The 50968-nt window shown below is 43.0% G+C and carries 36 protein-coding genes, 1 tRNA gene and 1 pseudogene; 26 read left to right on the top strand and 12 right to left on the bottom strand.

Translation table 11 applies throughout. The features are described from left to right. Nucleotides 1-143: 143 nt before the first annotated feature. Entirely contained in the window at nt 144-434 is a 291-nt protein-coding gene (locus IM507_RS07180; protein WP_061433104.1) for a DUF2288 domain-containing protein, read from the bottom strand. A gap of 883 nt (nt 435-1317) precedes the next feature. On the opposite strand from IM507_RS07180, the gene IM507_RS07175 reads away from it, so the two are divergent. The 8 genes from IM507_RS07175 (at nt 1318) to IM507_RS07140 (ending at nt 15932) form a co-directional block, all read left to right on the top strand. Then, nucleotides 1318-9063 carry a type I polyketide synthase gene (locus IM507_RS07175; RefSeq protein ID WP_123231175.1) on the top strand — a complete coding sequence of 2582 codons (7746 nt, stop codon included), beginning with the start codon at nt 1318-1320 and terminating at the stop codon, nt 9061-9063. A gap of 12 nt (nt 9064-9075) precedes the next feature. After that, nucleotides 9076-10395 carry an aminotransferase class I/II-fold pyridoxal phosphate-dependent enzyme gene (locus tag IM507_RS07170; protein WP_123231174.1) on the top strand — a complete coding sequence of 440 codons (1320 nt, stop codon included), beginning with the start codon at nt 9076-9078 and terminating at the stop codon, nt 10393-10395. 216 nt (nt 10396-10611) lie between these two features. After that, nucleotides 10612-11490: a class I SAM-dependent methyltransferase gene (locus tag IM507_RS07165; RefSeq protein ID WP_123231173.1), complete on the top strand. Its 879-nt coding sequence runs from the start codon at nt 10612-10614 to the stop codon at nt 11488-11490. 241 nt (nt 11491-11731) lie between these two features. Continuing rightward, nucleotides 11732-13039 carry an ABC exporter membrane fusion protein gene (locus IM507_RS07160; protein ID WP_069473820.1) on the top strand — a complete coding sequence of 436 codons (1308 nt, stop codon included), beginning with the start codon at nt 11732-11734 and terminating at the stop codon, nt 13037-13039. Nucleotides 13040-13061: 22 nt separating this feature from the next. Beyond that, complete coding sequence (devC, locus tag IM507_RS07155; RefSeq protein WP_069473819.1) at nt 13062-14225, top strand: ABC transporter permease DevC; 1164 nt, start codon at nt 13062-13064, stop codon at nt 14223-14225. A gap of 20 nt (nt 14226-14245) precedes the next feature. Then, nucleotides 14246-14953, top strand: coding sequence for a DevA family ABC transporter ATP-binding protein (locus tag IM507_RS07150; RefSeq protein WP_016517166.1), 708 nt, complete (start codon nt 14246-14248; stop codon nt 14951-14953). A 61-nt stretch (nt 14954-15014) separates the two neighbouring features. Continuing rightward, nucleotides 15015-15106, top strand: a tRNA-Ser gene (locus tag IM507_RS07145). Nucleotides 15107-15125: 19 nt separating this feature from the next. Continuing rightward, nucleotides 15126-15932, top strand: a complete 807-nt coding sequence (locus IM507_RS07140; RefSeq protein ID WP_287636828.1) for a radical SAM protein — start codon at nt 15126-15128, stop codon at nt 15930-15932. On the opposite strand, the gene mrdA is transcribed toward IM507_RS07140, so the two are convergent. Both mrdA and IM507_RS07130 read right to left on the bottom strand, forming a co-directional pair. Continuing rightward, the gene (gene mrdA / locus IM507_RS07135) at nt 15929-17803 is read right to left on the bottom strand and encodes a penicillin-binding protein 2 (RefSeq protein WP_287636827.1); all 1875 of its coding nucleotides are present in this window, start codon (nt 17801-17803) and stop codon (nt 15929-15931) included. The two genes, IM507_RS07140 and mrdA, sit on opposite strands and share 4 nt — an antisense overlap. Before the next feature lie 599 nt (nt 17804-18402). Then, nucleotides 18403-19512 carry an S-(hydroxymethyl)glutathione dehydrogenase/class III alcohol dehydrogenase gene (locus tag IM507_RS07130; RefSeq protein WP_104398183.1) on the bottom strand — a complete coding sequence of 370 codons (1110 nt, stop codon included), beginning with the start codon at nt 19510-19512 and terminating at the stop codon, nt 18403-18405. Between the two features lie 83 nt (nt 19513-19595). On the opposite strand from IM507_RS07130, the gene IM507_RS07125 reads away from it, so the two are divergent. Further along, nucleotides 19596-23117, top strand: a complete 3522-nt coding sequence (locus IM507_RS07125) for a tetratricopeptide repeat protein (protein WP_287636826.1) — start codon at nt 19596-19598, stop codon at nt 23115-23117. Between the two features lie 268 nt (nt 23118-23385). On the opposite strand, the gene IM507_RS07120 is transcribed toward IM507_RS07125, so the two are convergent. Both IM507_RS07120 and IM507_RS07115 read right to left on the bottom strand, forming a co-directional pair. Beyond that, entirely contained in the window at nt 23386-23736 is a 351-nt protein-coding gene (locus IM507_RS07120) for a hypothetical protein (protein WP_004268952.1), read from the bottom strand. Further along, nucleotides 23737-24045, bottom strand: coding sequence for a hypothetical protein (locus IM507_RS07115; protein ID WP_353847149.1), 309 nt, complete (start codon nt 24043-24045; stop codon nt 23737-23739). A 320-nt stretch (nt 24046-24365) separates the two neighbouring features. Between IM507_RS07115 and IM507_RS07110 the strand changes: the two genes are divergently transcribed. From IM507_RS07110 to IM507_RS07070, 9 genes and pseudogenes are all read left to right on the top strand, one after another. Then, entirely contained in the window at nt 24366-24716 is a 351-nt protein-coding gene (locus tag IM507_RS07110) for a DUF433 domain-containing protein (protein WP_002749951.1), read from the top strand. After that, nucleotides 24694-25056 (top strand): annotated as a pseudogene (locus tag IM507_RS23470) (DUF5615 family PIN-like protein). The gene IM507_RS07110 and the pseudogene IM507_RS23470 overlap by 23 nt, the downstream one beginning before the upstream one ends. 10 nt (nt 25057-25066) lie before the next feature. Beyond that, complete coding sequence (locus IM507_RS07100; protein WP_002749948.1) at nt 25067-25564, top strand: DUF29 domain-containing protein; 498 nt, start codon at nt 25067-25069, stop codon at nt 25562-25564. Nucleotides 25565-25990: 426 nt separating this feature from the next. After that, nucleotides 25991-26623 carry a type I restriction endonuclease gene (locus tag IM507_RS07095; RefSeq protein WP_287636823.1) on the top strand — a complete coding sequence of 211 codons (633 nt, stop codon included), beginning with the start codon at nt 25991-25993 and terminating at the stop codon, nt 26621-26623. A 219-nt stretch (nt 26624-26842) separates the two neighbouring features. Beyond that, entirely contained in the window at nt 26843-28021 is a 1179-nt protein-coding gene (locus tag IM507_RS07090; protein WP_287636822.1) for a SpoIID/LytB domain-containing protein, read from the top strand. 138 nt (nt 28022-28159) lie between these two features. After that, a complete protein-coding gene (metH, locus tag IM507_RS07085; protein ID WP_287636821.1) occupies nt 28160-31723 on the top strand; it encodes a methionine synthase in 3564 nt (1187 codons plus the stop codon). Nucleotides 31724-31957: 234 nt separating this feature from the next. After that, nucleotides 31958-32560 (top strand): J domain-containing protein, encoded by a 603-nt coding sequence (locus tag IM507_RS23465; RefSeq protein ID WP_069473808.1) that lies wholly within the window; start codon nt 31958-31960, stop codon nt 32558-32560. Between the two features lie 2 nt (nt 32561-32562). Continuing rightward, the gene (locus IM507_RS07075) at nt 32563-33564 is read left to right on the top strand and encodes a hypothetical protein (protein WP_046663498.1); all 1002 of its coding nucleotides are present in this window, start codon (nt 32563-32565) and stop codon (nt 33562-33564) included. Between the two features lie 232 nt (nt 33565-33796). Continuing rightward, nucleotides 33797-34855, top strand: a complete 1059-nt coding sequence (locus tag IM507_RS07070) for a D-alanine--D-alanine ligase family protein (RefSeq protein ID WP_123231164.1) — start codon at nt 33797-33799, stop codon at nt 34853-34855. 57 nt (nt 34856-34912) lie between these two features. Here IM507_RS07070 and IM507_RS07065 read toward each other — a convergent pair whose 3' ends face one another. From IM507_RS07065 to IM507_RS07045, 5 genes are all read right to left on the bottom strand, one after another. Then, nucleotides 34913-35656 carry a Uma2 family endonuclease gene (locus tag IM507_RS07065; protein WP_287636820.1) on the bottom strand — a complete coding sequence of 248 codons (744 nt, stop codon included), beginning with the start codon at nt 35654-35656 and terminating at the stop codon, nt 34913-34915. 66 nt (nt 35657-35722) lie between these two features. Further along, nucleotides 35723-37399: a bifunctional 3,4-dihydroxy-2-butanone-4-phosphate synthase/GTP cyclohydrolase II gene (gene ribBA, locus IM507_RS07060; RefSeq protein ID WP_287636818.1), complete on the bottom strand. Its 1677-nt coding sequence runs from the start codon at nt 37397-37399 to the stop codon at nt 35723-35725. A 137-nt stretch (nt 37400-37536) separates the two neighbouring features. Next, complete coding sequence (locus tag IM507_RS07055) at nt 37537-38415, bottom strand: phycobilisome linker polypeptide (protein WP_002736362.1); 879 nt, start codon at nt 38413-38415, stop codon at nt 37537-37539. Nucleotides 38416-38591: 176 nt separating this feature from the next. Continuing rightward, complete coding sequence (cpcA, locus tag IM507_RS07050; protein WP_002736555.1) at nt 38592-39080, bottom strand: phycocyanin subunit alpha; 489 nt, start codon at nt 39078-39080, stop codon at nt 38592-38594. A 66-nt stretch (nt 39081-39146) separates the two neighbouring features. Next, complete coding sequence (locus IM507_RS07045) at nt 39147-39665, bottom strand: phycocyanin subunit beta (RefSeq protein WP_002735500.1); 519 nt, start codon at nt 39663-39665, stop codon at nt 39147-39149. A 294-nt stretch (nt 39666-39959) separates the two neighbouring features. Here IM507_RS07045 and IM507_RS07040 point away from each other — a divergent pair, with 294 nt between their 5' ends. From IM507_RS07040 to IM507_RS07005, 8 genes are all read left to right on the top strand, one after another. Further along, a complete protein-coding gene (locus IM507_RS07040; RefSeq protein WP_133158939.1) occupies nt 39960-40151 on the top strand; it encodes a hypothetical protein in 192 nt (63 codons plus the stop codon). A 147-nt stretch (nt 40152-40298) separates the two neighbouring features. Continuing rightward, nucleotides 40299-41522 carry a M20 family metallopeptidase gene (locus IM507_RS07035; protein WP_069473806.1) on the top strand — a complete coding sequence of 408 codons (1224 nt, stop codon included), beginning with the start codon at nt 40299-40301 and terminating at the stop codon, nt 41520-41522. A gap of 79 nt (nt 41523-41601) precedes the next feature. Continuing rightward, nucleotides 41602-42489 carry an acetylglutamate kinase gene (gene argB, locus IM507_RS07030; RefSeq protein ID WP_287636815.1) on the top strand — a complete coding sequence of 296 codons (888 nt, stop codon included), beginning with the start codon at nt 41602-41604 and terminating at the stop codon, nt 42487-42489. A gap of 168 nt (nt 42490-42657) precedes the next feature. Then, on the top strand, nt 42658-42879 hold the full coding sequence (locus IM507_RS07025) for a DUF4327 family protein (protein WP_002749922.1): 222 nt from the start codon (nt 42658-42660) through the stop codon (nt 42877-42879). A 43-nt stretch (nt 42880-42922) separates the two neighbouring features. Continuing rightward, a complete protein-coding gene (locus tag IM507_RS07020) occupies nt 42923-44143 on the top strand; it encodes an efflux RND transporter periplasmic adaptor subunit (protein WP_287636813.1) in 1221 nt (406 codons plus the stop codon). A gap of 403 nt (nt 44144-44546) precedes the next feature. Next, nucleotides 44547-46088 (top strand): DNA methyltransferase, encoded by a 1542-nt coding sequence (locus tag IM507_RS07015; protein WP_287636812.1) that lies wholly within the window; start codon nt 44547-44549, stop codon nt 46086-46088. A gap of 257 nt (nt 46089-46345) precedes the next feature. Next, nucleotides 46346-46561, top strand: a complete 216-nt coding sequence (locus IM507_RS07010) for a hypothetical protein (RefSeq protein WP_002736470.1) — start codon at nt 46346-46348, stop codon at nt 46559-46561. Further along, entirely contained in the window at nt 46558-46977 is a 420-nt protein-coding gene (locus IM507_RS07005) for a type II toxin-antitoxin system VapC family toxin (protein ID WP_069473801.1), read from the top strand. The genes IM507_RS07010 and IM507_RS07005 overlap by 4 nt, the downstream gene beginning before the upstream one ends. A gap of 41 nt (nt 46978-47018) precedes the next feature. Here the strand turns inward: IM507_RS07005 and IM507_RS07000 are convergent, their stop codons facing one another. After that, nucleotides 47019-47792 carry a hypothetical protein gene (locus IM507_RS07000; protein ID WP_256093994.1) on the bottom strand — a complete coding sequence of 258 codons (774 nt, stop codon included), beginning with the start codon at nt 47790-47792 and terminating at the stop codon, nt 47019-47021. Between the two features lie 134 nt (nt 47793-47926). Further along, on the bottom strand, nt 47927-50389 hold the full coding sequence (locus tag IM507_RS06995) for a CPBP family glutamic-type intramembrane protease (RefSeq protein ID WP_287636811.1): 2463 nt from the start codon (nt 50387-50389) through the stop codon (nt 47927-47929). Between the last annotated feature and the right edge of the window lie 579 nt (nt 50390-50968).

Raw genomic sequence — 50968 nt, 5'->3', positions numbered from 1 at the left:
CACTCCGATTCCATCCCGAACTCGGTTGTGAAACTTCACCGTGGCCAAGATACTTGTCGGGTTGCCGACCGGGACAATAGCTCGATGCCAGGATTATTCTTTCCTACCCCTCAATCCCACAAGATTGGGGGGTTTGGTTTTATCTAAGCTATGCTCTGAATTAACACAAAAGGTTGCACGATTAGTGTATTAAAAAGGTTATCGGGATGGGAATTCCAATCACTTAACTGCTCTTGTGTCGGTTTTTCTAGTAGTTTTTCCCCGATCCAATTCTGCACTTGAGCAACCTGATCACTGGCGATCGCTTCTGCCACTTCGATTAAATTGAGGGAATCCGAAACCACGATCAGCGCATCCCTTTGAGCATGGGGGATCAAGTCACTCCACTCCACTTCGGCTAATTCCTCTAATAACTGCTCGTGAATATTACCCATACTGTCAATCCTTGCGAAAAAGCTCGCTCAATAACGAATTAGCTCCTCTTTCTAGCATACAGGCAAAGGGACAGCCGATTTCCATCTATAGTAATTAGGGTTGGCTGAATAAATCTAAAAACCTTGTTGGGTAAGACTTTTAGACTTTTTGTCAATCAAAAAGTACTGGACTGGGAGTGATCAGGGGGAAAATTCAGGTACTTTTTCCCTGAAAATTAGGTAGTTGACCACCTGAAAATCGGTAAAACCCTACACCCCACACCCTGCCCCCAAGAAAAACTTTTTGCCGCAAACCCTAATTATCACTGTTTACTGATCACTGAAAAAGCTGACGGCTGACGGCTCAGATGTGTAATTAATTGTGCTTAGAACCTTATGACCGAAGCGATTCGCGCCCCTGGGAAAGAAAGGCAGTGCTTCTCCTTCTCTGCTGTCCCAAGAGAGTCCTTCCACAGAGTCAATGCCACTGGCGGCTTGACACCTCTCCTGAACGGTTACAAAATTACTACTGGACTTGACAATTAAATAATTAAATTTTGTTTAACTGAGTATTTTTACTTAGGGTAAGCCGCTAAGATAAAAATAGGAGCGGTAAAAATAAAAAACAGTAAGCAGTCTTTATTGAGTTTAGGTAAAGTGAACCCAGAGGAGGGATAGGGTAATCGCATAAAAAGACCTCTTGACAGATACAGCTTGGCCTCAACCATTGACCATGCAAACGTTTCAGACTTTTGCTTTGTAACGAAACAGTCATAAACCTGACGTAAGCAATACTAAAGCAAATATTCGGTCAAAACCCAAAACCCTGTATCAGCAAAACTTTTTGCCATTCTCAATTGTCAGGTTATGTTGAAGTGCGTGCGATTGCCCTGTAATTAGTTTTATGTTAAAAGAACTTCAGAAATCAGTTGTAGAGGAAAAAATGCTTTGTTTATCTGTAGAATCAAAATCTAAAGGCGAAATTTTTCAGGACATTTCTACTTTTGTAGATATCTTGAACCATAGAGCATTGCAGCAAGCCGAGCAAACAGCTTATATCTTTTTGGCTAATGGAGAAACAGAAACCGCCAGACTGACTTATCAGCAATTAGAGCAAAAAGCAAAAGCTTTGGCGGCTCAACTTCAGTTACAAATGTCTCCGGGAGAAAGAGCTTTATTGCTCTATCCATCGGAGGAAGAATTTATCATTGCTTTCTTTGCCTGTTTATACGCGGGTGTTATTGCCGTTCCCGTTTATCCTCCCCGACGTAATCAAAAGCTCTCTCGACTACAAGCAATAACTAAAGATGCCCAAGCCAAACTGGCCTTAACTACTACATCCTTATTAAATACTATTGAGGAAAAATTTTCGAGTGACCCTGAGTTAATAACAGTACCCTGCCTAGCTACTAATAACATCCCGGATAAGCAAGCAGAAAACTGGCAAAAACCGAATCTTTCTTTAGAGGACATAGCTTTCCTACAATATACTTCTGGTTCCACAGGTATGCCTAAGGGAGTTATGGTTAGTCATAAAAATTTACTTTATAATGAAAAACTGATTGCTTCTGCCTTTGGACATACAAGCGAAACTATTGGTGTAGGATGGTTGCCACTATTCCATGATATGGGACTAATTGGTAACGTATTACAACCAGTGTACGTCGGATTTCCTTGTGTGATTATGCCCCCAGAAGCATTTATCCAAAAACCGCTCCGATGGTTACAGGCTATTTCTCGCTACAACGCTACCAGTAGTGGCGGTCCTAATTTTGCTTACGAATTATGTGCTGATAAAATTAAACCTCAAGAGCGAGAAAATCTGGATTTAAGTTGTTGGGATGTGGCTTTTACTGGGGCCGAACCTGTTCGAGCAGCTACCTTAGAAAAATTTGCTAATACTTTCGCTGATTATGGTTTTAAGAGAGAGGCATTTTATCCTTGTTATGGGATGGCTGAAACTACTCTATTTGTATCGGGGGGAATTAAAAGCCAATCTCCTGTGATTGAAGCAGTTGATAAATTAGCTCTTTTAGAAAATAGTGCCGTTACTATTAACTCTCAACACCCGAATGCTCAATTATTAGTTGGTTGTGGTCACGCTTGGTTATCAGAAAAAATTGTAATTGTAAATCCTGAATCTTTAACTGAATGTCGAGATGGGGAAATAGGGGAAATTTGGGTATCTAGTGACAGTGTAGCTCAGGGTTATTGGAATCGACCCGAACAGACAGCAGAAACTTTCAAAGCTTATTTAGCTGATACCCAGGTTGGGCCATTTCTGCGGACAGGAGATTTAGGATTTTTACTGGCTGGTGAGTTATTTATCACAGGAAGAATCAAGGATTTAATTATTGTTCAAGGACGTAATCATTATCCTCAAGATATTGAATCCACCGTCGAAAAAAGTCACCCAGGATTGCGGCAAGGGTGTGGAGCAGTATTTTCAGTGGAAATTGCTGGTCAAGAAAGGCTAGTAGTTGTTCAAGAAGTCGAACGAAGCTATCTGCGTAAATTAGACTCACCAGCGGTAATTGAGCAAATTATTCGCTCTGTTGCCGAAGAACATCAACTAGATGTTTATGCCGTGGCACTGCTGAAAACAGCAAGTATTCCCAAGACATCTAGTGGCAAGATTCAACGTCAAGCTTGCCGAGCTAGTTTTCTAGCAGGAACTCTTAATGTGATTGGCGATTGGAGTAAGAATCCTGAACATAAGAATGGATTTAAGCAGCTTAAATCAGATATTAACTCTCTGCTAAAACAAGTCAAAAGTTATCAGGTTGTTGAAGAATTCTCTGAGGTCAGTCAGAATCAAATTGTGTCCGATACTCAAGAAGCAATTGAAGAGTGGCTAATTAAAAAAGTTGCAGAGATCTTGCAAATAGCACCAGAAAAAATAGATATTCAACAAGACTTAGCAAGTTATGGACTGAGTTCTTTAGCGGCAGTAAGTCTTTCGGGAGAGCTTGAGCAATGGCTGGGGAAAAGTGTATCTCCTATGCTGGTTTATGAATATCCTAGCATTCATGCGGTTGCTCACTATTTAGCCCTAAATGGATTAAGTTCTGAAGCTCTAGCTACAACTTCATCCACAGTCGCTCAAAAAACCTCATCACAACCTCAAAATGAGCCGATCGCTATTATCGGTATTGGCTGTCGTTTTCCTCAAGCTAAATCTCCAGACGCATTCTGGCAACTATTACGCCAAGGAGGGGATGCAATAACAGAATTATCTTCTCAAAGATGGAATCATCAAGAACTGGGCAATTTAAACCCCATAAATGGTGGATTTTTAGATAATGTTTATGATTTTGATCCTCAATTTTTTGGCATCTCACCTCGGGAAGCAGTGGAAATGGATCCCCAGCAAAGACTTCTCTTAGAAGTTAGTTGGGAAGCTCTCGAAAATGCTTGTATTGCCCCCGAAACTTTAGCAGGGAGTCAAACAGGTGTATTTGTTGGCATCAGTAGTGATGATCATGCTCGCTTGTTATCTAAAGATAATGAGTCTATAGGCACTTACTATGGCACGGGTAACGCTTTTTGTGTGGCGGCTAATCGTTTATCTTATTTTCTAGATTTCCATGGACCTAGTTTAGCTATAGATACGGCCTGTTCTTCCTCGTTAGTTGCTGTCCACGAAGCTTGTAAGAGCTTAACAGATGGGGAATGTCATCTCGCATTAGCAGCCGGGGTAAATTTGCTGCTATCTCCCCAATTAACTATTAATTTCTCAAAAGCAGGGATGTTAGCCGCTGATGGTCGCTGTAAAACCTTTGATGAACGTGCTAATGGCTATGTAAGGGGCGAAGGTTGTGGGGTGGTTATCCTCAAACGCCTAGAGAAGGCTATTCAAGACGGCGATCGCATTTATGCAATTATTCGCGGTTCAGCAGTTAATCAAGATGGTCACAGTAATGGACTAACTGCACCCAATAAACAAGCTCAACAAGCTGTTATTAAAAAAGCCTTAGCCAAAGCTCAGGTAAGCGCCAAAGATATTAGCTACGTGGAAGCTCATGGTACAGGTACATCTTTAGGGGATCCGATTGAGCTTAATGCTCTCAAAGAAGTATTAATGGAGGATCGTCAATTAGATCAGCCCTGTTGGATCGGCTCTGTAAAAACTAATATTGGTCATCTCGAAGCAGCCGCAGGAATTGCCGCACTGATTAAAGTTTGCCTCGCTTTACAAAATCGTGAAATTCCTCCTCACCTTCATTTGCAAAAACTCAATCCTTATATTTCTCTAGAAGGAACTTCCTTATCTATTCCTACTCAATTACAGCCTTGGAAAAAGGGTAAAAAAGGGCGATTAGCTGGGGTATCTTCTTTTGGTTTTGGTGGCACTAATGCTCATGTTATTTTACAAGAATTTGTTCTGGAAACCTTGGAGCAAGAGCATCATGAACCATCTCTTGCTATCTTGACTATTACCGCTAAAACTAAGTCATCTTTGCGAGAATTAGTATCAAGTTATCACAGTTATCTTCAAGCAAATCCGCAAATCAACTTACAAGACTTTTGCTTTAGTGCTGATGTGGGGCGCTCGCATTTTCATCATTGTTTAGCTATTCAAACTGAGTCTTTAACTCAATTACAATCCCAGTTAGAGGCTATTATTGAGGGCAAAGAAGCTGGGGGAATTTTAACCGGTGAACTATCGCACCAGAAACACCAGAAAATTGCGTTTCTTTTTACAGGTCAGGGGTCACAATATATCAATATGGCCCGGGAACTTTATGAGACTCAACCTACTTTCCGTAGAACCCTTGAACACTGTCAAGAGATTCTTAGTATCTATTTAGACAAACCTTTGCTATCTATTCTCTATCCTCAAGAGGGAGAGAACTCACCCATAAATGAAACAGCTTACACCCAACCCGCCTTATTTGCCATAGAATACGCACTCGCTCAATTATGGAAATCTTGGGGTATTGAACCTAGTGCAGTTATGGGTCATAGTGTAGGAGAATATGTGGCCGCTTGTATTGCCGGGGTGTTCAGTCTTGAAGATGGGTTAAAACTCATCGCTTATCGAGGTCGTTTAATGCAAGCATTACCGTCTAACGGTAAAATGGTAGCAGTTACTGCCGACGAAGAAACTGTCAGACGTGCCATTATTTCTTATGAAAAACAGGTTTCTATCGCTGCTATTAATGGGCCATCTAGCATTGTTATTTCTGGGGACAGTCAAACCGTTGATGCAGTAGTCGCTAATTTAGATACCGAATGGGTGAAGACAAAAACCTTACAAGTTTCTCATGCTTTTCACTCACCTTTGATGGAGCCAATATTGACCGAGTTTGCCAAAATTGCCCGAGAAATCACCTACTCAAAACCAAATATTAGCTTAATTTCTAATGTCACTGGTAAAATAGCGACAGCCGAAATAGCTACGCCTTCTTATTGGGTAAATCATATTCGCCAGACCGTAGAGTTTGCCGCAGGAATGAATACACTAGCGAGCCACGGTTATGAGGTTTATCTAGAAATTGGTCCCCAACCCATTTTAATAGGAATGGGAAGTCATTGTATTCCAGAAGGCAAGGGAGTATGGTTGCCAAGTTTGCGATCTAGAAAATCAGATTGGCAACAAATGTTACAAAGTTTGGCAGAATTATATGTTAAAGGAACACCTGTAAATTGGACTGGATTTTCAAAAGATTATTCCTATCATCGTTTGAGTCTGCCAACTTATCAATTTAGCCGACAATTGTATTGCCATGGCAGTATATTGTCCGACTGCTCCACTACAAGAGTTGAGTCAACCAATGGTAAGGGACATATTTCTCACAACAATCCTCAGGGTACTCAGCAATTTGAGTTATACTCTAGCAATGGCAATGGACATCTTCATCCTTTAATAGGAAAACGGTTACATTTGCCACTAAAACCAATTATCTTTGAATCTCAAATCAGTCAAGATTGTCCCAATTATATTCAACACCATCAGATTCAAGCAACCACTATTTTCCCTGCTACTGCTTACTTAGAAATGGCTCTTGTCGCTGGGATCAATGTTTTTAAATCCGACTCAATCAGCCTAGAAGATGTGAAGATTGAGCATCCCTTATTTTTCGAGGGTAATCAAGTCAAAGACATCGAGTTAATTCTGACTCCTCAAGATTCCCAGACTTATACCTTTGAAATCTTTAGTCTTAATCCTGTTGGCGATTCTTGGACACTTCATACTTTGGGTAAAATTATCAAAGTAACAGATATTACTCAACCCAGTCCAGTCAACTTAGAAAACTTATCAATTGATTCTCTTGAATCCGTAAATGTTGAAGATTATTATCAACAATTACAACAACGAGGAATGGACTACGGAGCAAGTTTTCAAGCCATTACAGACCTGTGGCAGTATGAAGGAATGGCTCTCGGACAGATTCAGTTACCAGAACCCTTAGTTAATGAAGCTTGTAACTACAAATTACATCCCGTTTTACTGGATGCTAGTTTACAAGCATTAGGGGCGGCTTTATCAAGAGAAGACTCTGGCGATGCTTACCTACCTGTGGGTTTAAAGCAATATCAAGTCTATGGTTCTGTACCCCTTCATCTATGGAGTAGAGTTAAGTTAAATCAAGACTCTTCTGAGCCTTCCCAAACCATCACCGCAGATGTGGATTTATTTGATGACAGTGGGGTACTGCTTGCCGAAATTCAAGGATTATCAGTTAAGCGTATTAGTTCTCAAAAACTGGGGCAAGTTGTGCAAAAAGAGGAGACAGAAAACTGGTTATATGAAATAGTCTGGCGACCACAAAACCGTGATTTGAACTTACCTTTAACCGGAGCAGAAAATCTTGGCACTTGGTTACTGTTTACCAAGGGTGATGGAATGGGTTCATCTTTAGCTAATCAACTAACACAATTAGGTGAATATTGTATTATCGTTTCTGTTGGCTCTCACTATCAAAAGCTAAACCCAGAAAGTTATACAGTTAATCCTCTTGTTACCGATGATTTTACCAAACTTTTCCAAGAGAGCTTAGAAAATAAACCTCCCTTAAAAGGAATAGTTCATTTATGGAGTTGTGAGAATAATTCATCTACAGATTTATCTCTAGAAGCCTTACAAAAGGCGCAAGAAATAGGCTGTGGTAGTGTCTTGTCTCTAGTTCAAGCTTTAACTCAAAAACGAGGTACAAATTTACCCCGTCTGTGGTTAGTTACTCAAGGTGCACAAACTTTAGATCCCTCAGACACATCCTTAGCTATTGAACAAGCGCCTTTATGGGGACTTGGCCGAACGATCGCCCTAGAACATCCAGAATTACAATGTGTATGTGTGGATCTAGAAGCATCACCCAATGCTAACCAATCCCTACTTGTAGCGGAAATATTAGCTCCTGACAGCGAAAATCAGGTGATTTATCGTCAAGAAATCCGTCATGTTTCTCGACTGGTGCGACATAGTGCCCACAGCACAAGTCAACAAGAGAAAATACGCCCTGATAGCAGCTATCTAATTACTGGGGGTTTAGGAGCATTAGGATTAAAAATAGCTGATTGGATGGTTTCTCAAGGTGCTAAATATTTAGTTCTCACTGGACGAAGTGAACCAAATACAGAAGCTATCACATTGATTGAACGATGGAAACAGGCAGGAACTGAGGTAGTTATCATCAAGGCTGATGTTTCTAAACAAGAGGATGTTCAAAAATTATTCCAGAAAATGACAGTATCCTTACCCGTTATGCGTGGAATTGTTCATGCAGCAGGAGTGTTAGATGATGGACTCTTATCACAACTAGATTGGCCACGTTTTACCCGTGTTATGGCTCCCAAAATAACAGGAACATGGAATCTACATTGTTTTAGTTGGGATCTACCTTTAGATTTCTTTGTCTGTTTCTCGTCCATAGCCTCATTAATGGGTTCACCGGGTCAAGGTAACTATGCCGCAGCTAATGCGTTCATGGATGCTCTAGCTCACTATCGCCGGAGTTTAGGACTACCCGGACTAAGTATTAACTGGGGTCCATGGTCTGGAGTGGGTATGGCAGCCAATTTAGACAATCGCTTTTTTGCTCAAGGCATTAATCCCATCAGAATTGAGCAAGGGTTACAGATATTCGGTGAATTAATTCAAGAAAATATAGCTCAAATTGGGGTTTTATCCGTTGATTGGCCACAATTTATAGCATCTTATCCCTTTAATCTTCCTCTATTGACTCAAATTGCACAAGATGTAGGAGGATATGATGGATTATCAGCTACTCAGTCGCCAATTCTGTCTCAGTGGCAAGAGTCTTCCGGTGATTCGAGGATTTTGCTTTTACTTGCTTACATTCAAGGTTTAGTTGCTAAGAGTATAGGGACAGATGCTGCTCAAATTCATCTAGATCAGCCCCTAAAAACAATTGGTTTTGACTCCCTAATGACTGTTGAAATGAAAACTAAGCTAAGTGTTGATTTGGGAGTTGATATTCCTCTAACTAAATTTCCTGAAGATGTTACTGTTACCACTCTAGCCATTTTCGTGAATGAACAATTAATAGAGAAAGTCTCCATTTCTCCTGACCCTGTAATCAATCAAGTTGATGAAGAGCAAATTTCTGAGGAGTTGTTAGCTCAACTAAACCAGTTAACGGATCAGGAACTTGATGTTCTTTTAAGTTCTATATCATCTAATTAAGGAGATTCGAAAATGACTAATACTAGCCAAACTCTAGCTAATCTTTCCTCTCAGCAAAAACTTCAACTCATTGAAAAATTGCGACAACAAAAGGAAAAAGCTAATTCAGATACAGTTACTTTAGTTGATTTTTCTAACTTTGATCAACAGCCAGCTTACCAGCAAATGAAGCGGCAATTGATGCAACTTGAAGCAATTGGTTTACAAAACCCTTACTTCAAAATTCATCAAGGAGTAGCTCGCAATATCACCCAAATTGGTGAGCAAGAATTGATTAATTATTCAACCTATAACTATCTGGGAATGTCAGGAGATCCCAAGGTTTCTCAAGCAGCCAAAGATGCTATTGATCGTTATGGAACTTCTGTCTCAGCTAGTCGTGTAGCATCAGGGGAAAAACCCATCCACCGAGAATTAGAACAGGAAATTGCTAATTTACTGGGAGTAGAAGATGCGATCGTTTATGTGGGAGGACACTCTACTAATGTTATTACTATTAGTCATCTTTTTGGACGCAATGATCTGATTGTTTATGACGCACTGAGTCACAATAGCGTTGTTCAGGGTTGTCTTTATTCAGGAGCAAATTTGTTCTCCTTTGCTCACAATGATGGGCAATCTCTTGAACAAATTCTTAAAGACAAACGTTCCAGCTATGAAAAAGCTTTGATTATCATTGAAGGAGTCTATAGCATGGATGGTGATATTGCCAACTTACCTAAGTTTATTGAACTTAAGAAACGTTATAAGACGGCTTTAATGATTGATGAAGCTCACTCTATTGGTGTACTTGGAAAGTCAGGACATGGTATTGGAGAATATTTCGGAGTTAACCCTACAGATGTAGATTTATGGATGGGAACTTTAAGTAAATCTTTCGCTAGTTGTGGTGGATATATTGCCGGCAACCATGCTTTGATTGAGTATCTCAAATACACTGCTCCCGGTTTTGTCTATAGTGTTGGCATTTCTCCGCCTAATGCCGCTGCTGCCTTAGCTGCCATTCGATTATTAAATGTAGAACCTGAGCGTGTAGAACTTTTGCATCAACGGGCAAAACTGTTTCTCCAGTTAGCCAAAGAAAGGGGACTTAATACAGGATTAAGCTATGATTCTGCGGTTATTCCCGTGATTATTGGCAATTCTTTGCAATGTATTCAACTGTCTCAAGCTCTTTTCTATCGTGGTATTAATGTTCAACCGGTGATTTATCCGGCTGTCTCAGAACAAACAGCAAGATTGCGGTTTTTTATGAGTTGTACTCATAGTGAGGAAGAAATTCGTTTTACGGTTGAAACGGTTGCTGATGAATTGAAAAAGATTCAAAGCTAATAGCTAAGTAGTCGGACATAAATTCTGTCGTCTGTCTTAAGAAATGTAATTCTGGCAATTCTTGCTGACTCCTGACTCCTGACTCCTGACTCCCACGGTTAACTTTACTTTTGTCTGACCACTTATCCGGTTTTTCATTCTAATCCGGCGTTCTCTAGTTTTTTTCTCTTTCTCGTTTTTATTCTTATTTGATTTTACTCATTTAGAGGCAAAAAAATGACTAGACTTTTAAAAATGCCAAAGCTGCTCTATCAAGTTGCTAAGGTAAAACTAAGCCAAGGGAATTCTAACCCTATTGCTGATTATGATAAAGGGGCTGTGTCTTTCGACGATTACTACTCTCGGAATCTTGGCAGTAGTGCTTTAGAACTTTGGGAAAAATTACCAGTTAAAGAAGGCCAAGTTATTGTCGATCTTGCTTGTGGTACTGGATTTTTTACTACCAAATTAGCTCACGCAGTTGGACAAACAGGTCAAATAATTGCTGTGGATCTCTCGGCTGGAATGCTCGAAAAAAATCAAGAAAAAGCTGTGAATCAAAATTTGAACAATATTCGCTTTGTTCAGTTAGATGGCCTTTCATTTTTAGAGAGTTTATCTTCTAATTGTCTCGATGGTTTGGTTTGTGGTTGGGGAACTTGCTATATGAATCATACTCGCTTGAGACAACAGCTAGAAAGAGTGCTAAAAACAGGTGGTTTTTTCGGAATGATTGACAATACCTCTTCCTCTTTAAAAGATGTTTCTGATCTATTCACCCAGGTTTTAATGGATTATCCTCATGCAATGATCAAAAATATAAATATCAATCTTCCTAAAAATAACGATTACTTGATTAAAACTTTTGGTCATGGTCATCTTAAATCACAAAACGCATGGAATGGTGAAGTTATTATTCCTTGTGTTAATGGAGAGCAAATAGCTGATTATATGCTAAAATCTGTGGCATCTGCTGGTTTTATCGATGCCTTAGATCCGGCTTTAATACCTCAAATCTTTGAGACTTTTGTTAGTTACGCCAATCAGAGATTTTACTCTCAAAATCCCGTGGTAGTTAGGCATAAATTTTGTGCATTAGTAGCGATCAAAAATTAAACAAATTTGGTCAGATATAAGCAAAGTTTTTAGCTGACTTATTGATGACAATTTGGCTGGTTTTAATCATTAATATTTGATGAAAACCAGCCAAGAATGAGCTGCATGAAAGTATCTAAAGGCTCACTATTTTCTGTACAAATTATTTATAATGGATGTGTGATATAATATAATCCAGTAGTTGAGAAAACCTAAACATGATTACCAGTTATCTAGAGCAAAAACAACGAAAGAAATAGCTATGAAAAATGATTCATTATCCAAGTCTTATCATCCTTTACGCTGGATTTTAGCCATTGCTATTGCTGCTACAACTATCACCAGTGTGGGGGGAGTTTATCAAGTTTTCCCCCTCAGATGGAATAATTCATCGCCCTCTGAATCAAAAGCAACAACGCCCCCTATTACCAAAGTAGCAGCATTAGGAAGATTAGAACCAGAAAGTGAAGTTATCCGTCTAGATGCTCCCTTGCCTTTAGATGGCGATCGCATAGAACAATTATTAGTTAAAGAAGGAGATAAAATAGTAACAGGACAAGTAATTGCGATTTTAGATTCTCGTAACCGTTTACAATCAGTAGTTAAACAAAATCAAGAACAGTTAAAAGTAGTTCAAGCGCGTCTAGCTCAAGTTAAAGCAGGGGCAAAGGTTGGAGAGATTAATGCTCAAAAAGCGATGGTAGAAAAGGCTAAAGCTGATTTAGAGGGACAAACTAGAGAGCAAAAGGCAACTATAGCCAAACTACAAGCACAGTTACAGGGAGAAAAAGCCACACAAAAAGCGACAATTGCCCGTTTACAAGCAGAACTAGAAAATGCTAAAACTGAATGTCAACGTTATCAGATGTTATATCAAGATGGAGTCGTATCTAGTTCTGATTATGATAGTAAGTGTCTCAATCAAAAAACCCTGCAAGAAAGTCTCAAAGAAGCGCAAGCAGATCTACAACGTATTATTACCACTTATCAAGAACAGATCGCCGAAGCTCAAGCTAACTTAGAGCGTACTAAGGCAACAGGAATACAGCAAATTCAACAAGCAAAAGCTACCCTTAATCAAGTGGCTGAAGTTCGTCCAGTTGATCTACAAATAGCGCAAGCAGAAGTTGATAATGCTGTGGCTAATTTACAACAAGCAGAAACCAACTTAAATCAAGTTTATATCAAGAGTCCTATTAACGGACAAATTCTCAAAATTCATACGCGAGTTGGCGAAAAAATTGGTGATTCTGGTTTGCTAGAACTGGCACAAACAAATAATATGGTGGCTGTAGCAGAGGTGTATCAAACTGATATTGATAAAGTGAAACTGGGACAACAAGCTGTCATTACTAGCCAAGCTTTTTCGGGTAAATTAAAGGGGACTGTCTCTCAAATTGGTTTACAAGTAAATCGGCAAAATGTCTTTAGTAGTCAACCAGGAGAAAATCTAGATCGCCGAGTCATAGAAGTCAAAATCCTTCTCAATTCTCAAGATAGTCAACGGGTAGCCAGCTTAACTAATTTGCAAGTACAAGTAGAAATACAAGTTGACAATCCTAATTCTTAAACCCTTAATATTGAGCCAATATATGCCAAAGAAACTGTTTCGTAAAACTCCCCTAGCCTTACTTCAGCTAATGAAAGAAAAAATTCGTCTTAGCGTTGCGATCGCTGGAATTGCCTTTGCTGATATTCTTATGTTTTTCCAATTGGGAATGTTAGATGCTTTGTTTGATGGTGCTGCGAAATCTCATCAACTTTTACAAGCGGATCTAGTCTTAGTAAACTCTCAGTTTCAAACCCTATACTTGGTTAAACAATTTCCGAGAGAACGATTATTTCAAACCCTCGCTTATGAACAGGTAGAATCAGTTTTACCTATCTATATAGGGTTTGCTCAGTGGCGCAATCCTGAAACTCAAATCAATCGCAATATTTTAGTTTGGGGAATTGATCCTGTTAATCCACCTTTTCTCCCTACAGAAATTAAGTCACATCAATCACAGTTAAACCAACTCAACCGAATCCTATTTGATCAAGGATCTCGACCAGAATACGGACCAATGACTGATTCATTCAAACAGCAAGGAAATGTAGAAATCCAGATGAATGATAAAACAGTAGATTTGATAGGTTTATTTAATATAGGAGCTTCTTTTGTAACTGATGGGAATGTCATTACCAGCGATTCGACTTTTCTTAACCTCTTTCCTGATAATAAACCTGATAGAATATCTATGGGTTTGATTAGGTTAAAATCAGGAGCTTCTCTTGAAAAAATTCAGGAACAATTGACAGCTAATTTACCCAAAGATGTGAAAGTGTTTACTCCGGCTCAATTAGCTCAAAATGAGATTAATTACTGGGAAGCTCAAGGGATTGGTTTTGTTTTTGGTTTAGGGGTAATGGTAGGGTTTATTGTTGGTATTGTAATTGTTTATCAGATTCTTTATGCTGATGTATCAGATCACTTACCAGAATATGCTACTATGAAAGCTATGGGCTACAGTGATGGCTACTTACTCGGTGTCTTAATACAGGCTTCATTATTATTAGCTATTTTAGGTTATATTCCAGGCTTTTTCTTTTCGATCGGACTGTATCAACTTGGTTATAGTGCTACTCAATTACCAATTATGATGAAGGTTAGTCGTGCTGTCATGGTATTAATATTGACAATTACTATGTGTGCTGTTTCTGGGGTGATCGCCATGAATAAACTGCGTTCTGCTGACCCAGCTGATATTTTTTAGTTTCGAGGATAGTTACAACTATGGAAATGCTGCAAATTGAATCTGTAACTTCATTAGAACCTGTTATATCTATCAATTCTCTTAATCACTATTTTGGCGAAGGAAAACTGCGTAAACAGGTATTATTTGATATTACTCTTAATATTAATCTAGGAGAAATTGTCATCTTAACAGGTCCTTCCGGCTCCGGCAAAACTACCCTACTAACTCTGATGGGGGGGTTACGTTCCGCTCAAGAAGGGAGTCTCAAAATTTTGGGACAACAAATATATGGAGCAAGCAAAAACCAATTAACCCAGCTTCGTAAACAACTTGGCTATATTTTTCAAGCACATAATTTAATGAGTTTTCTGACTGCTAAACAAAATGTTCGCTTATCTCTGGAACTTCATGAAGAATTTCTTCAGGAAGATTTAGACATCAAAGCACAAGCGATCTTAGAAACAGTTGGCTTAGGAAACCGAGTCGATTATTACCCAGAAAATTTGTCTGGGGGACAAAAACAACGAGTGGCGATCGCTCGCGCCCTCGTCAGTCATCCCAAATTAGTCCTCGCTGATGAACCGACCGCAGCCTTAGATAGACAATCCGGGCGCAATGTGGTGGAAATCATGCAGAAATTGGCAAAAGAACAAGGTTGCACGATTTTACTTGTCACCCACGATAACCGGATTTTCGACATCGCCGATCGCATTGTCAATATGGAGGATGGTCGTTTAGGCGATTAACTGCCCAAAAATTACTTGCCAAAAAGTGGCCTTTCATGTTAGACTAAAGTAATGTCATCTTGGAGAGGTGGCAGAGTGGTCGAATGCGGCAGATTGCTAATCTGTTGTACGAATCGTAAGACCGTACCGAGGGTTCGAATCCCTCCCTCTCCGTCTTCTTTCGGTATTTTCGATGACTGCTCGCCAAGATTATTTCTGCTCCGTATATGGTCCGGTTGCCTCTTGGCGTTTCGGCAGTTCCTTGGGCATCGATCCGATTGGTTTAGTTTCTACCTGTTCCTTTAACTGTGCTTACTGTCAGTTAGGAGAAATTGAGCAAAAAACCGAGCAACGAAGAGTTTTTATCACCAGCGAACAAATTAGCAGCGATTTAAGTGCCTTTGCCCCCTGGGACGTGGATATAGTCACTCTCAGTGGTAGCGGGGAACCCACCCTCGCCCTCAATTTAGGGGAAATACTGGCCACCGTCAAGGAAATAACCGAGCGGCCGGTGGCGGTCTTAACCAATAGTACCCTTTTGGGAGATGCCCAAGTGCGTCAAGACTTGAGCAAAGCTGATATCGTCGCCGCTAAAATCGATGCTGTTTCCGAGGCCCAATGGCGACGGGTTAACCGTCCGGTCTCCGGTCTGGATTGGCAGGAGCTTTGGTGGGGATTAAGACAATTTCGCCAAGAATGGTCGGGAAAACTAGCAATTCAAACCATGCTACTGGCCTCTTGGTCGCCCCAAGATCAAGACCGATACATCGATTTGATGCAACAGCTACAACCGGATGAAATTCAACTTAACACCCCGACCCGTCCCCGGGCCAGACAAAGACAATTAGAAACCCGCGGTAATAATCCCCTCACCGCTGCCGACGGAATGCAAATTCTCAAACCCGTAAACGCTGAAATATTGGCGATTTGGGCGGAAAAAATTGCCACGGCCACGGGAATTACCGTGCGCTGTGTGCCGCTTACCGCCACAGGTCTCTAGGGCTTCGGCCGGGGTTTTTCTTCTTTCGGCTTGACATTAAAATAAGCCTCCATTACCTGACGTACCATAGGTGCGGCCACTTTACCACCACCACCGCCGGAATGTTCCGCAAAGGCGACCACGACAATTTCGGGCTTATCAAAAGGCGCGAAAGCTCCAAACCAAGCGTGGGACTTGCCTGGAGGTGCTTCTGCTGTGCCGCTTTTGCCCGCTACAGGCGGTAAAGCGGGGTCTGATAGGGCCCGTCCCGTTCCTTCCGCTACCACGGCTCTCAGGGACTTTCTCAGGGTGTCTAGGGTGCTAGGTTTCATGTTCAAAGATTTTCGCCATTCCTTAACATCCCGGGCATCCTGTAAAAGGTGCGGTTTCACCAAAAAACCGCCGTTAGCGGGGACAGCAAACATCACAGCTACCTGTAGGGGAGTCGCCAGGGTAAATCCTTGACCGATCGACATATTAATCGTATCCCCTACGGACCAATCCCAGTTTTTAAAATTACGCAGTTTCCAATCGCGATCGGCAATTAACCCCGGAGTTTCTTCCGCTAATTCTATCCCAGTTTTCTGACCGAAACCGTAGCGCCGAGCCGTGGCAATTAAAGTCGGTCCCCCCACCCCGCGACCAATTTGACCGTGAAAAGTGTTACTACTCATGGCCATGGCCCGGACAAAACCGATCGGACCAAAACCGGCGTGATTCCATTCCCCGAAAGCTGTCCCCCCCACATAAAGGGCAGCAAAGGTATTTAAGACCGTATTGGGGGGAAATTTCCCCGATTCCATGCCAGCAGTGGCAGTGACGACTTTAAAGGTGGAAGCGGGGGGGAATCCTTGGAGAGCGCGGTTAACAAACGGGTTGCCCTCCGCTTGCAGTTTTTTCCAAGTGGCGGTGGTAATTGGGGCCGAGAAAACATTGGGATCAAAACTAGGATAACTGACCATGGCCCGCACGGAACCATCCCGGGGATCGATCGCCACGATTGCACCTTTGCGTTTTCCTAAAGCGGCCTCGGCGGCTTTTTGGAGTTTTAAATCTAGTGTCAGGGTGACATCTTGCCCCGGTTTAGCAATTTTTTGGCCGAGAATTTGGATTACTTGTCCCGATCCGTTGACCTCTAACTGCATTCCCCCCCATTCTCCCCGCAATTTTGACTCGTAGGCGGCTTCTACACCCATTTTACCGACGACATCTCCCAACCGGTAGCCCTGGGGTCTTTTGGCTTGATATTCCTCCGGGGTTAGTTCCCCGGTATAACCGAGAATATGCGCCCCGATTTTACCATTGGGATAGTAGCGCACTGATTCCACGTCCACTTCAATGCCGGTTAATTCGTCCTTGTATTCCTCTAGGGCGATAATTTGGGCCGGAGTTAAACCCCTAGCGATGCGGATCAGGGTGGAGGGGTTTTCGTCCGCTTCGTTAATGCGTTTTTCTAGGTCGCTTCTGGGAATGCCTAAAATACTGGCTAAACGGTCAAGATTGAGTTTTTGAGCGGGATTACGCTGGGATTTGGGCCAAATATAGGCTGCATGGGTTAAACGGGCTGTCGCCAAAACTTTGCCATTGCGATCGAATAAGTTGCCCCGGACTGGGGGTTTGGGAAGAATGCGAATCCGGTTATTTTCTGCCCTTTCTCGGTTAATTTGTCCTTGCTGCAGTTGTAAATAGGCCAAGCGCGAGCCAACTCCTCCTAGCAGGACAATGCTAATTAATCCCATAATTAGCCATGACTGACGCTGACGACCGACTAGACGCTCTTTATCTTTAGTTTTATTCTGTGATTTATTCGGCCCTGGCCGCGTCGGCGAGGTGAGCGTTTTTTTCCGTTTCAGTTTGACTTTGGTTTTTGATAGGAGTCCGCTATTACGCATTTGCTTAAAGTTAAAAATTTAAAAGTTATTAGTCATCAGTTAAGGACTTGCGTGGGAATAATATCCCAGCCAGAAAATCGCTCTGTAGAAGAATTAGACCAGCCAGATGGCACATTATCAAAGCGCAAGTCCCTAACATCTCGAAGGCTCTCGCCCTACTTAGGGTGATCAGCAAACCTGATCGATCGGAGGGCGCAAGCTTTGCGCCCCTACAGTAACGGATTTTGTCCACAATGTAGGGGCGAACTGCGTTCGCCCAAAAGGTACATTATCAAAGCGCAAGTCCCTTATCAGATTTGAGTTCTAAGTGAGCAGTATGTATTAAGTGAGCAGTATTAAATAGTAGTTTGCCACTGTCTTTTCACTGGTTACTGATCACTGAAAAGGACGCAATACTAGGTGATTTAGCTCCTCTGTTTACTAAAGTTCAGGGTATCCGCAATATATCTTAACAAAATCGGAGTAAATACTGGGAGTGGAAGGAACCACTCCAGACACAGAGGACACAAAGATTGATCGCTTCTATAGTAAGTTAAAGAGGGCCAGGAAACTGGCGCACACATACAGTTAAGAGTTTGTCAAGTATTTCTTAACTATGCTCAAAATGTAATCACACTGCGGATAGAATCCCCTTGGCGCATCAGGTCAAAGGCCTCGTTAATTCTTGCCAGAGGTAGAACGTGGGTGATTAAATCATCAATGTTAATCTTGCCGTCCATGTACCAATCGACTATTTTTGGTACATCTGTACGACCTCTCGCTCCACCAAAAGCCGTACCTTTCCAGACCCGTCCGGTGACTAATTGAAAAGGACGGGTACTAATTTCCTGGCCGGCCCCGGCTACACCGATAATAGTGGCAACACCCCAACCCTTATGGCAACATTCCAAAGCTTGACGCATAATCTGGACATTGCCGATACACTCAAAACTATAATCGGCCCCACCCTTAGTTAAATCCACCAGATAGGCCACTAAATCCCCCTCGATTTCTTGGGGATTAACAAAATGAGTCATCCCGAATTTGGTCGCTAAAGCTTGTTTCTGGGGATTGATATCGACCCCGACAATCATATCGGCTCCCACCAAACGGGCCCCTTGAATAACGTTTAAACCGATACCTCCCAGACCAAAAACCACCACTTTTGCCCCCGGTTCCACTTTAGCGGTATTAATCACCGCACCGATACCTGTAGTGACTCCGCAGCCGATATAACAGACTTTTTCAAAGGGAGCATCGGGGCGAATCTTGGCTAGAGAAATCTCCGGCAGCACGGTATAGTTAGCAAAAGTCGAGGTTCCCATGTAGTGATAAAGAGGCTGACCATCGAGGGAAAAACGACTGGTTCCATCCGGCATTACTCCCCGACCTTGGGTAAGACGAATCGCTTGACAGAGATTGGTTTTAAAGCTGAGACAGTATTCGCACTGACGACATTCGGGAATGTATAGGGGAATAACATGATCCCCCACTTTTAGGCTAGTGACACCTTTTCCCACTTCTACCACGATTCCGGCCCCTTCATGGCCTAAAATTGAGGGAAATAAGCCTTCAGGATCGGCTCCAGAGAGAGTATAGGCATCGGTGTGACAAACTCCCGTGGCTTTGATTTCTACTAACACTTCCCCCGCTTGCGGTGCGGCTAATTTTACCGTTTCAATAGTTAGGGGTTTTCCTGCTTCTAGGGCAACTGCCGCTCGAACATCCATAGGCTCAAAGCAATAGGTTTTTTCCAGTATAATACCGTTAAACTGCTGAAGAGTTGTAATAGAACAATTCTCAACTTATCTCTATGTTAGTCCTCACCATCCGCGAAGAAGGAATTAACGATGGTGGCTTTACTGCTACTCTCAATTTTGATAGCGGTAACAGCTACCCAATTACGGTTACTGACCCCTTTACTAACCAAGAAGAAAAAGACCTAGAATGGTACTTTGAGGAATGGTTAGTATTTCCGACGCTAGAGACGGATAAGGCGCAAAAAGCCGCCAACAGCGTCCAAAACTATGGCGAAAACCTATTTAAACAGGTTTTCCAGAGTAATTTAAATGCTTATGGGGAATATCGAGACTTGCGAAAGCAGTTAAGTCAACTGCAAATTATCATCGAAAGTCAGTCGCCAGAATTTCAAGCTTTACATTGGGAAGCACTAAAAGATCCTGATTTACCGCGTCCCTTTTCTATAGATTGTATCATCTCCCGCCAGCGTCGAGGGGCTACAGTTGTCCCGGTGCAAATGGCCACTTATCCTACTATCAATCTTCTGGTGGTGATTGCGCGTCCTAATGAGGAATCTGATGTTAACTATCGCACGATTTCCCGTCCTTTAGTAGAACTGGTAAATAGTAGTGAAATACCGGTAAAAATTGATATATTGCGTCCCGGAACTTATGAATCACTAACCAGACATCTGGATGAGAAGGGAGAAGGATACTATCATGTTATTCATTTCGATGTTCATGGCGGATTAATGGAATATGAACAGTACCAAAGACAGGTTCACGGGGATTCTTGGCGCTATCAAAGGGGATGGGGACTGGAGGATTTAGCAGAATATGAGGGAGTAAAAGCTTTTCTGTTTCTGGAAGGAGAAGAAAAAGGTCAAGCGACTCCGGTAGAAGCGACGGAATTAGCGAATTTACTCACTGGGAAAAATATCCCTATTTGTATTCTCAATGCTTGTCAGTCAGCAAAGCAAATTTCCCAGGAATCAGAAGACTATCGGGAAACCAGTTTAGGAAGTCGTTTGATGACTGCGGGAATGCAAGCAGTGGTGGCGATGGGATATTCGGTGACGGTTTCTGCAGCTAAGTTGATGATGAAACCAATTTATCAGCAATTATTGAACGGAAAAGACCTAACGGAAGCGATGCGAAAGGGACGGTTAGAGTTATTCAATAATAAGCAACGCCGCGCCTATTATAATACGATAATAGATTTGGAAGATTGGTTATTACCGGTGATTTATTGTCGCGGTAAAATTAATCTCAATTTGCGTCCATTTACTCCAGAAGAGGAGGAAAAATACTGGGAGCATATCGGCAATCAATATGTCTTTCCCTTACCAGAATACGGCTTTGTCGGCAGGGATTTAGAGATTCTCAAGATGGAAAAGGCGCTGCTGAAACATAATATCCTTTTACTCAAAGGAATGGGAGGGACAGGAAAAACTACTTTACTCAATTATCTACGAGAATGGTGGCAGAAAACCAACTGGGCGACCCATATTTTCTATTTTGGTTATGATAGAAAAGCTTGGACGTTAGAACAGATTGTCCATGAAATTGGTCAAGGAATTTATAATCGTTTTGAACAGGCGAGTTTCCAAGGGATGAACCTGAAAGCGCGAGTAAGGAAACTAGAGCAAAAACTCCGCAGTGAGGCGTATATTCTCATTTTAGATAATCTGGAGTCGGTGACGGGACAACCGTTAGCAATTCAGAATACTTTACCGGAGAATGAGAGGGAAGAAATCGCCGATTTTCTCACGAATTTGGTGGGGGGAAAAACGAAGGTGATTTTGGGTTCTCGCAGTGAGGAAACTTGGCTGCAACGCAGGACTTTTAAGGAGAATATCTATCAGTTACAAGGATTAGACCAAGAGTCGAGAACTGAATTAGCGGAGAGAATCTTAGAACGTCAGGCGAAGAGTCGGAAAAATGCGATTAAAAAGGATGATTATTTTAAGCGCTTGATGAAGTTGTTGGCGGGGTATCCGTTGGCGATGGAAGTGGTATTAGCGAATCTGAAGCGACAGTCACCGGAGGAGATTTGGCAAGGGTTACAGTTGGCGGAATTAGTTAATGTGGGGGATGAGGATAAGACTAATAATATCATCAAATGTGTGGAATATTCCCACAGTAATTTGTCGGAGGAGGCGCAGAAGTTGTTACTCTGTTTAGCACCTTTTAGTGGGTTTATTCACAGGGATTTAATTCCTTTTTACAGTGAAGAATTACAAAAATTAGAACCTTTACAAGGTTATCAATTTGACCAATTTGATGCAGCGATTGAAGAAGCAATTCATTGGGGTTTGCTTTCGCCGATGAGTGAAGAATTGTCGTATTTATTGACTATTCAGCCCATTTTTCCCTACTTCCTAAAAACGAAGTTAAAGGAATTAGCACCAGAGACACAAGCAGCAATTTGGGAGGGTTTTAAGAATCATTACCGAGACTTGGCAGATTATTATGAGAACTTACTAGATTCCAAAAATCCGCAAGAGAAGCAGTGGGGGATATTGTTCTGTCGCTGGGAGTATGAAAATCTGTTTAATGCGTTGCAGATTTGTTTGGAAAAGCAGGAAGATATTGGGATCTTCTTTTGCTTAAATAAATATTTTTCTGTTACCAATGATGTTAGTAGCAGACTGAAACTATGCGAGAGTGTTTGTCAAGCTTGTCAAACTTATCCTGAACAGATTAAAACTGGGATAATCGGTAGTAACATTGTTGGTGCTTTGGGCAATCTCGCCATCGCCTATCAAAATACAAAAAACTATGAACAGGCGAAACAGACTAATCTAAAAGTTATTGAATTAACTCAAAATCTCCAAGGGGTGGACGAGCAACAAAAAGCCTCAAAATTGGGATATATCTATCACAATTTGGGAATAGTAGCGCAAGAATTGAGGGAATGGGAGCAAGCCCGAAGCTACTACCAGCAAGCTATTGAGATCTTCATTGAATATGGAGATCGCTTTTCTCAAGCCAGAACCCTGCACCAGTTGGGATATTTAGCGCAAGAATTGAGGGAATGGGAGCAAGCCCGAAGCTACTACCTGCAAGCTATTGAGATCTTCATTGAATATGGCGATCGTTTCTCCCAAGCCAGAACCCTGCACCAGTTGGGATATTTAGCGGAAGAATTGAGGGAATGGGAGCAAGCCCGAAGCTACTACCTGCAAGCTATTGAGATCAAGATTGAATATGGGGATCGCTACTCCCAAGCCAGCACCCTGCACCAGTTGGGAATCGTAGCGCAACAATTGAGGGAATGGGAGCAAGCCCGAAGCTACTACCAGCAAGCTATTGAGATCTACATTGAATATGGCGATCGCTACGGGCAAGCCAACCCCCTGAACGAGTTGGGAATGGTAGCGCAAGCATTGAGGGAATTGAGCCAAGCCAAAAGTTATTACCTGCAAGCCTTACAAATTTTGGCAGAATTTAACGATAATTACACCATACAAACCTATTCTTTGCCTCGTCTTGTTGCTCTTTATCAGCAAACGCAAGATGAGGAGATTCTTGTCGGTATTGCTTCTGTTTTCGGGGTTGGGGTTGAGGAGGTGCGGGGTTTGCTGGAGGGTTAGAATGGGTTTTGGGTGTAGGCTGCGTGTTTGCGGCTATCAATTCAGTTAACGTAAGTAGCTGGTTATAATTAAATTAAAAATGGATTTTAGGTTCGATCCCCCCTGCCCCCCTTGATAAGGGGGGAATAACGAACCTAGTTTGTTGTTGCGCTTCAGCGCTAACTATTTCGGGCTTGCTGAAAAAGTAAGGGCGAAGCATTCGGATAGGAAATCTACGGTTTCAGCGATAGGTTATCGCCCGAATGCTTCGCCCCTACAATGTTGTGATCTACGGATGAGGTGTAATAGCGAGAATGGTGATTTCCCCCGAATGAGGTCCATAGCACCAGAAAATTCGATAGGCTCCCGGTGTATTCTGTTGGGCGTAGGCTTCAAAAACCTTCTGTGTTGCATCATAAGGGTTATCGAGGGAATTAAATTCGTGGGTTTTTAGTCCTGGATGTCTTGGGTTTGTACTGAGGAGCTTGAGGGCTTTTGTTACCTGTTTGTAGAGACCCTCTTGTTTCGATGCTTTTGTCCTACCTTGAGCCAGGCGAGTCTTTTGAGCCTGTTCCGCTTCTGCTCGCAATTCAGATAGAGTATTTCGAGCTTCCTGTGTCTGTCGTAAAGAGAAATTCAATTACTCCTCGACTTCTTCAGGAATAGATTCAGCAAACTCAAGCATAGCGTCTAAATCGACTGTTTCTTCAGCTAAATCTCCCGTGCGGGCTTCTGCGAGTCCCCGTTTGAGCGACTCGCGGACACTAGGATTCTGAAAAGCCCATAGTTCTCCCTCTGGAATCGCCACCATGGGAACCAAAAGAAGTTCCCCGCTTGCATTCATCAGTATTCGATAGTGACGGTTGCTACATTGAGTCCCAAGGCTAATCCGCCCTCGAGCGTCAGCCTGAATATCTTCTTCGATGAGCGAAAAATTCTGATACTCCATCACGTCTCCTCCTCTCTTCATATACTTATTCTAGATAAGTTACCCAATTTGGGCAATAGGGTTATGTCCATTTAGCTTCTCACTATCTAAAGAAAACAGGTTAAACTTGTTCGGGCTGGAGCCTTGACAACAAACCCAGTTTGTTGTTGCGCTCCCTTCGCTAAATTCTCTCCCCTTTCCTTGTAGGATAGGGTTCAGGGGAGAGGTCAATAATTAAGAACCCAATGCGATCACACTATTCGGCAACGATCAAGTATAATTAAGATAACAATGTTACTTAAAGAATAAAGTTAAGTTTGAATCTTCAATTAGGGTAACTCATGCAACTCGAAGACTATTTTAATTTTCTTGCTCCTAACGATATTCGGCTAAAAGGAACCCGCGTCGGTATTGAAACCATTTTACACGATTTCATTTACCAAGCCAAAACTCCCGAAGAAATTGCTAATACTTATCCATCTTTAACCCTCGAACAGGTATATGCGACGATTCTTTATTATCTTCATGAAAAAGAAAAAGTGAGCCAATATATCGCCGACTGGCTAGAATGGGGGCGAAAAATGCGAGAAGAACAGCGAAAAAATCCTCCGCCTGTGGTTGAACGACTGAGAAAATTGAAAGCTGAAATAACAGCCAAGCAGAAAGCTAATGACACTGAAATATTTAATTGATGAAAATGTTAATTCGGTGTATCCTCAACAATTGCGTCGCCGAGAACCAGAAATCATTATTCGAGTAGTTGGTGAACCAGATACACCAAAATTAGGTACATTAGATCCATAAATCTTGATTTGGTGTGAGGTGATGGGATTTATTTTAGTGACAAATAATCGTGCTTCTATGCCAGTACATTTAAGAGAACACTTCAACCAAAACCGTCACATTCCTGGAATTTTTATTCTCAATCAAGATTTAAGTATTGGTGATAACTTGTTAGAATTAATTGTAATTGCCAAAGGTTCTTTTGACAATGAATATGAAGACCGAATTGTACATTTACCGTTAACTTAATGAAATCCAAATGACCTTATTAAAACAATCGGACATTCAAGAAAATCCCACAACACTTTATGAACAAGATCTTCAGTTGTGGATTGAGCAAACTATTCATCAATTACAGAATCGACAGTTTGAACAACTGGATATAGAAAACTTAATTGAGGAGTTAAAAGATTTGGGTAAGTCAGAGAAACGCGCCTTAGAGAGCAACTTAATGGTCCTGTTGATTCACTTACTCAAATTAAAGATACAGCATGATGCTCCTGAGACAATGAAAGCAAGTTGGTATAATTCAGTAGATGAGCATCGTCAGCGCGTTCAAGATGATTTACTTAAGACTCCCTCTCTTAAATCTTATCTCTTAATCTCCATCACACAAGCCTATTCCAGCGCTCGTAAAGTCGCCATCAAACAGGGTAAACGCGCTCAATTTGGTATTCGTATTCCCCAAGAAAGTGAGTATCCCCTCGCTTGTCCTTTCACACCTGAACAGATTCTAAATGAGGACTTTTACGGGTAAAAACGAAAGTAAACATTATCGATAATAAAACCATGAAACCAGAATATGACCTTGCCAACATGAAAAATCGCCCGAATGACCTAACCCCCCTTCCCTGGGAAATAAGGGGGGAATAAAGTTTTTAACACCTAACTACTTATATCTCAATAAATCTCTTGGATAAATCATAGCAAAGTGAACCTTTCATGTACTCTAAATTAAGGAGAAGACGATGGCTAATCTGGATGATGTAGGAAGAGGGAAAGCAGCTGATAAAAACCTGAACGATGCTAACCGAAGCGATGTGCAGGTAAACAAAACAAGACCATATCCTTAACTGTTCTCTCTGATTTAGAGCAGTTAACCCTGTCAGTAACGGATATTTTGCTTGGTTAAATTAAAAATAGCAAATTACCATTAACGTAAGTGTTAATTAAAGAGGTAAATATGGTTCAATTTTTACAAGCAAAAGAAGTCACTCTCAGAGATTTAATTAATCATTTTCAACTACAGTTTATAGAAGATAAGCATTTTTTTGGGGAATGGCAGCAAGACCTAGAAGCAATCTCTGAACAAGAAAAAGAATTGTTAGATAAAATCAAAACAGGTTATTTAAACTTATTGAATTATCCTCCCTTTTTAGAAACTTCGGTGAGGATGACGGTTTTAGACCCATTATTATTTATTGGTAACTTTTATCTATTTCCCTTTCAGATTAAAGCAGAAGAGTCTGTTGAAATTATTACAAAAGAGCAAGATTTAATAATTAAAGGAAGGTTAGATACTTTAATTATAAAAGAGCAATTATGGGTAATGATTATTGAATCAAAACGGGTGATTTATTCCGTTGAAGTAGGTTTACCGCAATTATTAGCTTATTTAATGGTCAATCCTCATCCCAACCGTCCTAATTATGGAATGTTGACCAATGGTTCCGAGTTTTTATTTGTTAAATTATTATGGGACGGTAAACCTTTATACGGAACCTCTCGTTTATTTGCTATGAGAAATCCGGGGGATTTATACGAGGTTCTCAAAATCCTTAAACATCTCTGTCAGTCTAGCGAGGGGGTGGAATGAACCACAGAGACACAAAGGACACAAAGATCGATCGCTTCTATGGTAAGTTAAGCTGATCACACAGAACCTAGAAGAGCCTGGATTAGAGGAGATTCGGCTAATCTAAGGATGGGTGGTTAAGAATTTTTTCGGCTTTTCTTGACTATTTCAGCCTGATTTGTCCTGACAAGCTCAAGAATACGAGATTTTTTGTCTAGAATTGCCTAGCCTGAGAGGGGAATGGTAAAGTTAGATAAGAAAATTAAAGATGGTGTGATTAAAGTGAAATTTGCTGCTAGTACCTATTTTTCCCTGCTGCGTCATTGTGCCGTTCCTTTGCTCTCGATCGCCACTTTTACGCCAATTCTCTTAACTTATTTAGCCAAGGAAAAACCAGAAACCCCGCAACCCCAGGCAAATCTAGAGACTGCTGCCTCCCCTGCTCCTATTATCCCATCTCCGATCGCCCCCTTAACCGCGCCATCACCGAAACTATCCCCCTCTCCCCAATCTTCTGCGATTCCAAAATCAGCACCCTCTCCTCAGTCTTCCCTCTCAGCGCCGAAAAAAATAGCACCATCGGTTCAAACGTCCCCTAATACTTCCCCCAATACTGCCCCTAATACTGCCCCCGCTGCTGCGGCCAAACCAGTGATTAGACAACCCTTAGTGGTTCCCGCTAATTATACGCCGCCGGCCATAGAAATTCGCGTGGCGATTAAAAGGGATGTGGCCAGTGTTTTGATTGGAGTTAACGGGCCGGCGGTGATCACCGATCGCCAAGGTCGTGGTTTAAAAACGATTGCCACTAACGAGGGTTTACCGGTCATTCCAGGTGCCAATGGCTTAAAAATGGGCGATTTATCGCTGCCAGAGGTGATTTTTGTGCAGCCCACCAGTGCCGATGGTTTAGTTTATGTGGATGATGGTTGGTATCGGGGTAAAGTGCTGCTGGTTGCCCAAGGCGATCGCTTGTTAGTGGTCAATCATGTTAATTTAGAGGCCTATCTCTATAGTGTGGTGGGGAGTGAAATGCACTCCACTGCGCCAATGCACGCTTTAAAGGCACAAGCGATCGCCGCTCGTTCTTATGCCCTAGTACACATGATGCGCCCCGCTAATGCTTGGTTTCATCTGGGTAATAGCCAACGCTGGCAGGTATATAAAGGCATTCGCTCGGAGTATCAATCGACTCACCAGGCGGTTAATGCCACTGCTGGGCAGATTCTCAGCTATAAAGGGGGTGTAGTCGAGTCTCTTTATGCTGCCACCGATGAAATTGTCGCTTGGGCTCACGGTGGTCGCGGTATGAGTCAAACTGGGGCCTATAAATTAGCGGAAAAAGGCCTAGATTATCAACAAATTCTCGGTAATTATTATCCCGGAGTTGGTTTAGCTCGTCTAGTTCTACAAAATTAGATTGATAGGCTTTCTCGACTGAAAACTCAAATCTGATCACTGATAACTGATCACTGATAACTGAAATGCCGACCATAGCAGATTTCTAGTAACTGTATTACAATAAACTTTCAAAATGCTATAGCAGTAAATCTCTCTATGAATAGCCCCTTTCTCGACTACCTCAACGGTCCCAAGCATCCCGTCCTCGTCTTTGATGGAGCGATGGGAACTTCCCTACAAAGCCAAAATCTGACGGCCGAGGACTTTGGTGGGGCAGAATACGAAGGTTGTAACGAGTATCTTGTCCATACTAAACCTAGCGCCGTAGCGAAAGTCCACGAAGCCTTTTTAGCCGTGGGTGCGGATGTGATTGAAACCGACACCTTCGGGGGAACCTCGATAGTTTTAGCCGAGTACGATTTAGCCGATCAAGCCTATTATCTCAACAAAAGCGCCGCCGAACTGGCCAAAGCTTGCGCTAATAAATACTCTACCCCCGAAAAACCCCGTTTTGTGGCGGGTTCCATGGGGCCGGGGACAAAACTGCCCACTTTGGGTCATATTGACTTTGATACCCTCAAAAATGCCTATGTGGAACAGGTAGAGGGTCTGTATGATGGCGGGGCAGATTTATTATTAGTAGAAACCTGTCAGGATGTCCTGCAAATTAAAGCGGCTTTAAATGCTATTGAAGAAGTATTTCAGAAAAAAGGTCAACGATTGCCCCTCATGGTTTCGGTGACGATGGAAACCATGGGAACGATGTTAGTAGGAACGGAAATTAACGCCGTTGTCTCTATTTTACAACCCTATAAAATTGATATTTTGGGACTTAACTGCGCCACTGGTCCAGATTTAATGAAACCCCATATTAAATATCTCTCGGAAAATTCCCCTTTTATTGTTTCTTGTATTCCTAACGCTGGTTTACCAGAAAATGTCGGCGGTCAAGCGCATTATCGCCTCACTCCCGTAGAATTAAAAATGGCTTTAATGCACTTTATTGAAGATTTGGGAGTACAAATTATCGGCGGTTGTTGTGGTACTCGTCCCGACCATATTCAAGCTTTAGCGGAACTAAGTCAGGGTTTAACTCCGAAATCTCGTCATTATCATTATGAACCCTCCGCCGCTTCTATCTACAGTACCCAACCCTATATTCAAGATAATTCTTTCCTGATTGTCGGGGAAAAATTAAACGCCAGTGGTTCTAAAAAATGTCGGGAACTGCTCAATGTTGAAGACTGGGATAGTTTAGTATCGATGGCGAAAGCTCAGGTAAAAGAAGGAGCGCATATTCTCGATGTCAACGTCGATTATGTGGGCCGGGATGGGGTGCGCGATATGCACCAATTAGCCTCTCGTTTAGTTAATAATGTCACCCTACCTTTAATGTTAGATTCCACCGAATGGGAAAAAATGGAAGCGGGGTTAAAAGTAGCGGGGGGTAAATGTATCCTCAACTCTACTAACTACGAAGACGGGGAATCGCGTTTTTATCAAGTCTTGGATTTAGCGAAAAAATACGGCGCGGGGGTAGTAATTGGAACCATTGATGAAGAAGGAATGGGACGCACTGCCGAGAAAAAATTCCAGATAGCTAAACGGGCCTATTATGCGGCGATAGAATACGGAATTCCTCCCTACGAAATCTTTTTTGATCCTCTAGCTTTACCGATTTCTACTGGTATCGAAGAAGACCGAGAAAATGGCAAGGCTACTATCGAAGCAATGGGACGAATTCGCCAAGAACTGCCCGAATGTCATATTCTTTTAGGTGTGTCTAATATCTCTTTTGGGTTGAATCCGGCAGCGCGTCAGGTATTAAATTCCGTCTTCCTCAACGAAGCGATGCAGGTGGGGATGGATGGGGCAATCGTCAGCGCCAATAAGATTCTTCCTCTGGCAAAAATTGAACCAGAATATCAGCAAATTTGTCGGGATTTAATCTATGATAATCGTCGTTTTGATGGCGATATATGTGTTTATGATCCCCTGACCAAATTAACCGAATTATTTGCGGGGAAAACTACTAAAAAAGACCCCTCTAGTAATGCTAATTTACCCGTGGAGGAACGCTTAAAACAGCATATTATTGATGGGGAAAGATTGGGACTGGAAGAGGCTTTGAAGCAAGCTTTACAGGACTATCCACCCCTAGATATTATTAATATTTTCCTCCTGGATGGGATGAAGGTAGTGGGTGAGTTATTTGGTTCGGGACAAATGCAGTTACCTTTTGTTCTCCAATCGGCCCAAACTATGAAAGCAGCCGTTGCCTTTTTAGAACCCTTTATGGAGAAAAAAGAGGGGGATAATAATGCCAAAGGGACTTTTATTATCGCAACGGTTAAAGGGGATGTTCACGATATTGGTAAAAACTTAGTTGATATTATCTTGACCAATAACGGCTATAGGGTGATTAATTTGGGCATTAAACAACCCGTAGAAAATATCATCGAAGCCTACAAAGAACATAAGGCCGATTGTATCGCCATGAGCGGTTTATTGGTGAAATCGACGGCTTTTATGAAGGAAAATCTAGAGGTTTTTAATGAAAAAGGAATCACCGTTCCTGTTATCCTTGGCGGGGCAGCTTTAACTCCCAAATTTGTCCATGATGACTGTCAAAAAACCTACAATGGACAGGTTATCTATGGTAAAGATGCCTTCTCTGACCTGCATTTTATGGATAAATTAATGCCCGCTAAAGCTGGCGGTCAATGGGATGATAGTAAAGGCTTTTTAGGTAAGTTTGCCGAGGCAGAAAAAACCCCGGTTGTTGCCGAAGAATTAAAGGTTAATCCCGATACTATTTTTACCGATGGCAGCGTCAACCAAGAATTAGTTATTGATACCCGTCGGTCCGAAGCGGTGGCAGTTGATATTTCCCGACCAACACCGCCCTTCTGGGGTACTAAAATATTAACGGCAGCAGAAATTCCCATCGAGGAGGTTTTCTGGTATTTGGACCTACAAGCTTTATTTGTCGGTCAATGGCAATTCCGCAAACCCAAAAGCCAATCGAAGCCAGAATACGACCAGTTTTTACAGGAAAAAGTTCATCCAATTCTGACAGCATGGAAAGAGAAAATTGTCAAGGAAAATTTACTAAACCCCACATTAATTTATGGTTATTTTCCCTGTCAGTCGTCCGGTAATTCCCTGTTAATTTACGATCCCGAATCGATACAAGCAGGCGAAAAACCCGAAAATCTGCAACCGATCGCCATTTTTGAGTTTCCTCGCCAGAAATCCGGTCGTCGTCTCTGTATTGCTGACTTTTTCGCCCCGCAGGAATCCGGTATTATCGATGTTTTCCCGATGCAAGCGGTGACAGTGGGGGAAATCGCCACGGAATACGCTAAATCTCTCTTTGATGCCAACGAATATACCGAATACCTCTATTATCACGGCATGGCTGTCCAAACCGCCGAAGCCATGGCCGAATGGACCCACACCCGCATCCGTCGCGAGTTAGGTTTTGCAGAGTTCGATCCCGATAATATCCGCGATATACTACAACAGCGTTACCAAGGTTCTCGCTATAGTTTCGGCTATCCCGCTTGTCCCAATATTCAGGACCAATACAAGCAACTAGCTCTGTTAGGATGCGATCGCATTGGGATGTATATGGACGAAAGCGAACAATTGTACCCAGAACAATCCACCACCGCCATTATTACCTATCACCCCACCGCTAAATACTTTAGTACCTAATCAGTGACCAGTTATCAGTGATCAGATTTGAGTTTTCATTGCAATTATCGACTTAGATCTATAATATGCCAGCAATTTTTTTGATTATTAACCACATGACAAAGTGGCCACTGCTGTGGTATTAATTTAGGATAGGAAGTTTTCGGGAGTCAGTCGTCGGTCGTTCATACCAAATTAGCCTACACTTCATCTTGATAGGAAAGGCTAGATTTTTTGCAGCTTCTTAGGGAAATTATGACCACTAATCCTCTTAACTCGCTCATTTTAGAGCAGATTAGTCATATCTGTGAGCAATACTCGATCGAAAGTCGTATTCTCGAAGATTTTGCCGATTTTGTCATCAAAAACCACCGTAAAAAGTCTCCTAAACCATCGTTAACTAAATCAAAAACTACAGCCACCACCACCACAAGCTCAAAAGTTAAACCTTTAACTCTAACGCAACTTAAACAGGCAGTTTATGCCTATTTTGAGGTTAGCAATACCACAGAATTAAAAAAATCGAGTATGTTTCAAATGGCTACTAGAGCCTTTGATAACATCAATTTATCTCAGCGAGAAAGTTGGGAGGTTATCTACAGGAAATATATCGGTATTCTTCCTGAAGAAGATTACGAACAGGGGAAAGATTGTATCAACGGTATCAATATTTTTAAATATTTTCGTCCCTATCGTGTTTTCGATCTTGATCCAAATACTGCCAGCAAGGAAGACATTAAAAATGCCTATTATCGTCTTTCTAAGATCTATCATCCCGATAACCAAGAAACAGGAAACTCTCACATCTTTGATCGTTTGACTGTGATGTATAAATCTATCACCACGGAGATAAAATAATCATGCCTCAGAAAGCAAATACCTTCCTGATCCGGGATACCGAATTAGCTCAATGGTTTTCTATTACTCTTGAAAAACTAGAAAAAATTGTTGATATTTTTGATGCTGATCCTAATGATGATTGGGATTTAGTTGAAGGTGTCGATTATCAATTTGTCAACAAAAAAGATAAAGTTAGAGTGTTTTCTTTTGAAGGTGCTTTAAAAATTGCTTCCTATATCGAGAAGAATGAAAAGCGAGGAATTATATACAGATTTAGAGAATTTTTTACTAAGCACGATCAAAAAATTCGTCGCTCCTTAGCACGAAAATTAATTTTTGCTGAACTCACTGACTCCGGCGAAATTCAAGTTTATAAAGGACGGCCTATGATTCATAAACAGAGTTTGCGGCGAATTTTAAAAACTAATGGAACCAAGCTAAATAAAACCGTGAATCATCTTCAGCAAAGAACTGATAAACCTCTAGAATTAGGAGTAGATTTTTACGAAGATGAAAAAAGAGAGTTTTGGTTCTCTGAAAGTGGAATAGTGATGATTTCTAAATCCATGAGTGAAACTTTGACGAATAAATCGCGCCAAGAAATGTGTAAAATGATTGCAATGGAGTTTCCTCTTGCCTTTAAAGAAATTCAGGAAAATCTAGATGACGATACCAAACAAAAAATCGAGATTGAAAAGGCTAAAAAACGAGCTAAAACTAGAGATAAAAACACTTGTCAGGTGACAGGGCAAAAACCGGATAGAAATAATAAATTTAATCTCGCTGTCCATCATCTTTACTCTGCCCAGAAATATCCCCATCTAGCGACATTAGATCTGAATTTGGTGACTATTAAAGAAGAAATTCACCAAGAATTCCACGGTAACTTAGGGGGATTTCATCAACCTTGTACCATCGAGGATTTTATCGAATTCTTGCACGTTTACTATCCCGAACATCATGGTAATTTAGCCTTAAAACTTCAGAAAACTAAGAAAAAACTGGAAAAATTAGCTAAATAATCACTCAATTTCGGGGGGTGAATAGCTCCAAAGTGATTATCGATTTTTTTAGGGAAAGAACGACCACATCTCATCATGAGCGATAATTAATTTATCGAAAGTTTGGGTTAAAACTCCTATCTCACGAGGAACAGCCGCATCTAAATCATTGGCAACTATTGTCAACTCCGCCCATAGTATATATGATAGTTGAACTCTAATTTAGGATCTAGCTGGGTCTAGAGAGGATAATATGGATAAGATCAAGGTAGGATTGTTGTTTGGTGGTCGATCGGGAGAACACGAGGTATCTATCAATTCGGCTCGATCGATCCTGCAAGCTTTTAATTATCCCGAAAATCTTGACAAATACGCCGTTATCCCCTTCTATATCGATAAAAATGGCTGTTGGCATTCGGCAGCAACTGCTAGACAAATTTTAACCTCTGGGCAACCCCTAGCTATTGAGAGTGATATAAAAGTCAATATCTGGCAATTTCCTCCAGAAGTGAGCGAAATTGAGGTTTGGTTTCCAATTCTCCACGGACCGAATGGAGAAGATGGCACTTTACAAGGATTACTCACTCTCATGCGGGTTGCTTTTGTGGGTAGTGGGGTACTGGGTTCATGCCTAGGCATGGATAAAATTGCCATGAAAACTGCTTTTGCAGCCGCTGGATTACCCCAAGTTAAGTATAAGGCCGTAACCCGCTCACAAGTGTGGTCAAATGCCTGTGTTTTTCCGCAATTGTGCGATCAAATCGCCGAGGAAATAGGTTATCCTTGTTTTATTAAACCGGCTAATTTAGGTTCTTCGGTGGGTATTAGTAAAGCACGCAACCGGCAAGAATTAGAGGCTGCTTTAGATAGTGCTGCTAGTTATGATCGACGGATTATTGTTGAAGCAGGAGTAACCGCAAGGGAGATCGAATGTGCGGTTTTAGGTAATGATAATCCCCAAGCTTCTTTGGTGGGAGAAATTACTTTTGATAGTGATTTTTATGACTATGAAACTAAATATACTGATGGGCGATCGAGTATGGTGATTCCCGCTAATATTCCTGATAAAATTGCTAATCAAGTGCGAGAAATGGCTGTAGAAGCATTTAAAGCTGTGGATGCTGCGGGATTGTCGCGGGTGGATTTTTTCTATGTGGAAAAGACTGGGGAAGTGTTGATCAATGAAATTAATACTCTGCCGGGGTTTACTAATTTTAGTATGTATCCCCAACTCTGGAAAGCCACCGGTTTAGAGTTTGATAAATTGGTCGATAAGTTGGTACAATTAGCCTTAGAAAGACAGGAAAAATAAGGTTAAATCACCAGCATTTCTAGGATAGGAATTACCTATCCTAGAGATATTTATCAATTAGATAGTTTCAGGATCAATGCCCAATTCTCGTAATTTTGCCGCTAATCTTTCCCTTTCCAAGATAGCTTGTTCTTTTTCTAAAATAGCCTGTTCTTTTGCCTTTCGTTCCTGTTCCTTTTCTAAAAAAATCTGTTCCTTTGCTTGTCTTTGCTCTAATTCAGCTTCTTGGGGAGTGGGAACCAATTGACCATCGACGGTAAAATAACGCAGTTTACGGTCAAATATGCCTAAATATAGTTCTAACTGTTCACTCCATAAATAGCCGTTTTCATTAGCAGCAATAGCCTGATATTGTCCAGCAATTAATCTAAATCCTTGCAGTTCTAAACTTTCAGGATCAAACCAGAAATAGTTAGGAGTCCGAAAGGTATTTTGATAGAGATTTTTCTTTTTATTGCGATCAATATTAGCAGTGGATGGGGAGAGAATTTCCACGATCACATTGGGATATTTACCCCCTTCTCCCCAAACCACCCAACTTTTGCGGGGACGTTTTTCTGTATCTAAAACCACAAAAAAATCAGGACCGCAGAAATCACGTTTTTTTAGTTGTTCTTCGTTATAGTAGATGGTAAGATTGCCGGAAGCGTAGTAATTAGTTCTTTGTTGCCATAACCTTTCTAAACAACCGATCAGAATTGTAATTTGTTGTAGATGTAGATCACTTTCCAAAGGTGGTTCATCACTCCATAAATCGGTGGGGGGACAGGTAACTTCCGGTAAAATGTCGAGAGTTGTCATAGGTTTTCCCCGTTACACTAGCTTTGTTTAATTATAACTGTTACGCTCTTTTCTGGTCATAGAAAACTAATTTTTTGCTGACTCACGAGTAAAACTGTAGATAATTTGGGTAGCTAATTGTGGTAATTGTGAGAAATCTTCATCGGACATTTTTTGACGATCGAGTTTCATTTGTAATCCCGTCATCGAATCGTCTCCGTCGGAAATTAAAAATTCTATGCGTTCAATTTCCGACCAATCTTTAATGTCATTTAATATCTTGTCAATAACCAAAAGGTAAGGATGGGAAGGATTTTTATACCAATTACTGCTGACACCCTGACGAATATCTAAACCTAAATGTACGATCAAAGGGGCGCGATCAAAAAGGGCATTGGCTACCGGTCGGGTTTCTTCTTGGAGAGATAATTGATTAGCGCGACTTAACTGCCGTAACTTCTCTAATTGATGATATCTTTGCGAGATTGACGGCGGATTTTCCTCCCAACTGAGAGCGATGGTGACTAGATAGGTTTGTAAGAATAGATGTCCTAACTTTTCCGCTTTTGTGGCCAGATAATTGGAATTATAATCATTAGCCTCGATCAGCAAAGGTACTCGCTCGACTATTTCCAAACCGTAGCCTTTTAATCCGGCAATTTTACGCGGATTATTGGTAATTAAACGAATATTTCTCACCCCCAAATCGTTAAGCATTTGCGCTCCCATGCCGTAATCGCGCAAATCGGCGGGAAATCCTAACCTTTCGTTGGCTTCCACCGTATCTAATCCTATATCCTGCAAAGAATAGGCTTTTAGCTTATTAATTAAACCAATTCCCCGGCCTTCCTGTCGCAGGTAAACCACCACCCCTAAACCGTTGTTTTCAATCATTTTTAAGGCACTTTGTAACTGTTGCCGACAATCGCAACGCAAGGATCCCAAAGCATCCCCAGTCAGGCATTCTGAGTGCATTCGTACCATTACAGGTTGATCATCAAAGAGAGCGGGATCGCCTTTCACAATAGCGATATGTTCGGTTTGATCTAATAAATTTCGGTAGGCATAAAGCTGAAAAGTGCCGAATTGACTAGGAAAATTACAGACCGTTTCCCGATGGACAAAGCGATCGTGTTTTAAGCGATAACTGATCAGATCGGCAATGCTAATTAACTTGAGATTATGTTGACGAGCGTATTCAAATAGTTGCGGTAAACGGGCCATGGAACCGTCGGGATTTTGGATCTCACAGATAACTCCCGCCGGATACAACCCGGCTAATCGAGCCAGATCCACGGCTGCCTCCGTATGACCGGCGCGTTTTAAGACTCCACCGGCTTTAGCACGAATCGGGAAGACATGACCGGGACGGGTGAGATCGTCGGGACGAGTGACTGGATTAATGGCAACTTGTACGGTTTTCGCCCGATCTTCCGCCGAAATGCCAGTTTTAACCCCTAAGTGGGGAGCAGCATCGATGCTAACAGTAAAAGCGGTTTGATTGCTATCGGTGTTTTTTGTCACCATCAAGGGTAATTCGAGAGCATCAAGACGCTCTCCCGTCATTGCCAGACAGATTAAACCGCGAGCTTGCACTGCCATGAAGTTAATCAGATCGGGGGTGGCAAATTGGGCCGCACAGATTAGATCTCCTTCATTTTCGCGATTCTCATCATCAACTACTACAATAGCCCGTCCGGCTTTGATTTCCGCTAAGGCAGTATCGATAGAGTCAAAAGCGATCGAAGTGACAGTCACAGGCATTAAAACGGTAGAACTATTTTCATTCTACAGGTTTGCTCGATCTGCTGAGGGTCAATTTCTGCCAGTTCCCTAGAAAAAAGTCTCCCGGTGAACCTGACGGCTGCCCGGGAGACTTTTAGCTATCTTAAGCTAGAAGATTAGTTCAAACTAGCGGGGGTGATGCTGGCAACTTTGCCACCGAGACGGTTGATCTGTTGCAGGGTGTTATTTAACTGTTCAAAGGGGACGATAATCGCTTTGCTACTGCGACGGACACGGGGATAACCTGGTTTGCTAATAGCGGCAATTTCCACGCGATAGAGCTTACCCACATCACCATAGGCCACACTACCACCCAGAGCTTTACTGGGGGTGTTGCGTTGAGCAGAGGGACGATAGGCCCAACCATCGCTGCCACCGGAGGGACCGACTACTGCCGAAGCACCGTTTTGAGCTAATTCCACCGCTAAACGGGAGGTTTTGCCGGCAATCTGAGAGCGATCGCTGTTGGCATAACCGCGATAGAGTTGGAACATCCGGGTAAATCCCACGGTTTTTTGACCGGGTTGGCTGGCAAAACCACGATAGTAGGGAACAATACTATCGCCGAAGTTTTCGGTATATTCGGCGGAATCGATATAGGAGTCGATATCGGCCTCGAATCCTTTGTTTTCGTAGAGATCGAGGTGATAGACCACTTCCGACTCATCGTAGGGAGCGCGACCTAAAAGATGTTTGATATTAAGTTCGATGACGCGGGTTTGGAAGTTACCGTAGAAGAATTTGTTCTTATACAGTTCCGATTTGGCCACGGCGCGGACGAATTCCCGCACGGTGATCGAACCGTTGCAGAGTAAGGATTCGGCACTGGTAAGGCGCTCGGAACGCATGATATAGTCATTGCCTAGCACCTGACGATAGACGGCGCGAATAACCGCCTGTGCGTCGTCACGGGACCAATCGGGACGTAATTCCACGGGAGCAACCTCGCTAAAAGCGGTTGTCCCTAAACGGGAAGCTGAGGTAGTAATTGCCACTAAAGTTCTCCTACAAAAAAATGATCATTTTCTGACCCCTCAAAACTAGGGGAGGATCAGTTCGATTACCTGGCCGCCTTGACGATGGATATAACAAGGTCTGGAAGAACAGGTGATTGCTAACCCTTTTGCTAACAACCTCCTGTCTTTCCAGACCAGCAGTTTTTTCGATTGGACTAGCTGAGAGCGTTGATAGCGTAGTCGATATAGGAGTTGGCTTCTACCGCAGGGTCGCCACTTAAACCATGGTTGGCTTTGATGTATTTGAGAGCTTCGATGTACCAGCTAGGAGACAGGTCGAAGGTGCGGTTGATTTCGTCGATACCAGCGATGAGGTACTCGTCCATCGGACCGGTTCCACCAGCAACTAAGCAGTAGGTCACCATGCGGAGGTAGTAACCGATGTCACGAGCGCATTTTTCTTTACCGCGTTGGTCCGCCGCAAAGTTAGCCCCTTGCATTTGGGTGGTGTAGGGGTACTTGTTGTACACAGCTTGAGCAGCGCCAGAGATCAAAGAATTGGCTTTTTCGGTCAACACTTTAGCGGCGCTGAGGCCAGCAGAAGCTTGACGAAAACGACCGAAAGCAGTTTGGATTTCGGTGCTGCTTAAGAAACGACCTTGAGAATCAGCGGCTGCTACGGCTTCGGTAAGGGGGGTTTTCATTTTTTGGTATCTCCCAATAATCTTGCAATAAGTTTCCTACGGTTTAATTGAGACTAGCCCCAGGGACTAGGCGACAGCAGCGGCGGCGCGGTCGAAGTAGCTGGCAATTTCAGACATTAAAGCACTGCAATCGCCGGGGGTGATACCGTTGCGATCGTTAGCAATGGATAAAGCAGCTTCTTTCATTTTGCTTACGCCAGCAGCTACGGAAGCTCCTGGTACTCCCAAAGCTACATAGGTTTCGCGCAGACCATTTAAGCAACGATCATCGAGAACACTGCCGTCGCCAGAGAAGGTAGCGTAGGTAACATAGCGCAAGATGATTTCCATGTCGCGTAAGCAAGCGGCCATACGACGGCTGGTGTAGGCATTACCACCGGGGGTGATCAGTTGGGGCTGTTCAGCGAACAGGCTACGAGCGGCGTTGGCAACGATGGTGGAAGCGTTACTGGTGATCCGGTTAACAGAGTCCATCCGTTTGTTGCTGTCGGCAACCATGGCGCTGAGAGCGTCTAGTTGCGAAGAGCTTAAATATTCGCCACGAGCATCAGCTTGGGATACTACCCGGGTGAATGCGTCAAACATTGTGACAATCTCCTAAATTTAAATGGGATTTGCTTGCAATTAAAATTTTCCCTCTTAAGGGATTTCACGGTGAGTCTGGACGAGCCTTGACCGTGATTGTTGCGATTTACTTTAAGAAACCTGAAAAAACTTCACTGCTCTCTCATAAATCACCTAAGGAGGTTAAACAAGTATCCAGCTTAACTTTTGTCTGTTATCTTGGCCCCTCAAGTTAAATTTATACACTGCTGTCGAAACTTTGTTTGTTACATATTATTAAGTTTTTTGCTGTCTTTTTGTAACGGTCACTTAACAATGACTCGATCGAGTTGGTCATCAATTCCTGACATGGCTCAAAGCCTCTCACCGTCAGGAAATCAGAGACAGCAAGGCTTTAAGGGTATAAAGGGCAGCAAGATAGAAAATTTAAGCTTTTTTTTATATTTTCCCGCTTTCCCTTCCCCTATTGCCCAAGGATTGCCCTTTCCGGCGCTCAAATTACGATGAAGTTTTGTAAAGAAGGGTGTGGGGTATGGGGAGTGGGGTGTGGGGTGTGGGGAGAACAAAGCTGTCTCCTGCCTCCTGTCTCCTGTCCCCTGTCTCCTGAAGTTAAACTAGAAACCAGTGATCAAAAAAACTAGCCGTCCGAACCCGATGATTTCCTCCTTTCCTGTCCCCAATAGCTTAAATTGCCCTCAAATTCGCCTTGCTATTCGTTCTCTGCAGCCGCAATTAGTCCACTGGCGCCGACAAATACACCAAAAACCAGAACTAGGCTTTCAAGAACATCTCACCGCCTCCTTAATCAGTCAAACCCTGACTAAATACGGAATTGACCATCAAACCGGTATCGCCGGCACCGGAATTGTCGCCACCATCGCAGGCAGTCAACCGGGGCCAGTTTTAGCCCTGCGGGCCGATATGGATGCACTACCGATCGCCGAAGAAAACCAAGTCCCCTATCGTTCCCAACATCCGGGCCAAATGCACGCCTGTGGTCACGATGGCCACACAGCGATCGCCCTCGGTACAGCAGTTTACCTAGCACAAAACCGTCACGATGTCAAGGGGATAGTAAAAATTATTTTCCAACCCGCCGAAGAGGGGCCGGGGGGGGCGAAACCGATGATCGAAGCGGGAGTGCTGAAAAATCCCGACGTGGAGGGAATTATCGGGCTACACCTCTGGAATAATCTGCCTTTAGGGACAGTGGGCGTAAAAAATGGGCCTTTAATGGCGGCGGTGGAATGTTTCGATCTCCAGATTCAAGGCCGGGGAGGCCACGGGGCAATTCCCCATCAAACCGTCGATTCACTACTGGTGGCGGCCCAAATCGTCAACGCCTTGCAAACCATCGTCGCCCGCAACCTTAACCCCCTCGATGCCGCCGTGGTGACTGTGGGTAAATTAGCGGCGGGAAGCGCTAGAAACGTGATCGCCGATAGTGCTAATCTCAGTGGGACGGTGCGCTATTTCAATCCCCAGTTAGGGGGCTATTTCCGACAACGGATGGAAGAAATTATCGCGGGCATCTGTCAAAGTCACGGGGCCAGTTATCAATTCGATTACTGGCAATTGTATCCCCCGGTAATCAATCATGATCGGATGGCGGAATTAGTGCGCTCCATCGCCGCACAAGTGGTGGAAACCCCAGCCGGAATCGTTCCCGAATGTCAAACCATGGGAGGGGAAGATATGTCCTTCTTTTTACAGGAAGTACCGGGCTGTTATTTCTTCTTGGGATCCGCCAATCCCGAATTAGGATTAGCCTATCCCCACCATCATCCCCGTTTTGATTTTGATGAATCGGTGTTAACCATGGGAGTCGAGATTTTTGTCCGTTGCGTCGAAAAATTCGGCAACTCTAAGACTTTCTAGCAATCCGTTCAAGGTGAACAGTTTTTGTCAAACCTGAAACCGCTAAACTGATCACTGAATCAGACAGGTAAAAAAACGCATGAATAATAATATCCAGGAAAACGATGCCCAACGGGTGAAAATCCTCAGCGAAGCCCTACCCTATATACAAGAATTTCGCGGTCGTACTGTCGTGGTTAAATACGGTGGCGCGGCCATGAATAACAGCGATATCAAAGACACGGTCATGCGAGATATCGTTTTTCTCGCCTGTGTGGGGGTTCGTCCCGTTATTGTCCACGGCGGCGGTCCAGAAATCAATAGTTGGCTGGATAAATTAGGCATTGAACCCCAATTTAAAGACGGTTTACGCGTCACCGATGCTGCCACCATGGATGTGGTGGAAATGGTGCTAGTCGGACGGGTCAATAAAGAAATTGTTGCCCTGATCAATCAAGCTGGTGGTAGAGCGGTAGGATTATGCGGTAAGGATGGCAATCTGATCACTGCTCGTCCCGTGGGGAAAGAGGGCATTGGTTTTGTGGGAGAAGTCAGCGGTGTCGATACTAGCGTTGTCGAATCCTTGGTCAATAGTGGCTATATTCCCGTGATTTCCAGTGTGGCCGCCGATGAAACCGGCCAAGCTCATAATATCAATGCCGATACGGTAGCCGGAGAAATAGCGGCGGCTTTAGGGGCGGCTAAACTGATCTTGATGACCGATACAGCCGGAATTTTAGAGAATTACAAGGATCCTTCCACTTTATTGGCTAAATTGGATATCCAACAGGCCCGGGAGTTGATTCAAAAAGGTATCGTTGCCGGCGGGATGATTCCCAAAGTTGGCTGCTGTGTGCGATCGCTGGCTCAGGGAGTTCAGGCCGCTCATATTATCGATGGTCGTCTTCCCCACGCCCTTTTACTGGAAATTTTCACCGATCGAGGCATCGGTTCCATGATTGTGGCCTCCGGTTATACTAATCTATAGTAGTAATTACCGTACTTTTGGTTAAAAAGACTTGCCTAAAACCACAGATATGGTGTAAAAGTAAGTTAATAAACGCGCTTCTCACTCCTTTGTAATGGCAAAAGTCTTAGTCTTGAGTTAGTTTAGTCGGGAAGCGCAAAATCTGAAGTATTCATAGCAATTGAATTTATGACCAAACAAGCTGTAGCTCACCCGATGGTGAAGTTTCAACGCAAGGCTAGCAAGTGGATAGATGCAAAAGTAGTCAAACCTAGCGATAGTATCTGGAAACTGGCTCTTTTATACGGAGATGAGTGGGGATACTGGAAGCAAGAGCTGCTCGATTTCGGTTTCTCCATGCAAGACCCTCTCAGCGAAGTGGTAGCGGTAGAAGCTTGGGACGAAGAATAAGCGACCATCGACTCAAAAGCAGCTTTCTACCAAGATTATCGCCATGGGATCGACTCCGATTATCCTTTCCGCTCTGGTTATCTTATCCTTAAGCGCGAGTTGTTCTCCCAGGACCGAAACCCAACCACCGCCACCAGCGGCCCGTACTACTACCGTCAACGTCACCACCGCTAAACCAGCAACCATCGGACGCAATCTCGATTACACGGGAACTACCCGACCTTTAAAAGTAGTTTCTCTGCGATCGCAAGCCACTGGTCAGTTACTTAATCTCGTCGTCGATGTGGGAGATGAGGTGCAATTAGGACAAATCCTCGCTCATGTTGATGATCGTCTCCTCGCCACCGTTGTCCGGCAAGAAAAAGCCGCCCTGTCGGCTCTAGAAGCGGAATTGGCCCGGGCGAGAATTGAAGTCAGTAACGCTGAAATTGAAGTGGAGCGCCTACAACTACAATACCAACAGGCCAAAAATGATGGCGAGCGTCTGCAAAAATTAGCCCTAGAAGGAGCGATTCCCCTGCAACAGGGCGAAACAGCCCAAACTACAGCTGCAGTAGCTTTAAAAGCCGTTAATAGCGCGAGATCGAGAATTAAAGTCGAGGAACAGGTAGTGGCGGCAATTATCGGCAGAATTGCCGCGCAAAAATCGGTCATCGCTCAGGAACAACAACGTCAGGCCTACGCTATTCTTAAATCACCGGCGACGGGGATAGTTATCGAAAAACTGAAAGAGCCGGGGGATTTAGTCAGTATCGGCGATGAAGTCCTCAAAATTGGCGATTTTCAACAGGTCAAGGTAGTAGTATTATTATCGGAATTGGATTTAAAAACAATTAATTTAGGACAAACGGTTAATGTCAGCCTTGATGCTTTCGGTGAGAGAAATTTTTCCGGTCGCATCAACAGGATTTTTCCCCTCAGCCAAGGCACGGCCCGGCGGATTCCCGTGGAGATTACTCTACCCAATAGGGATGGTTTAATTAAAGGGGGATTATTGGCCCGGGTGCGGTTTAATAATAATTCTGCCCCTCAGGTGATTGTCCCCGAAACAGCAATTGTCAGTCAGGGGGAATCCCCAGCCATTTTCGTACTTTCCGAGTCTAACTCACAAGTGCAAAAACGTCCCGTTCGTCTCGGTCAAGCGCTTGACGGTCAAGTAGAAATTATCACCGGACTGGAACCGGGGGAGCGTTTCGTCGTTAATAGTAGTAAACCTTTGCAAAATGGCGAAAAAGTCCGGGTCAGTATCCTGAGTAATCCTTGATTAGTTGGGGATTGCTAGATAGACTTAAGAAAATTAAATTTTGAGCGCAGGCAGTTCGAGCAACTCACTGACCACGATGCGCTTCTTTTTGCATGAGTGCATGAGTAGAAAACGGGTTTCTCGGAGAAACCCGTTTTCTGTGGGTTACTCAACGGATTTAGTATAATTCCTCTTGACAAAATCCCAGCACTTGACATATACTTATTTATATAATGGGAATCCGTGCCTGCCTGCGACCCCCTCATTTTCAGGCAAGATAGACTTAAGAAAATTAAATTTTGAGCGCACACGATGCGCTTATTGTAATTAGTACAATCATATTATTCTCTGGAGCGATTGCATTCGTCCTCTTTAAGGGGGAATAATAATACAATTGAGAATGCAGTCAATCCCCTTAATCTCTATGGTCAATAAACTATACTACGGTGATAACCTAGAAGTGCTGCGGAAGTATATCAAAGATGAATCGATCGATCTTTGTTATATCGATCCACCCTTTAATTCTAAACGCAATTACAACCAAATTTATAACAACTTAGGCAAGGAAGATCAAGCACAAGCACAAGCGTTTGTGGATACCTGGACATGGGATAATCACGCTAACGAAGCTTTAGAAGAAATTCAAAGCAACTATCAGGGTAAATTTACCAGTCAGACTATTGATTTAATTGACGGTTTAACTAAAGTTTTAGGTAAAGGCAGTCTTCTCGCTTATCTGGTGAGTATGACTCTGAGGATCGTGGAAATCCATCGAGTTTTAAAATCTACTGGTAGCTTTTATCTCCACTGCGATCCTACTGCTAGTCATTATTTAAAAATAGTTTTAGATACTATTTTTTGCTCTCAGAAAGGAGAATTTCAAAATGAGATTATTTGGCACTATTCAGGATGGAATGCTCGTTTAAAAGATTCTTTCAGTAAAAGACATGATGTTATATTTTTTTATTCCAGAAAAGTGGGACAAGTTTTTAATTCTTATGCAACAGATTGGGAATCAGAGTTAGAGTATGCTCGTTTAAGAAAACAAAAAGTTCATACTGACAATCAAGGGAAAAAATATGTTTTGTCTGATGGAGGACAAGGAAAAAGAGTTAAGCGTTATTTAGAGGAAGCTATGGAATATGGCAAACCAGTTGACGATGTATGGAATATCGATAAAATTAATAATTCATCAAAAGAACGTCTGGGTTATCCCACACAAAAACCGGAGGCATTGTTAGAAAGAATAATCAAAGCAAGTAGTAATAAAGGAGATGTAATTTTAGATGCCTATTGTGGGTGTGGAACGACTATCGCTGTAGCAGAGAGATTAGAAAGAAACTGGATTGGAATTGATATAACCTATCAGAGTATTAGCTTAATGTTAAAGCGATTAGAGGACTCCTTTGGTAAAAATGTTTTAGATAAAATTGAACTGAATGGTATTCCCAAAGATATAGAATCAGCCAAAGCATTAGCCACTAAACCCGATGATCGTACCCGCAAAGAATTTGAGAAATGGGCGGTTTTAACCTATAGTAATAACCGGGCCGTGATTAATGACAAAAAAGGGGCAGATAAAGGAATCGATGCTATTGCCTATTTTCAGGGAGATAAAGACAACCGGGAGAAAATTATTTTTCAAGTAAAATCCGGTAATGTCAAATCGGGAGACATCAGAGATCTACAGGGAACTATGACACTACAAGGGGCAGCCCTGGGTATATTTATCACCTTGAAACCCCCCAGCAAAGATATGGTTCAAACAGCCAAATCTGCGGGAATTTATCGCGGTCGTTATATGAGTCAAAGTGTGGATAAAATTGAGATTGTGACAGTACAAGAAATCCTTGAACAGAAAAAACGTCTCGATGTTATACTCACCTTTGAAGTCCTGAAAGCTGCCGAAAAACAAAGGGAAACCCAAGGACAACAAATGAGTTTAGATATACCCTTTCCCGAATAAAACTCTTTTTGTTATTTTTGGGGATAGGGTGTTAAAAAGTTCCAAACCGACCCTAAGGAAGATATTCCCTGTAGAATGCTAGATTATGCCACCGGACTCTATTGACGCTATCCCCATAAACCTATCCATTCAGTGGTTATTTATCGGGTGCATCTCATATTTTTGGCCCTCTCATAAATTATTCTATTAAGTGCTATAATTTTATTGATGAAAGAATTTTTGCTGGTAGCTAGTTAAGCTTAGAAGGAGTTGATGTTATGTTAGTTAAAGGAATTAAAAAAGGCAAAAATATTGAGTTATTAGAGGAAGTTGATTTTCCTGATAATGAAGAGGTATTAGTGGAAATTAGAGAGGTTAATGATTTTTGGTCAACCTTGCAAGATTTTAGGCAAAGAGTAGATTTGGCAAGTCTTGATGATGATACTTTTGATAATTTGCGCGACAATTCAACGGGGAGAGATGTTCGTTTATGACTCTCAAATATTTGCTAGATACTAATATTTTGTCAGAGGCTAAACGACCTCACCCGAATCAGAAGGTTATGACGAAGCTAAGATTATCTAAACGGGAAATAGCCACAGCTACTCTGGTTATCCATGAGCTATTATTTGGTTGTTTTCGACTTCCTCTGTCTAAAAAACGCCAAGACTTAGAGGATTATGTAAATAAAGTTATTTTAGCCAATCTACCTTTATTCGATTATGACTTAAAATCAGCCCAATATCACGCACGGGAAAGGTCAAGGCTGTCTAAAGTCGGTAAAAGTCCTGCTTTTGTTGATGGTCAAATAGCGTCTATTGCTTTTACAAACAATTTGAGTTTAGTTACCAATAATGTTGATGATTTTAAAGATTTTAAGGGTTTAATGATTGAAAATTGGTTTATCTAATCTGTAATTGTTCTGTGCAAATACTCGATAAATCATTTCAGCTAAAAAGGTCTGGGGTGAATAATCTTAGCCGTCACCTTTCCCACCCCATAATGCTCCCCCAGAAAGGTAATCACCGCATGAAAGAGATTTTTTGTTGTGGGCGGAAAATAGTTGAAAGGCCATAAAAAAACGTTGAAAGGCCGCGCTCCCAGTTGCTCTCTATATCTAAAAGTATCTTGCTCCGACAAACTCACCACCGCACCGAGTCTTTGGGCCAGGGCGATACAGTTCTGAAAATTTTGGGTGGCATAACATTGAACGTCAAGCTGATTGCACCGACCGCGCTTGACTAAATCCGCCTGAAATGGCTGAATGCTGCAAAAAATCGGTTTCTGGTACTGAAAATCTAGAGACTGGAACTCCTCCTCCGAATAATGGGCAAAAAAATGGTCATCGACCTGAATCCCATCGCCATGGCGAGCCTCGTGGATCAGTCCGGCGACGGTCAGGGAACGATACTGGGGCGACTGAACCCAGACCACCGGCATTAACTTGTACTCTCGCGCCTCCCGACTCACCCGCCGCTGTACCTCATCGGACACCCCCCGAAAATCCAGGAAGACCACCTTATAGTTTTGGCTTTGGATGTCTTTCATGACCTGGCCGAGGGTATTAGTGGAGGAATAAAACCGAATTTGAGGTTGAGAAAGCCAAGTTCCATTGGGAACTCCGGCGATCGCTAATCCTGGACAGAGGCATCCCCACAAAGTTGCCACCCAAATTGCCGTTTTCTGAGATAGTCGTCGGTACTCCCCGGTCATTAACCTATCCATTGTTCGCATCTTCCCTCCGATTTTTCCACTCCGCTCTACATACTGTAATTCTCAATCCGCCCATTTCTCCATTTTCTCTCCCTGTTGATAGAGTTCTTGGCAGTAAGCTAAGGTATTGTCCGATCGAGACAAGATTAAAAACTGCCACGCTTCGATCGCCGTGTCAGTCGAGATAGACCGTTCAAAAACAGCAACCAAACCACCACCACTAACCAATGCACCACCGAGATCGTCCAGAGAGAACCGGTCAGCCAATAGACAACAGTGCAAGTTAATCCCAATAAAGCCGCTAAAATCAAGAAAATAGGCTGAAAAAAAGTCGGATTGCCCTTTTTGTAAAAAATAATTGCATTGAGGGGATGATAGACGGTAAAAAGCGTGATGCTGACCAGAGCAGAGAGGATCAGGTTAGCAGTGGAAGTTGCCGTTTCGGGATGGGGAATTAACAGCACCCGAAAGACGAATTCCTCCCACAATGCCGGGGAGAAAAAACAAAAGACGAGCATTTTCAGTATCTCTAACGGTCTCCGTTCGGGGGAGCGCCAACGTAAAAAACCCGACCAGAAACCGATAGTTAAGGCGATCGCACCGTATAATCCCAATCCAATCGCCGTCACCCCCCAATCCCGACCGGTAAGGGGCAGCACGAGCGCTCCCAGGCTGCGACGGAGCATCGGCGCGATCATCGGCATTTCCCCGAATAACTTGGTCGGTGCGAGGGGTAAAATCTCCGGCATCGCTCCCCCGATCTGATTAGTACGGAGGAACCAGAGAGTAGCTCCTGACCGCAAGAAAATCTCACCGATCACATCATTGCTGCCTCGCGGTAACATCGATCGCCAGCTTAGTAGAGCGTTGGCCAGTGTATTTTCCCGAATCAAGCCTTTTCCGCGACTATCGGTGATACCGGCGAGAATTTCGGCGTTTTGCCGCCAATCAGCCCGGATCACCCCCCGGGGAGCTAATACTTGTTCCAAACGATCGCCCAATTGTCCCAAACGTTGAAAACGCAAAGTTTCTGGGTCATCGGCATGGGTTGTCAACCAAGCGGCGATCTGCGGATCGGTTTCAAACTGGTGGCGCAGGGTAGCGATCGTGATATAAAGGGCCTGATTCGAGTCCTGGACGCAGGAAGTCGCGGGGGTAACACTAGAAACCCCGGTCCCGTCCCCGATCCGGTAGCGAGCCATCATGATCTCTAACTGCTTGCGGAATTCTGTCAGGGGGGACAGAGAAACCCCGCCAAAGTTGTAATCCTCCAAGAGGTCTAATTTTACGATCGCATCGGATAGGGGTCGGGAATTAAGCCATCCCCGCTCTAAACTACCCGTATAGTTCGCCCAACTCTGATATCCCGATAAAATCCCCTGGGGATTGTGTGCATACACCTGATCGTAATCGAGCTGCCACTGCAGCTCTCCCGTCTGGGCATCCCGAATCACTTCGTAGAGAAAATAGGAAAAATGACCTGTTACCGTTGCCAATTGTATTGATTCGCCTTTTTTACCGCCGATTCCCCCGAAGAGATGAATTCCTATGCCTTTATCGCCCTCTTTCCATGATTTTTTTTCACCCTCCGGCAGGACTGTTACCCGACTGGCGGTTCCTTTGCGGGCGGGGGTATCGTTCCAAGTGCCACGGGCGATGTAATCTTGGCCCGATCGCAGCCCAGTCAGGGTTTCCGTCGGCTGCAGTTGAAACAGCGATCGAGGTTTGATTGCTTGAACGGTAAAGAGGTTATCCCGTCCCTGCGCCCCGTAGATATACCAGCCCTGATTTCCTTCGCTTGCTGCTGCTAACTGTCGAGGGGTGGAGATAAAACGTCCTCCAGAAACTAAGGGTTGTTGGGGAATGCGGATCACTTCCGAGCTGCCGTCGAATTTTCCACTGTCGCGGTTATAGTGTTGCACTCGGAAAAGTTCGCTGCCACAGGGGGGTGAACCGGGGCAAACCTTGGGGATGTCGCTGGAGGTTCGGGGGGGAGCTTCGCCGATAATTTTCACCAATGCCACAAAGCGCCCAGTAACGATCAAGGGCATTCGCTCCACTTGTAATGACGTTTCCCCGATTTCTGCATCGGGAAAGCTGACCACCACATCATCGAGCGGTCGCGATCCAGCCAGTGCTTGCAGTGGTCCAACCCCTGAACGACCATTCAAGCGAGTCGGTAGGATATTTCCCTGTTTTTCACTCTCGATCGCCTCCGGGGTGAAGCGAATATCCTTAGTAACCAGTCCTAAATATCGAGCCAGTGCCGGGGATTGCCGCCAACCTAAACGAACTTTTTGACCGACTAAATCCGGCTGGGGTGCTTGGTAAACCTGCAACCAAGTCCAATCTTCCCCCGGTGTGGCGGAATATTCCTCCGGTTTTGGCAAAATCAGGCGACCGATCCAGGGGGCGATCGGGCGATACCATCGCGGATCGAGGGATTGCTTTAGGGGAAAATAGCCCGGTTGATTGACCGCTAACCGACTCATGATCCAGTAGTCAGCCTTGGCTTCTTCCACAGGCCGCGGACTGAACAGAAAAACCGCTAGAGCGATCGCTGCTAGGGAGAGAAGTATCCAGACAATCCGGGAAATCGTTCTTTTCATGGCATAGCTGACGCTCTTAGATCGAGTCAGGTTTCTCCAGCCTACAGCCTTTATACTAGGGTGTGCTGAAAAAGTTTGTTGGTCGGGTTAAGGAGTCAGGAGTCAGTAGCCGGTCGTCAGGAGTCGGGAGTTTCAGGCTTTGTTGCCCTCTCTTTTTGTACCAATATATGTATTATAAGAAGGAAGGATAATGCAAGGTTTTTGAGAGTCCCAATCCGATTTTCGCAGCATGAACATCGGATTTTAACAGGTCAAAAGCCTTATTTTAAAAGGGTTTTACCATTATTCAGCAAACCCTATGCTAAATCCGTTGAGTATAGGCTACTTATCAGGAGAGGCACTCATGCAAAAGGGGGAATAAATAATCAGTTTTTAATAACCGGATTTAGTATTGTAAAGTTTCAATACAAATATAGTCAGATATAGTCAGGCGTGGTGATATATCTGGACTTCCCCGTTGACAAAAGGCCATAACCTGTGCTGTAGAAGGGATTAAGAGAATTTCCGCCGCCCCGTTACTGGGTACAAATCAGGGAAACTCCCAATAAATCTAACGCTTTTTGTTGCAGTTGGGTCGGT

It is taken from the genome of Microcystis sp. M20BS1, assembly GCF_020245305.1.
In the GTDB taxonomy this organism is placed as follows: domain Bacteria; phylum Cyanobacteriota; class Cyanobacteriia; order Cyanobacteriales; family Microcystaceae; genus Microcystis; species Microcystis ichthyoblabe_A.
The sequence above is the reverse complement of the archived record's forward strand: the minus strand, read 5'-3'. Positions and strand labels throughout refer to the sequence as shown.

What these genes read in the sequence shown, in the direction of transcription:
- IM507_RS07180 (WP_061433104.1), bottom strand. Translation starts at nt 434, where the DNA reads ATGGGTAATATTCACGAGCAGTTATTAGAGGAATTAGCCGAAGTGGAG.
- IM507_RS07175 (WP_123231175.1), top strand. Translation starts at nt 1,318, where the DNA reads ATGTTAAAAGAACTTCAGAAATCAGTTGTAGAGGAAAAAATGCTTTGT.
- IM507_RS07170 (WP_123231174.1), top strand. Translation starts at nt 9,076, where the DNA reads ATGACTAATACTAGCCAAACTCTAGCTAATCTTTCCTCTCAGCAAAAA.
- IM507_RS07165 (WP_123231173.1), top strand. Translation starts at nt 10,612, where the DNA reads ATGACTAGACTTTTAAAAATGCCAAAGCTGCTCTATCAAGTTGCTAAG.
- IM507_RS07160 (WP_069473820.1), top strand. Translation starts at nt 11,732, where the DNA reads ATGAAAAATGATTCATTATCCAAGTCTTATCATCCTTTACGCTGGATT.
- devC (WP_069473819.1), top strand. Translation starts at nt 13,062, where the DNA reads ATGCCAAAGAAACTGTTTCGTAAAACTCCCCTAGCCTTACTTCAGCTA.
- IM507_RS07150 (WP_016517166.1), top strand. Translation starts at nt 14,246, where the DNA reads ATGGAAATGCTGCAAATTGAATCTGTAACTTCATTAGAACCTGTTATA.
- IM507_RS07140 (WP_287636828.1), top strand. Translation starts at nt 15,126, where the DNA reads ATGACTGCTCGCCAAGATTATTTCTGCTCCGTATATGGTCCGGTTGCC.
- mrdA (WP_287636827.1), bottom strand. Translation starts at nt 17,803, where the DNA reads ATGCGTAATAGCGGACTCCTATCAAAAACCAAAGTCAAACTGAAACGG.
- IM507_RS07130 (WP_104398183.1), bottom strand. Translation starts at nt 19,512, where the DNA reads ATGGATGTTCGAGCGGCAGTTGCCCTAGAAGCAGGAAAACCCCTAACT.
- IM507_RS07125 (WP_287636826.1), top strand. Translation starts at nt 19,596, where the DNA reads ATGTTAGTCCTCACCATCCGCGAAGAAGGAATTAACGATGGTGGCTTT.
- IM507_RS07115 (WP_353847149.1), bottom strand. Translation starts at nt 24,045, where the DNA reads ATGGAGTATCAGAATTTTTCGCTCATCGAAGAAGATATTCAGGCTGAC.
- IM507_RS07110 (WP_002749951.1), top strand. Translation starts at nt 24,366, where the DNA reads ATGCAACTCGAAGACTATTTTAATTTTCTTGCTCCTAACGATATTCGG.
- IM507_RS07100 (WP_002749948.1), top strand. Translation starts at nt 25,067, where the DNA reads ATGACCTTATTAAAACAATCGGACATTCAAGAAAATCCCACAACACTT.
- IM507_RS07095 (WP_287636823.1), top strand. Translation starts at nt 25,991, where the DNA reads ATGGTTCAATTTTTACAAGCAAAAGAAGTCACTCTCAGAGATTTAATT.
- IM507_RS07090 (WP_287636822.1), top strand. Translation starts at nt 26,843, where the DNA reads ATGGTAAAGTTAGATAAGAAAATTAAAGATGGTGTGATTAAAGTGAAA.
- metH (WP_287636821.1), top strand. Translation starts at nt 28,160, where the DNA reads ATGAATAGCCCCTTTCTCGACTACCTCAACGGTCCCAAGCATCCCGTC.
- IM507_RS23465 (WP_069473808.1), top strand. Translation starts at nt 31,958, where the DNA reads ATGACCACTAATCCTCTTAACTCGCTCATTTTAGAGCAGATTAGTCAT.
- IM507_RS07075 (WP_046663498.1), top strand. Translation starts at nt 32,563, where the DNA reads ATGCCTCAGAAAGCAAATACCTTCCTGATCCGGGATACCGAATTAGCT.
- IM507_RS07070 (WP_123231164.1), top strand. Translation starts at nt 33,797, where the DNA reads ATGGATAAGATCAAGGTAGGATTGTTGTTTGGTGGTCGATCGGGAGAA.
- IM507_RS07065 (WP_287636820.1), bottom strand. Translation starts at nt 35,656, where the DNA reads ATGACAACTCTCGACATTTTACCGGAAGTTACCTGTCCCCCCACCGAT.
- ribBA (WP_287636818.1), bottom strand. Translation starts at nt 37,399, where the DNA reads ATGCCTGTGACTGTCACTTCGATCGCTTTTGACTCTATCGATACTGCC.
- cpcA (WP_002736555.1), bottom strand. Translation starts at nt 39,080, where the DNA reads ATGAAAACCCCCCTTACCGAAGCCGTAGCAGCCGCTGATTCTCAAGGT.
- IM507_RS07045 (WP_002735500.1), bottom strand. Translation starts at nt 39,665, where the DNA reads ATGTTTGACGCATTCACCCGGGTAGTATCCCAAGCTGATGCTCGTGGC.
- IM507_RS07040 (WP_133158939.1), top strand. Translation starts at nt 39,960, where the DNA reads ATGACTCGATCGAGTTGGTCATCAATTCCTGACATGGCTCAAAGCCTC.
- IM507_RS07035 (WP_069473806.1), top strand. Translation starts at nt 40,299, where the DNA reads ATGATTTCCTCCTTTCCTGTCCCCAATAGCTTAAATTGCCCTCAAATT.
- argB (WP_287636815.1), top strand. Translation starts at nt 41,602, where the DNA reads ATGAATAATAATATCCAGGAAAACGATGCCCAACGGGTGAAAATCCTC.
- IM507_RS07025 (WP_002749922.1), top strand. Translation starts at nt 42,658, where the DNA reads ATGACCAAACAAGCTGTAGCTCACCCGATGGTGAAGTTTCAACGCAAG.
- IM507_RS07020 (WP_287636813.1), top strand. Translation starts at nt 42,923, where the DNA reads ATGGGATCGACTCCGATTATCCTTTCCGCTCTGGTTATCTTATCCTTA.
- IM507_RS07015 (WP_287636812.1), top strand. Translation starts at nt 44,547, where the DNA reads ATGGTCAATAAACTATACTACGGTGATAACCTAGAAGTGCTGCGGAAG.
- IM507_RS07010 (WP_002736470.1), top strand. Translation starts at nt 46,346, where the DNA reads ATGTTAGTTAAAGGAATTAAAAAAGGCAAAAATATTGAGTTATTAGAG.
- IM507_RS07005 (WP_069473801.1), top strand. Translation starts at nt 46,558, where the DNA reads ATGACTCTCAAATATTTGCTAGATACTAATATTTTGTCAGAGGCTAAA.
- IM507_RS07000 (WP_256093994.1), bottom strand. Translation starts at nt 47,792, where the DNA reads ATGGATAGGTTAATGACCGGGGAGTACCGACGACTATCTCAGAAAACG.
- IM507_RS06995 (WP_287636811.1), bottom strand. Translation starts at nt 50,389, where the DNA reads ATGAAAAGAACGATTTCCCGGATTGTCTGGATACTTCTCTCCCTAGCA.